This window comes from Pseudomonas sp. S30_BP2TU TE3576 (genome assembly GCF_050436025.1).
Classification (GTDB): Bacteria; Pseudomonadota; Gammaproteobacteria; order Pseudomonadales; family Pseudomonadaceae; genus Aquipseudomonas.
On record NZ_JBNDLK010000001.1, the window covers coordinates 1 to 57,671 of the forward strand.

General features: G+C 60.8%; 48 protein-coding genes (1 of these 48 running past the window's edge). 20 read left to right on the plus strand and 28 right to left on the minus strand.

Translation table 11 applies throughout. From position 1 onward, the window contains the following. Positions 1-858 (plus strand): AraC family transcriptional regulator ligand-binding domain-containing protein (locus ABIA48_RS00005; RefSeq protein WP_429486289.1); only part of this gene is annotated, 858 nt, incomplete at its 5' end. A 2-nt stretch (positions 859-860) separates the two neighbouring features. Here ABIA48_RS00005 and ABIA48_RS00010 read toward each other — a convergent pair. The 14 genes from ABIA48_RS00010 to arnB form a co-directional block, all read right to left on the minus strand. Continuing rightward, the gene (locus tag ABIA48_RS00010; protein WP_429486291.1) at positions 861-1,406 is read right to left on the minus strand and encodes a GNAT family N-acetyltransferase; all 546 of its coding nucleotides are present in this window, start codon (positions 1,404-1,406) and stop codon (positions 861-863) included. Between the two features lie 27 nt (positions 1,407-1,433). Next, positions 1,434-1,904: an LEA type 2 family protein gene (locus ABIA48_RS00015; RefSeq protein WP_429486293.1), complete on the minus strand. Its 471-nt coding sequence runs from the start codon at positions 1,902-1,904 to the stop codon at positions 1,434-1,436. A 58-nt stretch (positions 1,905-1,962) separates the two neighbouring features. Then, positions 1,963-3,435 carry a nucleobase:cation symporter-2 family protein gene (locus tag ABIA48_RS00020; protein ID WP_429486295.1) on the minus strand — a complete coding sequence of 491 codons (1,473 nt, stop codon included), beginning with the start codon at positions 3,433-3,435 and terminating at the stop codon, positions 1,963-1,965. Positions 3,436-3,532: 97 nt separating this feature from the next. After that, positions 3,533-4,240: an HPP family protein gene (locus ABIA48_RS00025; protein WP_429486297.1), complete on the minus strand. Its 708-nt coding sequence runs from the start codon at positions 4,238-4,240 to the stop codon at positions 3,533-3,535. Between the two features lie 161 nt (positions 4,241-4,401). Beyond that, positions 4,402-5,580, minus strand: coding sequence for an MFS transporter (locus ABIA48_RS00030; protein WP_429486299.1), 1,179 nt, complete (start codon positions 5,578-5,580; stop codon positions 4,402-4,404). Between the two features lie 89 nt (positions 5,581-5,669). Further along, positions 5,670-7,253 (minus strand): ArnT family glycosyltransferase, encoded by a 1,584-nt coding sequence (locus tag ABIA48_RS00035; protein ID WP_429486301.1) that lies wholly within the window; start codon positions 7,251-7,253, stop codon positions 5,670-5,672. Positions 7,254-7,258: 5 nt separating this feature from the next. After that, on the minus strand, positions 7,259-8,638 hold the full coding sequence (locus ABIA48_RS00040) for a UDP-glucose dehydrogenase family protein (RefSeq protein ID WP_429486303.1): 1,380 nt from the start codon (positions 8,636-8,638) through the stop codon (positions 7,259-7,261). Beyond that, the gene (gene arnF, locus ABIA48_RS00045) at positions 8,635-9,036 is read right to left on the minus strand and encodes a 4-amino-4-deoxy-L-arabinose-phosphoundecaprenol flippase subunit ArnF (RefSeq protein ID WP_429486305.1); all 402 of its coding nucleotides are present in this window, start codon (positions 9,034-9,036) and stop codon (positions 8,635-8,637) included. Before arnF ends, ABIA48_RS00040 begins: the two co-directional genes overlap by 4 nt. Further along, positions 9,033-9,377 carry a 4-amino-4-deoxy-L-arabinose-phosphoundecaprenol flippase subunit ArnE gene (arnE, locus tag ABIA48_RS00050; protein ID WP_429486306.1) on the minus strand — a complete coding sequence of 115 codons (345 nt, stop codon included), beginning with the start codon at positions 9,375-9,377 and terminating at the stop codon, positions 9,033-9,035. The genes arnF and arnE overlap by 4 nt, the downstream gene beginning before the upstream one ends. Next, entirely contained in the window at positions 9,374-11,023 is a 1,650-nt protein-coding gene (gene arnT, locus ABIA48_RS00055; RefSeq protein WP_429486308.1) for a lipid IV(A) 4-amino-4-deoxy-L-arabinosyltransferase, read from the minus strand. Before arnT (ABIA48_RS00055) ends, arnE begins: the two co-directional genes overlap by 4 nt. After that, the gene (gene arnD, locus ABIA48_RS00060; protein WP_429486310.1) at positions 11,020-11,904 is read right to left on the minus strand and encodes a 4-deoxy-4-formamido-L-arabinose-phosphoundecaprenol deformylase; all 885 of its coding nucleotides are present in this window, start codon (positions 11,902-11,904) and stop codon (positions 11,020-11,022) included. The genes arnT (ABIA48_RS00055) and arnD overlap by 4 nt, the downstream gene beginning before the upstream one ends. Beyond that, positions 11,904-13,895, minus strand: a complete 1,992-nt coding sequence (arnA, locus tag ABIA48_RS00065; protein WP_429486312.1) for a bifunctional UDP-4-amino-4-deoxy-L-arabinose formyltransferase/UDP-glucuronic acid oxidase ArnA — start codon at positions 13,893-13,895, stop codon at positions 11,904-11,906. Before arnA ends, arnD begins: the two co-directional genes overlap by 1 nt. Next, positions 13,892-14,911, minus strand: coding sequence for an undecaprenyl-phosphate 4-deoxy-4-formamido-L-arabinose transferase (gene arnC / locus ABIA48_RS00070; protein ID WP_007983911.1), 1,020 nt, complete (start codon positions 14,909-14,911; stop codon positions 13,892-13,894). Before arnC ends, arnA begins: the two co-directional genes overlap by 4 nt. Next, positions 14,908-16,056: a UDP-4-amino-4-deoxy-L-arabinose aminotransferase gene (arnB, locus tag ABIA48_RS00075; protein ID WP_429486314.1), complete on the minus strand. Its 1,149-nt coding sequence runs from the start codon at positions 16,054-16,056 to the stop codon at positions 14,908-14,910. Before arnB ends, arnC begins: the two co-directional genes overlap by 4 nt. Positions 16,057-16,445: 389 nt before the next feature. Here arnB and ABIA48_RS00080 point away from each other — a divergent pair, with 389 nt between their 5' ends. Continuing rightward, a complete protein-coding gene (locus ABIA48_RS00080; protein WP_429486316.1) occupies positions 16,446-17,384 on the plus strand; it encodes a site-specific integrase in 939 nt (312 codons plus the stop codon). A gap of 4 nt (positions 17,385-17,388) precedes the next feature. Here the strand turns inward: ABIA48_RS00080 and ABIA48_RS00085 are convergent, their stop codons facing one another. From ABIA48_RS00085 to ABIA48_RS00140, 12 genes are all read right to left on the minus strand, one after another. Further along, entirely contained in the window at positions 17,389-18,459 is a 1,071-nt protein-coding gene (locus ABIA48_RS00085; RefSeq protein ID WP_429486318.1) for an ABC transporter ATP-binding protein, read from the minus strand. After that, on the minus strand, positions 18,456-20,054 hold the full coding sequence (locus ABIA48_RS00090; protein WP_429492747.1) for an ABC transporter permease: 1,599 nt from the start codon (positions 20,052-20,054) through the stop codon (positions 18,456-18,458). Before ABIA48_RS00090 ends, ABIA48_RS00085 begins: the two co-directional genes overlap by 4 nt. Positions 20,055-20,057: 3 nt before the next feature. Continuing rightward, positions 20,058-21,071 carry an iron ABC transporter substrate-binding protein gene (locus ABIA48_RS00095; protein WP_429486320.1) on the minus strand — a complete coding sequence of 338 codons (1,014 nt, stop codon included), beginning with the start codon at positions 21,069-21,071 and terminating at the stop codon, positions 20,058-20,060. Between the two features lie 247 nt (positions 21,072-21,318). Beyond that, positions 21,319-23,040 (minus strand): lipid IV(A) 4-amino-4-deoxy-L-arabinosyltransferase, encoded by a 1,722-nt coding sequence (gene arnT, locus ABIA48_RS00100; RefSeq protein ID WP_429486322.1) that lies wholly within the window; start codon positions 23,038-23,040, stop codon positions 21,319-21,321. A gap of 176 nt (positions 23,041-23,216) precedes the next feature. Continuing rightward, positions 23,217-23,873 carry a histidine phosphatase family protein gene (locus tag ABIA48_RS00105; RefSeq protein WP_429486323.1) on the minus strand — a complete coding sequence of 219 codons (657 nt, stop codon included), beginning with the start codon at positions 23,871-23,873 and terminating at the stop codon, positions 23,217-23,219. 510 nt (positions 23,874-24,383) lie between these two features. After that, positions 24,384-24,938, minus strand: a complete 555-nt coding sequence (locus ABIA48_RS00110; RefSeq protein ID WP_429486325.1) for a PqiC family protein — start codon at positions 24,936-24,938, stop codon at positions 24,384-24,386. A gap of 17 nt (positions 24,939-24,955) precedes the next feature. Beyond that, the gene (locus ABIA48_RS00115; RefSeq protein WP_429486326.1) at positions 24,956-26,632 is read right to left on the minus strand and encodes an intermembrane transport protein PqiB; all 1,677 of its coding nucleotides are present in this window, start codon (positions 26,630-26,632) and stop codon (positions 24,956-24,958) included. Further along, positions 26,613-27,269 carry a paraquat-inducible protein A gene (locus ABIA48_RS00120; protein ID WP_429486328.1) on the minus strand — a complete coding sequence of 219 codons (657 nt, stop codon included), beginning with the start codon at positions 27,267-27,269 and terminating at the stop codon, positions 26,613-26,615. The genes ABIA48_RS00115 and ABIA48_RS00120 overlap by 20 nt, the downstream gene beginning before the upstream one ends. Further along, positions 27,266-27,862 carry a paraquat-inducible protein A gene (locus ABIA48_RS00125; RefSeq protein WP_429486329.1) on the minus strand — a complete coding sequence of 199 codons (597 nt, stop codon included), beginning with the start codon at positions 27,860-27,862 and terminating at the stop codon, positions 27,266-27,268. Before ABIA48_RS00125 ends, ABIA48_RS00120 begins: the two co-directional genes overlap by 4 nt. 302 nt (positions 27,863-28,164) lie before the next feature. After that, complete coding sequence (locus ABIA48_RS00130) at positions 28,165-29,466, minus strand: NAD(P)/FAD-dependent oxidoreductase (RefSeq protein ID WP_429486330.1); 1,302 nt, start codon at positions 29,464-29,466, stop codon at positions 28,165-28,167. Further along, positions 29,463-30,551 (minus strand): polyamine ABC transporter substrate-binding protein, encoded by a 1,089-nt coding sequence (locus ABIA48_RS00135; protein ID WP_429486332.1) that lies wholly within the window; start codon positions 30,549-30,551, stop codon positions 29,463-29,465. Before ABIA48_RS00135 ends, ABIA48_RS00130 begins: the two co-directional genes overlap by 4 nt. A 151-nt stretch (positions 30,552-30,702) precedes the next feature. After that, on the minus strand, positions 30,703-32,061 hold the full coding sequence (locus ABIA48_RS00140) for a glutamine synthetase family protein (protein WP_429486333.1): 1,359 nt from the start codon (positions 32,059-32,061) through the stop codon (positions 30,703-30,705). A 162-nt stretch (positions 32,062-32,223) separates the two neighbouring features. Between ABIA48_RS00140 and ABIA48_RS00145 the strand changes: the two genes are divergently transcribed. Next, positions 32,224-33,156, plus strand: coding sequence for a helix-turn-helix domain-containing protein (locus tag ABIA48_RS00145; RefSeq protein WP_429486335.1), 933 nt, complete (start codon positions 32,224-32,226; stop codon positions 33,154-33,156). On the opposite strand, the gene ABIA48_RS00150 is transcribed toward ABIA48_RS00145, so the two are convergent. After that, entirely contained in the window at positions 33,153-33,749 is a 597-nt protein-coding gene (locus ABIA48_RS00150) for a cupin domain-containing protein (protein WP_429486336.1), read from the minus strand. The two genes, ABIA48_RS00145 and ABIA48_RS00150, sit on opposite strands and share 4 nt — an antisense overlap. A gap of 201 nt (positions 33,750-33,950) precedes the next feature. Beyond that, positions 33,951-35,906: an FAD-dependent oxidoreductase gene (locus ABIA48_RS00155; protein WP_429486338.1), complete on the minus strand. Its 1,956-nt coding sequence runs from the start codon at positions 35,904-35,906 to the stop codon at positions 33,951-33,953. A 315-nt stretch (positions 35,907-36,221) separates the two neighbouring features. Here ABIA48_RS00155 and ABIA48_RS00160 point away from each other — a divergent pair, with 315 nt between their 5' ends. The 17 genes from ABIA48_RS00160 to ABIA48_RS00240 form a co-directional block, all read left to right on the plus strand. Further along, positions 36,222-37,271, plus strand: coding sequence for an ABC transporter substrate-binding protein (locus ABIA48_RS00160; RefSeq protein WP_429486340.1), 1,050 nt, complete (start codon positions 36,222-36,224; stop codon positions 37,269-37,271). 75 nt (positions 37,272-37,346) lie between these two features. Continuing rightward, positions 37,347-38,135, plus strand: a complete 789-nt coding sequence (locus ABIA48_RS00165; protein ID WP_429486341.1) for a class II aldolase/adducin family protein — start codon at positions 37,347-37,349, stop codon at positions 38,133-38,135. 219 nt (positions 38,136-38,354) lie between these two features. Continuing rightward, positions 38,355-39,002: a TetR family transcriptional regulator C-terminal domain-containing protein gene (locus ABIA48_RS00170; RefSeq protein WP_007981565.1), complete on the plus strand. Its 648-nt coding sequence runs from the start codon at positions 38,355-38,357 to the stop codon at positions 39,000-39,002. 92 nt (positions 39,003-39,094) lie between these two features. After that, complete coding sequence (locus ABIA48_RS00175) at positions 39,095-39,811, plus strand: response regulator (protein ID WP_429486344.1); 717 nt, start codon at positions 39,095-39,097, stop codon at positions 39,809-39,811. 5 nt (positions 39,812-39,816) lie between these two features. After that, positions 39,817-40,590 carry a substrate-binding periplasmic protein gene (locus tag ABIA48_RS00180; protein ID WP_429486345.1) on the plus strand — a complete coding sequence of 258 codons (774 nt, stop codon included), beginning with the start codon at positions 39,817-39,819 and terminating at the stop codon, positions 40,588-40,590. After that, complete coding sequence (locus ABIA48_RS00185; RefSeq protein WP_429486347.1) at positions 40,587-42,842, plus strand: ATP-binding protein; 2,256 nt, start codon at positions 40,587-40,589, stop codon at positions 42,840-42,842. Before ABIA48_RS00180 ends, ABIA48_RS00185 begins: the two co-directional genes overlap by 4 nt. A 208-nt stretch (positions 42,843-43,050) precedes the next feature. Next, entirely contained in the window at positions 43,051-44,475 is a 1,425-nt protein-coding gene (locus ABIA48_RS00190) for an amino acid permease (RefSeq protein ID WP_429486349.1), read from the plus strand. A 334-nt stretch (positions 44,476-44,809) separates the two neighbouring features. After that, positions 44,810-45,601: an enoyl-CoA hydratase/isomerase family protein gene (locus tag ABIA48_RS00195; protein ID WP_429486350.1), complete on the plus strand. Its 792-nt coding sequence runs from the start codon at positions 44,810-44,812 to the stop codon at positions 45,599-45,601. A 40-nt stretch (positions 45,602-45,641) separates the two neighbouring features. Beyond that, the gene (locus tag ABIA48_RS00200; protein WP_429486351.1) at positions 45,642-46,802 is read left to right on the plus strand and encodes an acyl-CoA dehydrogenase family protein; all 1,161 of its coding nucleotides are present in this window, start codon (positions 45,642-45,644) and stop codon (positions 46,800-46,802) included. Positions 46,803-46,820: 18 nt separating this feature from the next. Then, a complete protein-coding gene (locus tag ABIA48_RS00205) occupies positions 46,821-48,920 on the plus strand; it encodes an acetate--CoA ligase family protein (RefSeq protein WP_429486353.1) in 2,100 nt (699 codons plus the stop codon). A 10-nt stretch (positions 48,921-48,930) separates the two neighbouring features. After that, positions 48,931-50,538, plus strand: a complete 1,608-nt coding sequence (locus tag ABIA48_RS00210) for a 5-guanidino-2-oxopentanoate decarboxylase (protein WP_429486354.1) — start codon at positions 48,931-48,933, stop codon at positions 50,536-50,538. A gap of 24 nt (positions 50,539-50,562) precedes the next feature. Beyond that, positions 50,563-51,753 (plus strand): pyridoxal phosphate-dependent aminotransferase, encoded by a 1,191-nt coding sequence (locus ABIA48_RS00215; RefSeq protein ID WP_429486355.1) that lies wholly within the window; start codon positions 50,563-50,565, stop codon positions 51,751-51,753. After that, positions 51,746-53,161: an aldehyde dehydrogenase family protein gene (locus ABIA48_RS00220; RefSeq protein ID WP_429486356.1), complete on the plus strand. Its 1,416-nt coding sequence runs from the start codon at positions 51,746-51,748 to the stop codon at positions 53,159-53,161. The genes ABIA48_RS00215 and ABIA48_RS00220 overlap by 8 nt, the downstream gene beginning before the upstream one ends. An 87-nt stretch (positions 53,162-53,248) precedes the next feature. Then, complete coding sequence (locus ABIA48_RS00225; protein ID WP_429486358.1) at positions 53,249-53,959, plus strand: NAD(P)H-dependent oxidoreductase; 711 nt, start codon at positions 53,249-53,251, stop codon at positions 53,957-53,959. A 346-nt stretch (positions 53,960-54,305) separates the two neighbouring features. Beyond that, positions 54,306-55,652, plus strand: coding sequence for an outer membrane beta-barrel protein (locus tag ABIA48_RS00230; RefSeq protein WP_429486359.1), 1,347 nt, complete (start codon positions 54,306-54,308; stop codon positions 55,650-55,652). 86 nt (positions 55,653-55,738) lie between these two features. Further along, positions 55,739-57,049, plus strand: coding sequence for an ABC transporter substrate-binding protein (locus ABIA48_RS00235; protein WP_429486361.1), 1,311 nt, complete (start codon positions 55,739-55,741; stop codon positions 57,047-57,049). A 25-nt stretch (positions 57,050-57,074) separates the two neighbouring features. Beyond that, positions 57,075-57,671 carry the 5' portion of an ABC transporter ATP-binding protein gene (locus ABIA48_RS00240; RefSeq protein ID WP_007981528.1) on the plus strand. 129 nt of this gene lie beyond the right edge of the window, so 597 of the gene's 726 nt are visible here — the first part of the coding sequence; the start codon lies at positions 57,075-57,077; its stop codon lies off the right edge, out of view.

Genomic DNA, 57,671 nt, shown 5'->3' on the forward strand with positions numbered 1-57,671 from the left:
CGTCTGTGGCGCTTGCTGGCATGGCGCGGGGATGATGAGTTTTTTGGCATGGACCCACGCAAGCTCAAATCCGGCAGCTTTGCGTTCCTGTGCCGCAGCGCCATGCTCCAGCCCAACGTGGCGGCGGGACTGACCAGTGGCCTGGCGTTTCTGTCGTTGATCCTCGAACACTTGCCGGCGCAGTTGGTGCGCCAGCAAAGCCTGGCGGAAATTGTCCTGCTGGAAGACGACAAAGACCCGCGCCGGGCCTTCACCTATTTCACCTACTGGATGATCGTCCACGGCGTTGCCTGCTGGCTGGCAGGGCGACGGATTCCGATCCTGGCCATCGAACTGCGCTGTTCGAAACCGGATTTCTGCGATGACTATCAGGTGATGTTTTCCGAGAACCTGCGCTTTGACCGCCCGCGCACACGGATGATTTTCTCCGCCGATTGCCTGGACCTGCCCATCAAGCGCAGCCCTGAAGAACTCAAGCGATTCCTGGCCCATGCGCCGGCGAACATCCTGGTCAAATACCGCGATCCGCAGAGCCTGGCCAGTCGGATCAAATATGATCTACGTCACCTGCCGGCAGAACACTGGCCGGAAACCGAAGCCCTGGCGCAACGCCTGTGCATGTCGGCTTCCACCTTGCGCCGCCGTCTGGCCGAAGAAGGGCAAACCTATCAAGGTCTCAAGGACAGCGTGCGCAAGGAACTGGCGATTGTCTGGCTGGCCGAGCCGGCGATCGGCTTCAGCGAAATCGCCACGCGGCTTGGGTTCGCGGACGTCAGTTCGTTCTACAAGGCATTTCGCAAGTGGTCCGGTTCCAATCCGGGGCACTACCGCAGCCTGATTCTCAATGACACCGAGTAGGTTCAGCGACGCAATGACCATTCTTCGCGAGTGATTTCCCAGACTTCCAACGGGAAGTTTCCACTGACAAAGCTGCCTTCGTCCGTGCGAATCAAGCGCATTCCCGTGCGTTCGGAGAGTCTGCGTGAGCCGATGTTAGGTACCGCTTTTGGCACCCGCAGCACGATGCGCCCCAGCGTGTTGAACCAGTACTCGGTGACTGCAGCGCTGGCTTCTGTCATCAATCCCTGACCCTGCCACTTCGGGCCGAGCCAGAAACCGCGATTGTTGTCCTGTTCGCTCATCAGGCTGATGTTACCGATCAACTGTTCCGGGGCCGATTTCAGGCGGATCGACCAGTGCCATTCCTCGCCACGGGCGATGGCTGGCAGGGCGTTGTCGCGCAGGTACGTCAACGCACCGTCGGCCGGATAAGGCCAAGGCACCAAGGCGTTGAGGTAGCGCACCACTTCCCAGTGCGGGAAATGTTGCTGGATCGCATCGGCGTCCGACAGTTCCAGCGGGCGCAGGATCAGGCGCTCGGTGTAGAGCGTGGGGGTGTCGTCCATGGGGGTGTAGCTCCTTGAGTCAGGCGGTTAACGTTTGCCAGTGGTCGATCCAGGCAAGTTGAGCGTGCCACTGTCCACGAAGCGCATCGTGTTGAACACGCCACCCGAGAGTTTGCCGTGCAGGATATAAGGCATGTTGTTGAGCCTTTTCATTTGGCTGATGCCATAGGTCTGGCGGACCACTGAAAACGCCGAAACGCTGACCGGCACGCTCACGACGGTGTCGGAAAAACGCCCGATCGAGCCACCCTCATCGCTGACGCCGGAAGCGAATGGCTGGCCGTTGATGTCCAGGTCCAGCGCGATGCCGTTGTAGGTGATGGTGGTGTCATTGGGGTTCTGCACGCGGATTTTCACAGCAAAACGCACTTCCATACCCTCGCCTTGAAGGGGCTCGATACCCACGACGTTGATTTTCACCGGGTCCATGTAGGGCAGCGAGGAACAGGCGCCCAGGCAGAGCAGGAGGGAAATCAGGACCGCGTGGACGCTGCGCATGGACGTGCTCTCATCTGGAAAAAGGCTGAACCGCCAGCGGCTCAGCCCTGGAGCCCGTCTAGCGGTTTGATTGTGCGACCACCGCAGCCTTTGCGGGTTCATCCCTGGCGGTCACATCGGGGTTCTGCATGACCTGAAGCACGGAGGCCTCGGGATCGAATTCATCCTCTTCCAGTTCGATGAATTCCTCGGGCAGGAAGATATTAAGAACGATAGCGCACAGCGCGCCGACGGTGATGGGCGATTCGAAAATGTTGTGCAGTGCCTTGGGCAGTTCACGCAAGACTTCCGGCACGGCGGCCACACCCAGGCCCATGCCGACGGAAATCGCCACGATCAGCATGTTGCGCCGATGCAGGCCGGCCTCGGCAAGAATCTTGATCCCGGCCACGGCGACGGTGCCGAACATCACCAGTTCCGCGCCGCCCAGTACCGGTTTAGGCATCAGTTGCAGTACCGCGCCGATCATCGGGAACAGGCCCAGCACCACCAGCAATCCTGCAATGAAAAACGCCACGTAGCGACTGGCCACGCCAGTGAGCTGGATGACCCCGTTGTTCTGGGCGAAGGTCACCATCGGCATGCTGTTGAACACCGCCGCCATGGCCGAGTTGAGGCCATCGGCGAGCAGGCCGGACTTGATCCGGCGAATGTACACCGGGCCTTTGACCGGTTGCCGGGAGATCATTGAGTTGGCCGTAAGGTCACCGGCGGCTTCCAGTGGCGACACCAGGAAAATCACCGCCACCGGAATGAACGCCACCCAATCGAAAGAGAACCCGTACTTGAACGGTACCGGTACGCTCATCAGCGGGACTTCGGGCAGGCTGTTGAAGTCGACCTGGCCCATGAGCCATGCCACCACGTAACCCAGGGTCAGGCCGATGACAATCGCCCCCAGACGCAGAAACGGCACATCCACCCGGTTCAACACCACGATGGTTCCCAACACCAGCGCAGCGAGGGCCAGGTGACTGGCGGCACCCAGGTCCGGGGCGCCGAAGCCTCCGGCGATGTCGGTCATGGCGACCTTGATCAGCGACAAACCCATCAGCGTGATGATCGTACCGGTCACCACCGGGGTGATCAGCATGCGCAGTTTGCCAATGAACTGGCTCAACACCACTTCAATGAACGCGGCAAAAAAGCACACACCGAAGATGGTCGAGAGAATCTCATCGGTGCCGCCGCCCCGGGCCTTGACCATGAAGCCGGCACTGAGAATCACACTGATGAACGAGAAACTGGTGCCTTGCAGGCACAGCAGGCCGGAGCCTACCGGGCCAAAGCGCCGTGCCTGCACGAAGGTGCCCAGGCCGGAGACGAACAGCGCCATGCTGATCAGATAAGGAATTTCGCTTTGCAGGCCCAGGGCGCTGCCCATGATCAGCGTCGGGGTGATGATGCCGACGAAACTCGCCAACACGTGTTGCAGGGCGGCGAAGACGGTGGCGGTCAGGTGCGGCCGGTCATCGAGGCCGTAAATCAGGTCGCTGTGGCGTGGAGCGGGGGCTTTTTCGGAGGCGGTCATGGTGGTTTGCGTGCCAGAAGGCGGGCCGGGTCAGAAAATGGAGGCGCAGGATGCCAGAACCGCCCGGCCACGGCAAAAGAACCTCCAAAACAGCGACTTACAGTCGTGGGGCGAACACTTCGCCCACGCTGCGGCGTTTGGCGTGCAGTTGGCTGGCCTGGATCAATTGTTCCAGGTCTTCCGGCGTGACGTCATAGAACGCTTCCATCTCGGCCAACGCCAGTTTCAGGTCTTCGGCGGTGATGGCCTGGCGGTCGACCGGCGGGTGATCGGCAGGAATCCTCGCCGCCGGTTCGCTGGCACGCTTGGGGTAGCGAACGCGGGTCAGGTTGTTATAGGCCAGGGCACAGAGCAGCATCGTTGCAGCGCTGAGCATCACCGGCCCAATGGCTTTCCAGTCCATGGCAATGGTCGCCGGATCGGCTAATACCAGGGTCAGGGCCAATGCACCGGCCGGCGGATGCAGGCACCGCAGCCAGCACATCAGGATCAACGTCATGCCGGCGGCCAGGCAAGCGCTACCGAGGGTTCGGCCCAGCACATGGGCCACCAGCAACGCAATCACCCCGGCACTCAAGTAACCGCCCAGAATCGACCAGGGTTGGGCGAGTGCGCCCGAAGACACGGCAAACAACAGCACCGCCGACGCCCCCAGCGGGCCGATCAGGTGCTGCGCCACCTCGCTGCCGAACACCTGGCTACAGAGCCACACGCTCATCAGTGTCCCCAAGGCCATGCCGATGGCGGCGCGACTCCATTCGGTGGGGCGGGTATTGATGGCGGCAGGCAACCAGCGAGCAAGCATTCTGAGAAAAACTCCGGCAGGAAAAAAACCAGGCAAAAAAAGGGCTTAGCTGGGAAACCCAGAAAGCCCTTGAAGGTGTTCCAACTGTTGGGGGAGGAACAGGCACAGTGTGCCGTTCATTCAAGGCACTGACAAATTCATATTAATGCGCTTTCAGTGCATTAATTTTGCTTTAAATGACCTCGTCGGCCGCTTATGTAGCAGAGCAAACCGCCCAGCGCAGCCAGTGCACTCAAGGCATAAAACATCGTCGGTGCCGGGGTGTGCATCAACATGAAGCCGCAAATCACCGGGCTCAATGCGCCGCCCAGCGCCGCAAGGTTTTGCGCGCCGTAGTAGCTGCCGCGCAGTTCTTCCGGAGCCAGGGTGTCGACGAAGAGAAACTCGGCCGGGTAAATAATGATTTCACCGAGGGTGAAGATAAACATCGCCACGCACCAGCTCACCAGGCTGTCCGCCAGGCTGAAGCCGATCAGCCCGAGGATGAACAGGCCGGTGCCGGCAACAATCCATTGGCGCAGTTGCTCGCGTTTGAGAAAACGCCCGATCTGGTACTGCAACACGATCACACTGATGGCGTTGCACGCGAGCAGGGCGGCCATGATTTCCATGGTGTGCCGGGGATTGCTGATCACCAACAGGTATTGCGACAGATAAAACGTAAATCGCCCATGCACCACCGTGCTGAGCAGGCAGCCAGCGGTGAACAGGATCAGGGTGCGGTCGTTTTTCAGGGTGATCAGGGTTTTGAGAAAGCTCTGCGCCTGACCGGCGGGCGGAGCATTGGCCGGGTCCCTGGGAATGCCGGTCATCAAGAAAATACTGAAAAAGGCGATGGCCGCCGCAATCAGGAACGGCGCGCTGGCAAAGGCACCGGCAATCAGCACACCGAGCATCGGCCCTACGGCGTAGCCAATGTTGGTCAGCGTATAGCTCAGGGAAAACGCCTTGGCGCGCTGGCCCACCGGAAGGTTGTCGCTGAGTATCGCTTTCGAACCGATCAGGAACAGCGATGAGGCGGTTTCGGTGACGATCAGGGTGATCGTGGTCAGGTAGAGGTTTTCAGCAAAGGTCAGCAACACCAGGCCGACCGCGCTGGACGCCATCGAGAGAACAAGCAATCGGCGTTTTTCGAAGCGATCGATGATGTAGCCGCCATACAGGGAGAGCAGGGTGGCGACGAACACGGCGATGCCGAGCAGCAGACCAACGTCCTGTTGGTTGAGGCCAAGCTTGTCGCTGACGAACAGCGTAAGCAACGGGCTGGTGATGGCGCGGCTGACGACGATGGTCAGCGAACAGATCAGCAGGCGGCGGATGAGGGGGGAGTAAGCGGCCACTGCGCGAATATCCTTATTCGATTCGACCGGTATCAGCCCAATCGTGAGCGCTACTCTAGCAGTCGGGCATTCGGTCGTTGCTATTGGATTTACTGGAGGTGCAGCAACACGAAATCATTCTTGTCGAACCGTCCGCTCAAGACGGGCGGCAATGCACCGATAGCCGTGCCTTGCAGTGTCTTGTAAACGTTCAGGTCCATCATCAGCCACACCGGGCCTTTGAGGTTTTCCAGTTCCTGGGGCGAATCGGTGAACACCGGGTGCAGGTCCTGTTTGATGTTGACCATGAACTTGATGGCCTTGGCGTCTTTGCCCATTGCGTGCATCACCAGCGGCGCAGGGGCTTTTTGCATGAGATCGACAGTGGCGCGGCTAAAGGTCCGGGTGTCGTAGATCTGGTGCTGAATGGGTTCGAATTGCAGGATGTAGAACGACCAAAGTGCCAGGACCGCGCACATTGCCAATGCTTGCGCTCGCCAGCGGGGATGCTTGAGCGCTGCCAGGGCGAGCACTTGCAGCAAGCCGAGAATGATGAATAACGAAGTGAGGTGAGCCACTTCCTCGGGAAATTTTCGCCGGACTACCAGCAATGCCACGATCAGCAGGCCCGGGATCAATAGCCACAGCCCCTGCATCAACCCGCGCAGCCAACCAAACAATCGACCCTGTGTGGTGTAGAACGGATACGCCGCCACAATGGCCGCCATGGGCAGCATCGGCAGCAGGTAGCGGGCCTTTTTGGCCTGGGGGACGGAAAGGCCGATCATCACAATCAACCCGGCCGCTACGCAGTACTGCAACAGGCGCAATGCCGGCCCGGCTTCCCGCGGACCCGATAACGCAACGGCCCCAAGCGCCAGCACTGCCAAGGGCCACGCCAGCGCGTAATTACCCAGCGAACTGGTGAAGTAATACAGCAAGTCGTTGGAACCCTCGGTGCCGTCCATGCGCCCCATGAACTGCATGCGAATCACGTCCTGCAAGAAGGCCGGGCCGCCACTGATGTCCGCCAGCCACAGCAACAGCCCGATGCACACCGCCAGCAACAACGCCGCCAGTAATCCGAAGATGATCAGCCGTCGCCATTGGTGACCGACCAGAAAATAGCTGCAGAGCATTCCCGCAGGAATGACCAGGCCGATGGGCCCACGAATCCAGAAGCCCAGCATCAGCAAGGCAAAAACCAGGGCCCAGCGGCGCGGCGCCGCGAAGTGATCGGTGGCATAGCCCAGGTAGAACACGCTGAACGCGACGGCCGCGAGCATCAGGTCGAGGGAAACGGCGCGGGTTTCAGTGATGAAGGTGTTGGTCAACAGCATCAAGGCGATGCTCAGCAGCGCCCAACGCGTGGAATAGGGCGCCAGCAGGCGGTACATCAACGTGACGATGACCGCTGCGGCGATGGCGCTGGGCAGCCATGCGGTCAGGCTGGTGACCTGGCCGAACGGCAGCGAAAGCAGCCAGATGAATAGCGTTGAAAGTCCCGAATAGTCTGCGTAAGGCTGGTCATAGGTCGTCGGAAAAAACGACGGCCCATTGCGCAGCATCTCCTGGGCGAACAGCACGAAGCGCGAATCGAAACCGATGGCCGCCTGCTGGTACATCCCGGCGCAGAACAACAACAGCGCCAACAGACCCAGCGCGAGGGACTGTTGGCGGATGTGAGGGATCATGATCTTTAAGCGACCACAGATTCGGTTGACCATTGCTGGTAAGGAATCGGCAATTTGCGCGATTCGCCACGGCCGATCGGGAAGTAGGTGAAACCGATGCGTGCCAGACGGTCTGCGTCGTACAGGTTGCGGCCGTCGAAGATTACCGGTGCGTTGAGCCGCTGCTGGATCAGCTCGAAGTCCGGAGCCTTGAACTGTTGCCATTCGGTGCAGATGATCAGCGCGTCGGCACCGGACAAGACCGACTCGGGCGTACCCATGAGCATCAGTTTCGATTCATCGGGATACAGCTTCTGGGTTTCCTGCATGGCTTCCGGATCGAACGCGCGGACATTCGCCCCGGCGGCCCACAACGATTCCAGCAACACCCGGCTCGGTGCATCACGCATGTCGTCGGTGTTTGGCTTGAACGCCAGGCCCCACACGGCAAAGGTCATGCCACGCAAGTCGCCCTTGTAGAACGCATTGATGCGCTCGAACAGCTTGTGTTTCTGCCGCTCGTTGATGGCTTCCACCGCCTGCAGCAGGTCGCTGGAGCAATGGGCCTCTTCGGCACTGTGGATCAGGGCGCGCATGTCCTTGGGGAAGCAAGAGCCGCCGTAGCCACAGCCGGGGTAGATGAAGTGGTAGCCGATACGCGAGTCGGCCCCGATGCCCAGGCGCACCGATTCGATGTCGGCTCCCAGGTGTTCGGCCAGTTCGGCGATCTGGTTGATGAAGCTGATCTTGGTCGCCAGCATGCAGTTGGCGGCGTACTTGGTCAGCTCGGCGCTGCGCAGGTCCATGAACATGATGCGCTCATGGTTGCGGTTGAAGGGCGAGTACAGGTCACGCATCACCTCACGCACTTCATCGCGTTCACAGCCGACGACGATACGGTCCGGGCGTCGGCAGTCGGCCACGGCCGAACCTTCTTTCAAAAACTCCGGGTTGGAGACGATATCGAACTGCAATACGCGGCCGGCGTTGAGCAGGCATGTGTCGATGTGTGCACGCAAGGCGTCGCCGGTGCCGACCGGGACGGTGGATTTCTCCACCAGGATCGCCGGCTGTTCGCGATGCCGTGCCACTGCTTCGCCCACCGACATCACGTAGCGCAAGTCTGCCGAGCCGTCGTCTCGCGACGGAGTACCGACTGCGATGAACAGCACCTCTCCGTGCTGGACCGCGAACTTTTCGTCGCTGGTGAACTGCAACCGCTTGGCGTCAAGACCTTCGCGTACGAGGCTGGCCAGCCCCGGTTCGAAAATACTCACGTGGCCCTGTTTGAGCAGTTCGACTTTTTTCTCGTCAACGTCCATGCAGACCACGTCGTGGCCGACCTCCGCCAACACCGCTGCCTGCACCAGGCCAACATAACCGCTACCAAATACACTGATTTTCATGGAGCACTCCTTAATTCGGGCGCACGAGCAGGTCGAGAATTGATGGTAATGACGCCGAGGATGACCAATGCCACGCCAAGGCTTTTTGTAAGGCTGAACGCTTCGTTGAACAGCGGCAGGCTGGCGGCCAGCAGGTACACCAGCGCGTAGCTGATGCTCAGCAACGAGTAGGCTCGGCCAAGGGGCAGGTCCCGCAGGGCGGCAAGCCAGCAGAGCATCGACAACGCGTAGGCGAAGATGGCGATGAGCACCACGGCAATGGCTGTCAGGTCGACAGGAGCGGTGAGCCATTGTTCGGGGCGTGGCAGGTGACTCATGCTCCAGCGCATGCCCAATTGGGCGGCGCTGACCAGCAGCACACTGCCCAGTGCGAAGGTGATACCGCGACTCGGGTTCATGTGTGCTGCCCCAGCAGAGCCACACCGCCGATCACCAGCGCCACACCCAGCCAGTGACGGCGGTCGATGGTTTCGTGGAACACGAAACGCGCAACCAGGGTGATCAGCACGAAGTTCAGGCTCAGCATCGGATAGGCAATCCCGACTTCCAGGCGTTGCAGCACCAGCAACCACACCAGCAGGCCCAGCGCCAAAGAGGCCAGGGCCAGCCAAAGCCAGGGCGAACGCAGTTTGTCCGCCCACCCGGAAGGATTGCCACGCCAGCTTTCTACTGCATATTTCTGGGCGATCTGGCCGAGGCAGGTCAGCAGGCAGGCGACCAGTAGCAATAGCAGGCTCATAGTGTCGCCCGAGGGATAATCAAAATCACCAGATTGCCTTGTTCGTACCGCTTGCCCTCTTTGGGCAACTGTTCAAGTTCGCGCAGCTCTTCTTCGCCCTTGACCCGCATGACCACGCCGACCGAGCCTTGCTGGCGAGCGTCGTGCATCCACTGTTGCACCTGATCGGGGTCGACGCGCTGCTTAAGCGAATCAGGATAGGCAAGGCCGTATTTCAATTCGCCTATCGTGTTGAAAAAAGCCACTTCGGGACGTTTCAACCGCCAGGACAATGCCGACGCGGCACCCAGATCGTTGCTCAACAGCTTGGCACTCTGGCCGAGCTCCTGGGCGTGATCGAGGATGAACTGGTCGGGCGTTTTGTTGGCGACCACCGAGTTGGGCAGCCCTGCTGGCAGTACGCCGATGAACAGCAGACTGCCGAAAGCCGGGGCAGCCCAGCATTGCAGCGGGCGGAAGGCTTGCAGCAGGTTGGCCATGATCCAGCCGATCAAACCGATGAACACCAACACCAGGTTGTGCAGTTCATGATCATAAATCGGCTTTTTCAATTGCAGATAAACCAAGGCCAGCAGGGTAACGACACCCAGGACCAGGTTCAGCAGGCCATTGATGCCCAGGACGCGGCCTTGTTCCAGTTTCAAGCGGTCAGCCAGTGCATGGCCGAGCAACAGGGCCAGTGGCAGCAGGCACGGCAGAATGTAGGACGGCAGTTTGCCTTTGCTCAGGCTGAAGAAGATCAGCGGCATCCACAGCCACAGCATCAGGAACGCGATATTGGCCTGGCCTCGGGTTTGCCATGCCTGTTTCAGCGCTGGCGGCAGCAACGCCACCCACGGCAGGCTGAACGCTACCAGCAGCGGCAAGTAGTACCACCACGGCGCGTTATGCTGCGCGTCCTCGCCAGCGAAGCGACGGATGTGCTCGTGCCAGAAGAAGAACCGCCAGTAATCGGGCTCCTGGGCATGCACCGCGAGGACCCATGGCAGGCTGACGGCAATGGCCACGACCACCGCCACCGGGCCGTAGGCCAACAGTTGGCCCAAGCGCTTTTGCCAGATCATCCAGGGCAGGGCGATCAGCACCGGCAACAGCCAGGCCAGAAAGCCCTTGGTCATGAAACCCATGCCGCAGGCCAGGCCCAGCACTACCCACGCCACCAGGCGTTGGCCACGACCGGCGCTGTCCAGCGCAAACCACAAGGCCACCAGGCTCAGGTTGACCCAGAACGTAAATTGCGGATCGAGGTTGGCGTAACCCGCTTGACCGGCGATGACCGTGAAGCTCATGTACAGGATGGCGCAGGCAAAACTCTTGCGCGTATCGTTCCACATCCGGCGGGCGATCAGGTAGCACAGCAGCACGCTCAAGCCGGTGCTCAGTGCCGAGGCGAAGCGCACCCCGAAGAGGTTCTGGCCGAACAGCGCCTGACCGATGGCAATCATCCAGTAGCCGGCCGCCGGTTTTTCGAAATAGCGTACGTCCATGAAATGTGGCGACACCCAGTTACCGCTCAGAAGCATGCTCTGGCCGATCTGGGCGTAGCGGGTTTCGTCAGGAATCCATAAGCCATGACTGCCTAGCGGCAGCAGGTACGCCAGCGCCACCATGGCCAGCAATAACGGCACAGCCCAGCGTTTGCTCATGCGCCTTGCACTCCCAGCCAGCCTTCGCGACCTTCGAGCGCACCGCGTACCACACGGCCGATCGGCAAACTGTCAGGGGGCTCGGGCAGCAAGTCGCCCAAGGGTTGAAAACGGATGTCACGCTGATGCGCATCGCTCAGCAGTTGACGGAAATCATTGGCCATCAGAATCCCTTCTACCTCGGCATGAATCGTATAGACGTTGAGCTTTTGCGGAGTGAACCGGTCCAGGATGAACGTGTTGAAGTCTTTGGCGGCAACGGTCGGGCCGACCACTTCGTCGAACGTCGGCAGGTCCACCGGTATTTGCGGTGCGCCCAGGCGACCACCGGCCAATAGCGGCTGGAACAGGCCCTGGCCGCGACAATCGCTGTTATAGCGAAAGCCGAAACCCTGCTTGGCTTCAATCACACGCTCGTCGGCACGCCAGCCGGCGGACGCCGAGCAGGTGATCTTGTCCCCGAGAATGTCGCTGAGCGTGTCCACGCCACGGCGTATCTGTTCGACCAGTTGTGCGTCACTCCAGCGCCCGGCATTGGCTTGCCAGCCGTGGTGATCCCAGGCGTGCAGGCCGACTTCATGCCCGGCATCCCGGGCCTGACGCATCAAGTGCCCGAGGTCGCGGCCGATCGGTTTTCCGGGCCATGCAGTGCCGGCCAGCAGAATGTCCCAGCCATACAGGCCGGCTGCGTTGGAACGGAGCATTTTCCAGAGAAACTGTGGACGGATGAGGCGCCACAAGTGGCGCCCCATGTTGTCCGGCCCGACACTGAAGAAGAACGTCGCCTTGACCTGAGCTTCATCAAGGATTTCCAGTAGCCGTGGCACCCCCTCACGGGTGCCCCGGTAGGTGTCGACATCGATCCGCAGTCCCGCCTGCATTAGCGCTTGTCCGCGATTTCGAGCATGGCCTCACGCAGGAAGAAGTCCAGCGTGTTGCCGATGGTTTCGCTCATCTCCACGGTCGGCGTCCAGTCCAGCAGGCGCTTGGCGTTGGCGATGCTTGGCTTGCGATGGGACACGTCCTGGTAACCGGTGCCGTAGAACGCCTTGCTCTCGATATCGCGGAAGCCGGCGAACGGAGGGAAGTTGGCGCGCAGCGGGTGAGCTTCGAACTGGCGCAGCAGCTCTTCGCCCAGTTGACGGATGCTGGCTTCGTTCTCCGGGTTGCCGATGTTGATGATCTGGCCGTTGCAGACATCGTTGTCGTTGTCGATGATCCGTGCCAGAGCTTCCACACCGTCGGCGATGTCGGTGAAGCAGCGTTTTTGCTCGCCACCGTCGAACAGGCGAATCGGCGTACCTTCCACCAGGTTCAGGATCAGCTGGGTAATGGCGCGGGAGCTGCCGATACGGGCCGAATCCAGGCGGTCCAGACGTGGGCCCATCCAGTTGAACGGACGGAACAGGGTGAAGTTCAGGCCCTTCTGGCCGTAAGCCCAGATGACGCGGTCGAGCAATTGCTTGGAGACCGAGTAGATCCAGCGCTGCTTGTTGATCGGGCCGACCACCAGGTTGGAGCTGTCTTCGTCGAAGTTCGGGTCCTGGCACATGCCATAGACTTCCGAGGTCGACGGGAAGATCACGCGCTTGTTGTACTTGACGCAGTAGCGAACCAGTTTCAGGTTCTCTTCGAAGTCCAGTTCGAATACGCGCAGCGGGTTACGGGTGTATTCGATTGGCGTCGCGATGGCCACCAGCGGCAGCACCACGTCGCACTTCTTGATGTGGTACTCGATCCACTCGGAGTGAATGCTGATGTCGCCTTCGACGAAGTGGAAATTGGGGTGGCTGCGCAGGCGTTCGATGGCATCCGAACCGATGTCCAGGCCGTAGACTTCGTAGCGGTCGTCACGCAACAGGCGCTCGGACAAGTGGTTACCGATGAAACCGTTGACGCCGAGGATCAGCACGCGGGTACGACGCGGGGCACGACCGGATTCGGCACCGCGCAGCACGGAACCGTCCACCAGGCCCAGTTCGTTGGCCAGTTGCGGACCACTCAGGTACAGACCGTTGTCGTTGCGCTGGCCGGCGTTGATGATCAGCGAGTCTTCACCGCAGGCGATGCGCAGCGGGTCGACGCTGATGACGCGGCCCGGAGCCTGGCCTTCGTTGCCCTTGGCGACTTCGGCGCTCCAGACAATCAGCTTGTGCTCGCCCACCGCGCAGAAGGCGCCCGGGTACGGTTGGGTCACGGCGCGGACCAGGTTGAACAGTTCTTCAGCCGGTTTGGCCCAGACCAGTTTGCCGTCGGCCGGGGTACGACGGCCGAACACGGTGGCTTTGGATTCGTCTTGCAGTGTTTCGCTGACTTTGCCTTGCAGCAGCGCCGGCAGGGTGTCGCGCAACAGGTCAAAGGCTGCCGCACGCAGCTTGCCGTGCAGGCTCAGCGCCGTGTCGCTGCGCTCGATCGCGACCTTTTGCTGGGCAACGATAGCGCCGGCATCGGCACGCTTGACCATGCGGTGCAGGGTCACGCCGGTTTCCGTTTCGCCGTTGACCAGCACCCAATTGGCCGGTGCGCGACCACGGTAGCGTGGCAGCAGGGAACCGTGCAGGTTGAACGCTCCTTTGCGCGCCGTGGCCAGCAGCGGTTCGCTCAGCAGGTTGCGGTAGTAGAAGGAGAAAATGTAGTCGGGATCGAGCTTGGCGATACGTTCGATCCACAACGGATGGTTGGCATCTTCCGGTGCGTGCACGGCAATGCCGTGGCGGGCGCACAGCTGTGCTACGGAACCGTAGAACGCGTTCTCCTTCGGATCGTCGGCGTGAGTGAACACCGCAGCGATCTCAAAACCGGAGGAGAGCAGGGATTCGATGCCGGCACAGCCAATATCGTGATAGGCGAAGACAACAGCTTTTGCACTCATGAAGGAACCTGATCTGAAGAAGTGGAAGTAAGGCCGTCGACGGTGACAACGGAAGCAGGGGAGGCTGGCTGGCTACGCAGCACCTTTTCAATGAAAAAGCGCGGACGTGCGCGCACGTCGCTGTACATGCGGCCCAGGTATTCACCCAACAGGCCCATGCCGATGAATTGACCGCCGGTGAAGACGAACAGCACGGCGAACAGTACGAAGGTACCGCCGCCGGCCCAGCCGGCGCCGAACACCAGGCGCAACAGAACCAGCGCGATGGCGAACAGCATGCCCAGGGCCGCCATGCCGACACCGACGATGCTCAGCAGTCGCAGAGGCGTGGTGGTCATACAGGTGACCAGGTCGAACATCAGGTTGATCAGGCGCATCGGGCTGTACTTGGAGTCGCCGTGTTCACGCTCGGCGTGGGTCACGAGGATTTCCGTGGTATGGCGGGCAAAGCTGTTGGCCAGGATCGGAATGAAGGTGCTGCGTTCACGGCAGGCGAGCATGGCGTCGACGATGGTGCGTCGGTAGGCGCGCAGCATGCAGCCGTAGTCGCTCATGGCCACGCCGGTGGAGCGTTGCACGGCGAGGTTGATCAGCTTCGATGGCCAGCGGCGCAAGGCCGAGTCCTGGCGGTTGTTGCGTACCGTCGCGACGACGTCATAGCCGAGCTCGGCCTGTGCCACCAGCCGCGGGATTTCTTCGGGCGGGTTTTGCAGATCGGCATCGAGGGTGATGACGACATCGCCCTTGCACTGTTCGAAACCGGCCATGATCGCCGCATGCTGGCCGTAGTTGCGGTTGAGGATGACCGCCACCACCGGGCTGCCTTCGCGGGAGGCGGCGTCTTCGAGGATCTGCGCGGAGTCATCGCGACTGCCGTCGTCGACCAGCACGATTTCGTAGGCTTGGTGCAACTGTTGGCAGGCGGCTTCGGTGCGACGAAGCAATTCCGGCAGGCTGTCCTGTTCGTTGTAGACCGGAATGACGATCGACACGAAGTTGATTGGGTAAGGTCTCAAAGGCTTCTGTCCATGCAGTTTTCAATGGCACCGACGACGCGCTCGACATCGTCTGTGGTCATGTCGGGGAACAACGGGATCGAACACAGCCGCGCCGAATTCCATTCGGTGTTGGGCAGGTACAGGTTGGGGTAACGCTGGCGGTAGTAAGTGTGCAGGTGCGTTGCAATGAAGTGAATGCCGGTGCCGACATTCTGCTCCTGGAGGGCTTTCATGAACGCTTCGCGATCCAGCCCGCAACGTTCGGCGTCGATGCGCAGGATGAACAGGTGCCAGGCGTGCTTTTGCGAATAGATTGGAACGGCCAGCGGTTGCACCGGCAAACCTTCCAGGCGCTGCAAGTAGGTCTGGGCCAGTTGAGTGCGCCTGGCGTTGATTTCGTCCAGGCGTTCCAGTTGCACCAGCGCGATGGCCGCGTTGATGTCGGCCAGGTTGTACTTGAAGCCAGGCTCGACCACTTGGGCCTGGGGCTTGCGGCCGTGGGTCAGGCGGTCGTAGGCATCAACCCCCAGCCCGTGAAACTTGAGCATGCGCACCCGGGATGCCAGGGCTTCATCGTCGCTGACGAACATGGCGCCCTCGGCGCAGGTCATGTTCTTGATCGCGTGGAACGAAAAGATTGCTGTGCCCGTGGAGCCGACGTGACGACCTTTGTAGAAAGTGCCTGCCGCGTGGGCGGCGTCTTCGATCACGGCAATACCGTGTTTGTCGGCCAGCGCATAGAGCGGATCGAGATCGAATGCCGCACCGGCGTAATGCACCGGGATGATGGCTTTGGTGCGCGGCGTGATCGCGGCTTCGATAGCGGCCACATCGGTCATCAGCGTGTCGCGGTCGACGTCGACGAACACCGGCGTGGCACCCAGCAGGGTGATCATGTTGGCGGTGGAAACCCAGGTCTGCGATGGTGTAATGACTTCATCGCCGGGACCGACGCCCAACGCCAGCAGGGTGATATGCATTCCGCCGGTGGCCGAGGACAGTGCCACGGCATGCCGGCACCCGACGTAGTTGGCGAAGTGTTCTTCCAGTGCCTGGTTCTTCGGCCCGGTAGTGATCCACCCGGAGCGCAATACTTGCTCTACGGCAGCGATTTCTTCGTCGCCGATACTGGGGCGGGAAAAAGGGAGAAACGCCTGACTCATGGGCACCTCAGGGGCTGAAAACGTAAATAGCCTTTGAGGCTAAAAGGGATCCAAAAATCAGCGTAGACGCTAAATCAGAATTTGCATCAAATCAACTAGTTACTGGATGGAAGTGAAAACTGCATTGGTTGACTTTTTGCGCCATGGCCGGCAGCTTGGGCTCCCATCCGGGCTGCGTCGACCTTATGGAAGGTTATGCCCGATTTTGTGAAAGGAACATGAAAAAACGGTTGGGGAATCGTTTATCTGATAGCTATTAAGCCGCTGTTCAGACTTCCAGCGTTTATGGCGTTTTTTAGGAAAGTCCTACAGCGGTAATGTCTTTTACATGATCGTTATTTCACTTCTTAGTTGTTTCATTGAACTGTTTTCATTCAAGGCCGTTTCGTTTGATTGACTTACCTGTAACTGATTCACGCACACCCCGCACCAATCCGCTGACCCTGTATCTGGCGCGACTGGCGCCGTCCAGCCAACTGACCATGCGTTATGTGCTGCAGGATGCCGCCGATCGCCTGGGCTTCGAAGACCACGACATCGAGGAAATACCCTGGCACAACCTGCAGCCCGAGGACGTGATCGCGCTGGTGGCGACTTTGCGTTCGGACGGCTATGCGCCCAATACGTCTTCGCTCTATGTCAACGCGGTACGCGGGGTGATGAACGAAGCGTGGCGCATGAGCCTGATCTCTCAGGAACATCTGCTGAAGATGCGTTCGGTGAAGGGCATTGCCGGTACGCGGCTGTCCCAGGGGCGCAATCTCAGGCGGACGCTGATCCAGGAACTGATGGCGGTCTGCGCGGCTGATCCGAGGCCGCAAGGCCTGCGGGATGCAGCGATCATCGGGATTCTGTATGGCTCGGGGATGCGAAAGTCCGAATCGGTGAACCTGGAGCTGAGCCAGGTCGATTTCACCGAGCGCAGTCTTCGGGTGACCGCCAAGGGCAACAAACAATTGATCAAGTACGCCCCGGCCTGGGCGTTCGCCAAACTTGAGGCATGGCTTGAACTGCGCCGTTCGTTGCTCAAGGAAGGAGAGTCGGACGACCCGTTTCTGTTCAACCGCATCCGCCGTGGCAGCCACATCACCCGTGAGCGCATCACCAAGCACGCGATCTACTACATCGCCCGGCAGCGGGGCGCGCAGGTCGGGGTGAAAATCATGCCCCACGACTTCCGGCGTTCATTCATTACCCGGGTAATCGAGGAGCATGACTTGTCGATTGCGCAGAAGCTGGCGCACCACAGCAATATCCAGACCACGGCCAACTACGATGTGCGCGATGACAACGAGCGGCGTCGGGCGGTGGATCGGTTCGATCTGTGAACGACTAGATCTCGCTCAGTACATGGGCATGGCCGATGGTCGAGACATGAACCGAGCTGCCGGCGGGTGGCGCATACATGCCTGAACTGCGCACCAGCAGGGATCGGCCCGGTTGCTCGCTGCGGGTCAGTGACTGGAGTTCCACCGTCAGCGTGCAGGTGTTGCCGCTGAAATCCCGGTCGGTGACCACGGCCCGGCACCCGCTGGCTTCCAGATCAGTGGGGAGGATGCTGGCCAGTTGCAGCTGTTCGGGGCGCAGCATGATCTGCGCCGACTTGTTGTTGCGGTGGTTGTTGACCGGGATACGCCCCAGGTCGCAATGGGCCCAGCCGGCCTCGATGCGTGCGGGCATGACCACGGCATCTCCCAGAAACAGGGCGGTCTGTTCGTCTTCAGGATAGCGGTAAAGGTCCAGCGGATGCCCTGACTGGACCAGCCGGCCATGGCGCATCACCGCCAACTGGTCGGCGAACGACAAGGCTTCACTCTGGTCATGGGTGACCAGAATGGTGGTGACGCCCGCGTCCTCCAGCAGCCGCGCAACCATCTTGCGCATCGCGGCGCGCAGTCCGGTGTCGAGCGCCGAGAAGGGCTCGTCCAGCAGCATCAGCCGTGGCTGTTGCGCCAGGGCGCGGGCCAGGGCCACACGCTGTTGCTGGCCACCGGACAATTCATGAGGCCAGCGCTCGGCCATCTTCGCGTCCAGCGCCACGCTGTCCATCAGTTCGGCGACTCGCTGTTGTTTTTCATTGCCCTTGGTGGACAAACCGAAGCCGATGTTCGCCGCCACGGTCATGTGCGGGAACAGCGCACCGTCCTGTGGCACGTAGCCGATCAGGCGTTGATGGGCCGGCACTTCGTGGGTGCCGTCGACCAGGGTCTGGCCATTGAGCGAAAGACGCCCGGAATCGGGGAATTCGAACCCGGCAATCATTCGCAGCAAGGTGGTTTTACCCGAGCCGGAAGGGCCGACAATGACCGTACGACTGCCGCTGGGAACCGACAGGCTGACGTTGTCCAGCGCACAATGGGCGCCATAGGACTTGTAGAGGGCATTCAATTCAAGAGTGTTCATCGGCCAGCCGTTTTTTTCGATTGGTGATAAAGAAGTCCGGTCAACGGAAGCGACAGCACAACCATCAATAAGGCGTAGGGCGCAGCAGCGGCATAATCGATTTCGCTGGTCATGGCCCAGAATCCGGTCGCCAGCGTGCGCGTGCCGTTCGGGGCCAGCAGCAGGGTAGCGGTCAGTTCGTTGGTGATTGCCAGGAACACCAGCGCCGCACCGGCGGCTGCCCCCGGCGCGGCCAGGCGCAGGGTGATCAGCCACAGTGCCCGCGCTGGCGAGCGGCCAAGGCTGCGGGCGATGTTTTCCAGTTCCACCGGGGCCTGGGCGATACCTGCGCGCAGGCTCACCAGGGCACGGGGCAAGAACATCAACAGGTATGCCAGCAGCACGGTGAAGGTGGTCTGGTAAATCGGCCGGGCAAAATGGATCGTGATGGTCACCAGCGCCAGCGCAACGATAATTCCGGGCAAGGAACTGGTGATGTAGTTGCAGCTTTCCAGTACCCGTTGCAGCCGGCCAGGGTAGCGGATCGACAGCCAGGCAATCGGGATCGCCGCGCAGGTGGTCAGCGCTGCGCCTGCGATACCGAGTAACAGGGTTTGCTCCAGCGCGGGCAACAATTCAGCCATATCCCAGACTTCCACACCGCCGGCGATGAGCCATTTACCCAAGGTGATCAAGGGCACGCCCAGGGCCAGGGCGCAGGTGACGATTTGCAGCGTCAGCGACAGCAGCGTTGAAGTCGTCTTCAGGGTAACGACCCGCTGCTCCCGGGCGCTTCCCGAACCGACGCGAGCGTAGCGCGCGGAACCGCGGGCGGCGGACTCGGCGGTCAACATCGCCAGGCAACACAGCGCCAGCACACTGGCCAGCATGTGCGCGGCTGCGCCGTTGAAGGTTGATTTGAACTGATCGAAGATCGCGGTGGTAAAGGTGTCGAAGCGGATCATGGCGTACAGGCCATATTCGGCCAGCAGGTGCAGGCCGACCAGCAAGGCGCCACCGCAGATCGCCAGGCGCAATTGCGGCAACACCACGCGGAAAAACACTTTCCAGGGTTTGAGCCCCATGGATTCGGCGACGTCTTCAATGGCCGGGTCGAGCCGGCGCAAGGTGGCCGCTACCGGCAAATACAGGAACGGGAAGTAGGCGATGACCGAGACCAGGACACCGGCAAACAAGCCGTGAATCGGCGGTACCAGGCTGACCCAGGCGTAGCTGTGAACGAACGCAGGCACCGCCAGCGGTGCGGTTGCCAGCAACGACCACCAGCGTCGTCCGGGCAAATTCGTGCGCTCGGTCAGCCAGGCCAGCGTCACACCCAGGGCCACGCACAACGGAATCGTCAGCAACACCAGCAACACGGTGTTGACCATCAGTTCCCCGACACGGGGCCGGAACACCAGGGCCACAACGGTTGACCAGCCGGTCTGTAGGGAAACACCAATAACGTAAACAATCGGAAGCAGTGCCAGTAACGAAACCAGCACCGACAATCCGATTACCCACGCACCACCACGCCCCGCAAAGATCCCACGGGAACGTCGACGCAAATTTGCGGGTGTCGCCTCGGCGACATCCGCAGGCAGGGTTTCAGGTATCACTTAGAGCAGTCCGGCCTGTGTCATCAGCTCCACGGCTTTTTTACTGTCGAGTTTCGAAGCATCGACAGTTGGCGCATCGAGTTGATTCAGAGGCACCAGTTTAGGGTTGGATTCAGCGCCTTTGCCCACGGCGTACTCAAACGACTTGCCGTTTTTCAGGACGGCCTGGCCTTCCTTGCCGGTAATGTATTTGAGAAACGTCTGAGCTTGTTCTTTGTGTTTGCTGGAGGCGAGGACGCCGCCGCCGGAGATGCTAACAAAAGCGCCCGGGTCTTTGTGCTTGAAGTAGTGCAGGGCGGTGTTCTTGCTGTTTTCGCCCGTCTTGGACTGATCGACCAGGCTGTAATAGTGGTAGATCACGCCGCTGTCGATCTGCCCGGCATTCACCGCTTTGAGTACCGAGCTGTTGCCACGGTAGTTGGCGTAGTTGGTTTTCATCGCTTTCAGCCATTCCAGCGTGGCCGCTTCACCTTTTTGCTCCAGGATGGCCGCGACGATGGCCTGGAAGTCAGCCCCACCTGGCGACGCAGCCCAGCGTCCTTTCCAGGAAGGATCGGCCAGGTCCATGATCGATTTCGGCAGATTGGCTTCCGAAAGCTTGCTCGGGTTGTACACAAACACCGTGGAGCGAGCGGCAATCCCGACCCATTTGCCGTGGGCCGGGCGATAGGCGGAGTCAACCTGTTCCAGCGTGGTTTTGTCGACAGGTGCAAACAGCCCGGCGTTGTCGACCAGGACCATGGCCGGGGAGTTTTCGGTCAAGAATACGTCCGCCGGAGAAGCCGCGCCTTCCTGCACGATCTGGTTGCCCATCTCGGTGTCATCGCCGTTGCGCAAGGTGACCGGAATACCCGTCTCCTGGGTAAAGCCCTCGACCCAGGCCTTGGTCAGGCCTTCGTGTTGCGCGTTGTACACCACGATGCCGACGGAGTCGGCTGCATAAACCTGGCCAGCGCTCAGCAAAGCGGTGGCCAGCAGGGCTTTTTTCAACAACGAAGGGATTTTTGGAATCATTCTGCGGGCTGCTCCAGGTGCATTTTTATGAAAATCATACGCATTTAAACGTCTGCATACCAATGCGAATGATTTGCATGTTTTGAATGGCACGGAATGTAGAGATCCAAATGAGAAAATAACGTCAAAAAAACCGTTAATACATGTAATTTTCATTCAGATTAGCAGCACTGCGTCCACTGTGGTTCGACAAACGAAAAAACCCGAGAGGCCGGTTCGACCTCTCGGGTTTTTTACGTCCTGGCTATCAGGGCTGGATTTGCGGGAAGATCAGGATCTGCAGGTTGCCGCGCTGATAGCGTTTTCCGTCGATGGGCAGCGCCTCGACTTCCTGAATTTCATCGACACTGTTGACCCGCATCACCACCCCGACCGAGCCCTTTTTCCGCGCCTCGGTCATCCATCGCCCGACCTCTTGCAGGGTCACTTTGCGCGAGGCCGCGGCGGGATCCGAGAGGCCGTACTTCATTTCACCGACAACATTGTAGAGCGCTACTTCCGGTCGCTTGGTCAGCCAGGACAAGGCCGAGGCAGCACCCAGGTCGTTGCTCAGCAGCGAGGTGCTCTGGTTCAGACTGTCCAGGTGTTCGGCGATAAACCGGTCGGGCATCTTGCTGTCGACAATCTGGCTCGGCATGGCGGCGGGTAGCAGCGCCACCAGCAGCCAGATGCCGAGGGCCGGCATCGCCCATAACGTCAATGGCCGCAGGATTTGCAGGGCGTTGGCGATGATCCAGCCCAACAGCACGATGAACGCCAGGGACAGGCTGAACATCTCGGTGTTCTCAAAAATCTCTTTGCGCCATTGCAGGTACAGCAAGGCAATCAGGGCCGCCGTGGCAATGACGACGTTGAGCCATCCGTTGAAGCGAATCGTCCGTCCCCGTGCCTGTTGCAACAGGCGGGTCAGTGCATCGCCCATCAGCAGTGCCAGCGGCAACAGGCACGGCATGATGTAGGTCGGCAGCTTGCCGCTGCTCATGCTGAAAATCGCCAATGGCAACAGCAGCCAGAGCAGGAGAAAACCGTTGACGGGCTGACGCTTGTTGTTCCAGGCCTGGATGAATGTGGTTGGCAACAGCGCGGCCCAGGGCAGGACAGAAACCACCAGCATCGGCAGGTAGAACCACCACGGGCGCGCGTGTTGCGCATTGTCGGCGGCGAAGCGGCGCACGTGCTCGTTCCAGAAAAAGAAATTCCAGAAATCCGGTTCTTGATGATGAATGGCCAGCGCCCAAGGCAAGCAGACGGCCGCGGCGACCACAACAGCCAGTGGCCCGTAACGCAACAGCTCGTCAAAGCGACGCTGCCAGGCGAGGTAGGGCAGGGCGATCACCGCCGGCAGCAGCCAGGCCAGGAAGCCTTTGGTCATGAAGCCCATGCCGCAGGCGATGCCCAGGACCACCCAGGCACCCAGACGGGCACGCGTGGTGCGGTTGTCGATGGCAAACCACAGGGAAACCAGGCTCAGGTTGACCCAGAGGGTGAATTGCGGGTCGAGGTTGGCGTATCCGGCCTGGCCGGCAATCAGCCCGAAGCTCATGTAAAGCAGCGCGCAAGCAAAACTTTTGCGCGGATCGCCCCAGAACCGGCGGGCAATCAGCCAGGTCAGCCACACGCTCAGTCCGGTACTCAGTGCCGACGCGATGCGCACCCCGAACAGGTTATCGCCAAACACCGCCTGGCCGATCGCAATCATCCAGTACCCGGCAATCGGCTTCTCGAAGTAACGAAGGCCCATGAAGTGCGGCGAGATCCAGTTCCCGCTATGCAGCATTTCCTGGCTGATCTGGGCATAACGGGTTTCATCGGGAATCCACAGACCGTGGCTCATCAGCGGTAGCAAGTAGAACGCGAAGAACGCCAATACCAGGGCTAATAGCATCCATTGCTCGTTGGCAGGCGCTGTTGGGGCGTGCAGGCGGGAAGAAAGGCCAGCAAAATCTGGCAATGGCTGATTTGACGTCATGTCTCGACCTTGGCGCTGAGGTGGCTGGTTGAAGAGCGATGTGCAACTTGTAAGAGTGAAAGTCGGAATGATATTGAACGGCGAGAAGTTCAATCATACTTCTCGCTGTTTTGTTCAGGTTTCATTCAGTCCGGCTTGAAATAACTTAGTAGCAAAGTTTTCGAGCTGTAACGATTTCAGTTTTTATCTTGTAACAGGGTGTTCCAGTCGTCGGCATTCACAATGCCGAGCACTTGCAGTTGCCCATTGCCATCGATGTGGACAAACAACGCGCTACCGTACTCGACGTCCTTCGCTGCATGCTTCAAGCCGCTCTGCTGTTCAAAGTCCGCGATGCAACCGCTGTGGGTCACCAGCACCAGGTTGCGATGGGCAACCTTGTGCGCCACGACATCGTTACGCAAGGTCGTGCCGCAGGTAGCCAGCCACTCCTGGGTTCGTGGGTCACTGTTGAACATGTAATGCGCGGTCTGCACGGTGCGCGTCACCGGGCTGGTGAGGATATCGGTTTGCGTCAGGCCCAGGCGTGCCAGGCCTTGCCCAACGCCGGCCGCCGCTTCACTGCCGACACGGGTGATGCCGTCGGCCGGGCCCAGGCAAGGATTGCTCGATTGGTCGCAACGCTCGGTATGACGAACCAGCACTGCGATTTCGCCGGCACTCCATTGTTGCAGCAGTTGTGCCCGGGCTTGCGCCCCTTCATGGGCCAGGTTGGCCGGGGATCTCGGCCACAGGAAAAAACCGGCGACCACTGCGGCGACGGTCAGGGTGCCCACCGCCACTACCGATTTGAAGAGGCGCGAAGACGGTTTACGCGAGACGGAGTTGACCAAGTTTTTCCACCATTTGGAGCACCAGGGAAAGTGCTGTTAAAAAAGTCTGAAACAGCACAAAAAATTTCCGCCGAGACTAAGTTCAGCGAATTAACTGCTGCACAAAGTAAATCTGCGCAGGTGTCGGAGCAGTGAAAGGAATGTGAAAAATTTGCAGGGAGGGGGCGGGCTACTGGGAATTGTTATCTTTCGCCCCTGCGCGGGATGACAGCGGCAAACTAACGCGGTCGACGAGATTGAACTCAACGGCGAACTTGTCGCCGTTGATTCAAGGGGAGAAACCGAGGTCAGGAGGACGGGCAACCAACCTAATGCCAGTCAGTTAAGTGCTAATGCGATCTGTAGCAGCTGCCGAGCCTGCGAGGCTGCGTTCGGCGGCATAGCCGTCGTGAGTCCAGCTGACGCGGCCTGCCTGACGTAGCGCAATGACTGATCTTACGACTGCTTCGCAGCCGAACGCAGCCTCGCAGGCTCGGCAGCTGCTACAAAGGGTGTCGCGGCTGAAATTGCTTAATTGGGGCAACCAGCCTGTTTTCTCGCGGCAGCCTGGCTGATCAGCGCGGCCAGGCGCTTGATGTTGTTTTGCTGGGCAAGCACCAGTTCATCGATGCTCGCGCCTGAGGGGGTTTGCAAGGTACTGCGGCAAATGACCCGTGCAGGTTCGCTTTCGCCGGCATTGCGCAGGCGCCATTTCACGTCCATCAATGCGTATTGACCGGGGACCGAGTCAAAACGCTGCACATCAACCCGCACCGAATACCCGCTTTGTGCAGGATAGTTGCTCAGTTGATCGGCCAGCGCACTGTTCAATTCATCCACGAGGGTCGCGCCCCACCATTCGGTTTCCAGGATCGCCAGGCCACTGTTGCCCTGGCGAATGACGATCTGCGCGCGATCGACCTGCGGCGGCACGCTGATGCTCTCGATCTGAATCACCCCGACGGTGGTCCTTGAGTGATCGCCCACCTGGGCCGGGGTCAGGGTGTGGAATTGAATCGGGTCACTGCGGCAAGCGGCGAGCAGCAACAGCGCGGTGACCAGGGTGAACTTCAGCGGAAAAGCCATGGGTGTTGCTCCTGTGTTCAGTTGCGCGGTGGCCCTTGCAGATCCATGGGCGCGGCATTGTCCGGACGGCCGCGAAGCAGCGATTCCGGATGCCGCCCCAGGTAATCCGAAAGATCACGCAAGGATCTCGACGTGCGTCCCAGTTCATCCAGGGTCTGCCCCAGTTTTTCCCGTTGCGGCGAGTCCTCGGCCAAGGTCGAACTGGCGGATTGCAAGGTCGAATTGGCCGTTTGCAGGGTCTTGCTGACTTCCGACAAGGTGGTTTGCACACCCGGCAAAATCTTGCCGTTGAATTGCATCATGCCTTTGCGCAGTTCGACGAGATTGCCATCGAGATTGCCGGCAATACGCTCGATGGGCAGTTTGTTGATCTTGTCGACCATGGATTCGAGTTTTTCCTGCAATTGCTCCAGGCTGCCCGGTATGGTCGGGATGATGACCGGGCGTGCGTTGGCATCGAATGCAACTTTTTCTGCCTTGGGGTAGAAGTCCAGGGAGATGTACAACTGGCCGGTCAGGAAGTTGCCAGTGCGGGCCTGGGCACGCAGGCCGTTATCGATAAAGGTGCCGATCAGGCGTACACCGGCGGCTTCGTCATTGGGGTCATGCTTGAGCGCCTTGAGCATCTTGTCGTGGGCCTTGCCCAGGCGTTGCGGGTAAATCACGATGCCGACGTTGACCGGAAAGGAACGGCTCTTCTCGTCGTAATCCAGATTGACCGCCACCACCTTGCCGATTTCCACACCGAGGAATTCCACCGGCGCATCAACCTTGAGCCCGCGCAGTGCCTGGTCGAATCGCATGGCCAGGTATTGCGGTTTACCGTTTGGCGGGGCGAGGGCAGTTTGTTGGTCCTCGAACAGTTCGTAGGCATATTCTGCAGCAGCAGGTTTATCGCCAGGGCTGTAGTCGGGCGCGCGGAAGGCAATGCCGCCCACCAGCAAGGACGACAACGATTCGGTCTTGACCGCAAAACCGTTGGCGCCGACGTTCACGTCAATGCCGCTGGCGTTCCAGAAACGGGTGTTTTCGGTGACGTACTTGTCATTGGGGGCATGGATGAACAGCTCTATGTTCACGCCTTTGCCATCCGGGTCCAACGCGTAGGCCACCACTTGGCCCACCGGGATCTTGCGGAAGTAAACCGGAGAGCCGATATCCAGCGACCCCAGATCCTGCGTGAACAAGGTGAAACGCTTGCCCGGTTCGCCGTAGGTGATGGGTGGCGGGTTCTCCAGCCCCGTGAAGTGTTTTGCCCGGCCGTTGGCCTGGCCGATATCGGCACCGATGTAATCGCCCGACAGCAGCGTATCGATACCGGACACACCCCCCGCTCCAATGCGCGGCCGCACTACCCAGAATTGCGAGTCCTCGCGGGTAAAGCTTTCGGCCTGCTTGGCCAGCTTGATGGTGGCGTTCACACTCTTCTGGTCATTGCTCAGCTCCACATCCGAGACTTGGCCAATCACCACATTACGGTACTTGACCTCGGTTTTATTCGCGGTCAGGCCGCTCCCGGTCTTGAACGTGACAACAATGGTCGGGCCTTCCTGCAAGATGCTGTGAACCACCAGCGAAATGCCCACCAGCACCGCGACGATCGGTACGATCCAGACCAGCGAAACGCTGAAGCGGCGGGTCTTGATCGGCGCCGGCCCGGGGGCTTGCGGCCCGTCAGTGGCTTGTGACTTCATCCGTGACCTCCTCATTGTTTGGGTGTTCCCGTTCTTTATCCCAGATCATGCGCGGATCGAAACTCATTGCCGAAAGCATGGTGAACACCACCACCAGGCCAAAGAACAGAATGCCCGGGCGCGGCTCGATGTCGGCCAGGGCCTGGAATTTCACCAGCGAGGCGACCAGTGCGACCACGATCACATCGAGCATCGACCAGTAGCCGATGACCTCGACGAAGCGGAACAGCGTCGACCGCTCTTTACGTGCCCACTCACTGTCGCGTTGCACGGTGACCAGCAGCAGCGTGATGGCGACGAACTTGATGCCAGGCACCGCGATACTGGCAATGAAAATGATCAGGGCGATGTCCCAGGCCCCGGCCTGCCAGAACTCCAGTACGCCGCTCATGATCGTACTGTCGGCGCCATGACCGACCATTTTGGTGTTCATCACCGGCAGCAAATTGGCGGGGATGTAAAACACCAGGGCCGCAATCATGTAAGCCCAGGTGCGGGTCAACGAGTTGGTTTTGCGTCGATGCAAAGGCGCGCCGCAGCGCACGCATTCGTGAGGCTCGCCAGTCATGTCGCAGGCCAGCCCGCAACTGTGGCACAGGCACAGGTTGAGTTCGTCAGCGTACGGAGGCGAGCTCATAAGATGTCCCATAAATCGCGGATATCGCGTCCGGCGATGCGGATCATCATCAGGCTCAGCACAGCCAGGGCAAACAGTCCTATCCCGGGCAGCACATCAAGCAGCCCGGCGAGCTTGATGACAGCGACCATGGCACCCAGCAGGCAGACTTCGAGCATGCTCCAGGGCCTCAGGGTTTCCAGCCAGCGCATGCAGAATTTGAACCCGGGCGCACGTTGCCGGGCGAGGGCGAAGCCCAGTACCCAGACCAGAAGCAACAGCTGGAAAATCGGCGCGATGATCATGGCGATCGCCGCCACCATGGCGATGAACGTGATAGGTCCCAGGCTCAGGGCCAGCACCGAGTCCCAGAGGGTTGCGCTGTTCTTCGAGCCTTTGAGGCTGATGCTCATCACCGGATAGAAATTGGCGAATATCCAGAGCATCAGCGCGGTGAAGGTCAACGCAAGACGCTGTTCCACTGTCAGGCCGTTATAGCGCTGAAGCACACCGCCGCAGCGCGTACACAGGGTTTTCTGATGTTTGGCGAGCGTCACTTTTTGGTACACGCTGTCGCAGTGCTCGCAGATGATCAGTTGATCAGTAGTTGCCATGGGCAAGGCTCAACAGAAGGCAGGAAGTTCAGAGCACCCCCTCAATATAGAAGTGCCTTGCAATTGAGCAAATCGAAAGTCGAAACAAGGGGATGGGTAGAAGAGCGAATACGCAGAACCATGTGGGAGCGAGCTCTCCAATGACTTGGGTAGTTCGCAGGTTTTGCGCTCAACCGCTGAACCTGTGGGAGCGGGCTTGCTCGCGAAAGCGGTGGGGCAGTCGACATCAATGTTGAATGTTCGACCGCTTTCGCGAGCAAGCCCGCTCCCACAGTAGGTAGGGGGCGCCCGGCAGGATTGTGTCAGCCGAGCATTTCCCGCATCCGATACCAGAACATGCCAAGTGCCAGCAGTGGCGAGCGCAAGGCACGGCCGCCGGGGAAGGTCATGTGGGGCACGGCGCTGAACACGTCGAAACCTTTGCTGTGTCCGGCATGGATCGCTTCGCCCAACAGTTTGGCGCACCAGTGAGTCACGTTCAGGCCATGACCGGAGTAGCCCTGGGCGTAGAACACGTTCGGGTGCTGGCTCAAGCGCCCGACCTGCGGGAAGCGGTTGGCCGAGATGCCAATCATGCCGCCCCACTGAAAATCAATGCGTGCTTTGGCCAGTTGCGGGAACACCTTGAGCATCTGCGGGCGCATGTAGGCAGCAATGTCCGCCGGGTCGCGCCCGGAGTAATGGCAGGCGCCGCCGAACAACAAACGCCGATCAGCCGAGAGCCGGTAGTAATCCAGTCCGACCTTCTGGTCGCACAGCGCGACGTTGTGCGGGATCAGTTGCCTGGCGGCGTCTTCCGACAACGGCTCGGTGGCGATGATGTAGCTGCCTGCCGGGAGCACTTTGCCGCTGAGCTTCGGTTCGAGCTCTTCCAGATGGGCATTGCAAGCCAGCACCAACGTGCCCGCACGCACCGTGCCACCGGCACAGCGCACTTGCACGGTGCTGCCGTGGATCAGCTCCAGCACCGGGCTCTGCTCAAAGATCTGCACGCCAAGGGACTCGGCGGCTTTCGCTTCACCGAGCGCCAGGTTCAGCGGGTGCAGGTGGCCAGAGCCCATGTCGACCAGGCCGCCCGCGTAAACACCGGAATTCACCACGTGTTCACGGACCTGGCCAGGTTCGATCAAGCGGGTTTCATGGGCGTAACCGGACTCTAGCAATTCGGCGTGCTCGGCCTTCAGCCCGGCGAAGTGCGCCGGGGTGTTGGCCAGTTCGCAAAAGCCCCAGCGCAGATCGCAATCGATGCCGAACTCACGGATACGATTGCCGACCAGTTGCACCGATTCCGTCCCGGCATGCTCCAGATACCGCACCCCTTCGGCCCCGACATGCCTGGCAAAACCGCTGACGTCATGGCCGATGCCGCGAATCAACTGGCCGCCATTGCGCCCGCTGGCACCCCAGCCAATCCGCCGGGCCTCCAGCAGGATCACCGAGAGCCCGCGCCGGGCCAGCTCGATGGCGGTGTTGATGCCGGTGAAACCCGCGCCGACCACGCAGACGTCGGCCACCAGATCCGAGGCCAGCGCGGGACGCTGCTTCATGCCCTTGGCGGACGCCGCGTAATAGGAGAGGGTGTGTTCCTTGGTGTACTGATTCATTTGTTGGACTTCACTTTGCTCCACGAACGGGTCATCAAACGCATGATCGACTGCGGTGGAGTGGTGGAAATATAGAGCTTGTCGAGGACTGCCTGGGACGGATAAACCTCGGGATTGCTGACCAGCTCAGGGTCCATGTACTGCTTGGCGGCCGGGTTCGGGTTGGCGTAACCGACCGACGCGCTGACCTTGGCAATCACTTGCGGGTCCAGCAGGTAGTTGATGAAGGTGTGGGCCTGTTGCGGATTGCCGGCATCAGCGGGGACGGCCAGCAGGTCGAACCACAAATTCGCGCCTTCCTTGGGAATGGCGTAGGCGATGTTCACGCCGTTCCTGGCTTCCTTGGCGCGGTTGGCGGCCTGGAACACGTCACCCGAGTAGCCGAAGGCTACGCAGATATCGCCGTTGGCCAGGTCCGACACGTATTTGGAGGAATGGAAGTAGGTGATGTAAGGGCGGATGGCCAACAACTTGGCTTCGGCCTTTTTGAAGTCCTCAGGGTTTTCGCTGCGCGGGTCCATGCCCATGTAGTTGAGGATCGCCGGGAACACTTCATCGGCCGAGTCCATCATCGATACGCCGCACGCGCTGAGCTTCTTGATGTTTTCCGGTTCGAACAGCACGGCCCAGGAATCGATGTGGTCAATGCCCAGCACCTGCTTGACCTTGTCGACGTTGTAACCGATGCCGTTGGTGCCCCACAGGTAGGGTACGGAGTGGGCGTTGCCCGGATCGTTTTTCTCCAGCAGCGCCAGCAGTTTCGGGTCAAGGTTCTTGAAGTTCGGCAACTGCTCGCGATCGAGCTTGAGAAACGCACCGGCCTTTACCTGGCGGGCGAGGAAGTGGTTCGACGGCACCACCACGTCATACCCGGTGCGACCGGCGAGCAGTTTGCCCTCCAGGGTTTCGTTGGAGTCGAAGACGTCGTAGATCACCTTGATCGCGGTTTTGGCCTGGAAGTCGGCGAGGGTGGTTTCGCCGATGTAGTCGGTCCAGTTGTAGACGCTGACCTGTGGCTGAGCCTGGGCGCCGGCACTGAACATCGCTGCCAGCGCGACCGGAACCATGGATTTCAATAGACGCATATCGACACCTCTTGGAGTTATTGGATTTTTCAGGTGATTTTTTAGTGGTCTGTCGGCCCTCATCACGAGCAAGCTCGCTCCCACAGGGGAACGCATTTCAAATGTGGGAGCGAGCTTGCTCGCGATAGGGCCATTACGGACGGTGAAGATCTCAGACGCTGAGCATCAGGAACTCACGCTCCCACGAACTGATCACCCGTTTGAAGTTCTCGTGCTCGGCGCGTTTGACCGCGACATAGCCCCGTACGAACTTGCTGCCCAGGTAGCGGCTGACGGTGTCGCATTCTTCCATCTGGGTCAGGGCGTCCTCGATGGTGATCGGCAGGCGCAGGTTGCGACGTTCATAGGCACGGCCCTGTACCGCGGCACTCGGTTCGATGTGCTCGACCATGCCGAGGTAACCGCACAGCAGACTTGCAGCGATCGCCAGGTACGGGTTGGCATCGGCGCCCGGCAAACGGTTCTCGACGCGCATGGCGTCCGGGCTGGAGGTCGGTACGCGCAGGCCGACGGTGCGGTTTTCTTCGCCCCACTCGACGTTCACGGGTGCCGAGGTGTCCGGCAGGAAGCGGCGGAACGAGTTGACGTTCGGCGCGAACATCGGCAGCACTTTCGGGATGTACTTCTGCAAACCACCGATGTGATGCAGGAACAGTTCGCTCATGTTGCCGTCGGCATCGGCGAAGATCGGCTGGCCGGTGGCAATGTCCACCACGCTCTGGTGAAGGTGCATGGCGCTGCCCGGCTCGTCGCCGACCGGCTTGGCCATGAAGGTTGCCGCCACGTTGTGCTTGAGCGCCGCTTCACGCATGGTGCGCTTGAACACGGTGATCTGGTCGGCCAGGTCCAGTGCGTTGCCGTGACGGAAGTTGATTTCCATCTGTGCCGGGCCGTCTTCGTGGATCAGCGTGTCAAGGTCCAGGCCTTGCAGTTCGCACCAGTCATAGACGTCTTCGAACAGCGGATCGAATTCGTTGGCGGCATCGATGGAGAACGATTGGCGACCGCTTTCGGCACGGCCCGAACGGCCCATCGGCGCCTTGAGCGGCAAGTCCGGGTCTTCGCAGCGCTGGGTCAGGTAGAACTCCATTTCCGGCGCGACAATCGGCCGCCAGCCTTTGTCGGTGTATAGCTGCAGGACTTTTTTCAGTACGTTGCGCGGCGACAGTTCGATCGGGTTGCCGAACTTGTCGAAGGTGTCGTGGATCACGATGGCGGTCGGCTCGATGGCCCATGGCACCACGTAGACGGCGTCGGCGTCCGGCTTGCAGACCATGTCGATATCGGCCGGGTCGAGCAGGTCGTAGTAGATGTCGTCGTCGACAAAGTCCCCGGTTACCGTTTGCAGAAGGACACTTTCCGGCAGGCGCATGCCTCGCTCATGCAGGAACTTGTTGGTCGGTGCAATTTTGCCGCGTGCAATGCCGGTCAGGTCGCTGACGACGCACTCGACTTCGGTAATCTTGTGATCTTTCAGCCAAGTGAGCAGCTGATCGAAAGGGACATTCATAAAGACCTCGTTATTGGTTTTATTAACGCCAGGAGAGGCCGGTTTCATCCGCCGGACACTTCCCCTGTAGCGCGTTGAGGTCTATCTTGGGCGACCCTTGCGGTTCCATCTATCCACTTTAAGCAGCACAAAACGCACCAAAAGAGTGCGTAAGGTCGCCCCATGACAGGTTTCAACGCCCTCCAGGTCCAAGCCTTCAACACCGCCGATGTCGCCGAGCAAATCCGCGCCACACCGGGTTGGGTCCAGCATTACCAACAGATGTCGCCTGGGCATTTTGCGGGTCTGGTGCGCTATCTGGATCTGCAGGGCGTGGAGATTTACGAAGAGTCGATGAACACCCGGGTCGAGCAGAATTTCAGTGCGCCCCAGGGCTCGCTGTCGTTCTGTTTCGATCGTGGCGACAACGCGCTGTACGTGTTGAATGGCGAAAGTCGCAACATCTGGATCACTCCGGAGAACTACCAGGAAATCGCCGTGGTGTTCGGGCCGGAGTTTGTAAAACGCCACAGCCTCGACATCGCCCGGCTCGAAGGGCTGTTCATGGCGCCGCTCAACTCGCAGCAGAACGCGCTGTTCTGCCGCTGGCTCAGCGGGACCCTGACGCGGCTGTCGCAGACCTTCGATCCACCGAGCCGCGAAGCGCTGACCCAGCAATTGCTGGAAGACTGTCTATTCATTCTCGACAACGCCTGTGTCGGTCTCGACCAGGGCGCCTTGCAGCGTCGGGCCGGGGAGCGGGCGATCATGAAGCGGGTCGGGGAATGGGCGGCGGACACCCCGGAAGAACACCTCAACTTGCTGGAACTGTCCCAGGTTGCCGGGGTTTCACTGCGCCAGTTGCAGCATGCATTCAAGACCTACACCGGCATGGCGCCGGCCCAATGGCTGCGCCTGCGCCGACTCAACAGCGCCCGCCGCGAATTGCTCAGCCGCACGCCGACGCAAACCACCGTGGCTGAAGTGGCCATGCACTGGTCGTTCTGGCATCTGGGACGGTTTTCCAGCAGCTACCGCGCGCTGTTCAAGGAACTGCCGAGCGACACCCTCAAGCGTGCAAGTGTCGCGCAGCCCATCGGGCGCGGCCGGCGTTAAAACGTCGGCGGTGTAATCACCCAGATCACCACCGCATCGACATCGCCGGGGTTGCCGTAGCGGTGCGGTTCCTGGCTGGAAAAGCTGAAGCTGTCGCCTTCATTGAGCTGGAAATGACGCTCGCCAACCCATAGCTCAAAACTGCCGGACAGCAGGTAGCCGGCTTCTTCGCCTTCGTGGCTGTAGCTTTGCTGGCTGTAGGTGCCGGGGGGGAAACGCGAGTGCAGCATTTCCAGTTGGCGGTTGGCTTGCGGCGTCAACAACTGGTCGACAATGCCGTCTTCGTAATGCACGTTCAGGCGACTGTTCTTGCGCACGACAATGCCGTCATCTTCCGGGTCGGTAACCGCTTCGCTGGCGAAGAACCACTGGATGGTGACGCCGAGACTGCGGGCAATGTTGAACAGCGCCGGAATCGACGGGTAGGCGAGGTTGCGTTCCAGCTGACTGATGTAGCCGGCAGTGAGCTCGCTCTGTTGCGCCAGTTCCGCCAGGGTCATGCCCCGGCGTTTGCGCAGGCCGCGAATGCGTGTGCCGAGAAAATGCGGTTCGGCGTTGCCTGGGGCGGACGGGGTCTTGCTGTTGTTGCTCATGGAAAGTTCCGAACCGGGAAGGGGCTTGAGCGAATGTCTATCCGTTGAGCACAGACTCTGTGGGAGCGGGCTTGCTCGCGAAAGCGGTGTGTCAGTCACCACCCATGTTTGCTGACACGACGCCTTCGCGAGCAAGCCCGCTCCCACAATGGATTGCACTAGACTCACGGTCTTGCATAAAGTCCCGGAGTATAAACAGCCTTAAAGCTCCCACGCGACTTTCAGGCCTTCATAAATCGCTTCTTCGGCAGTGCGCGGCGCGAGGCAGTCGCCGATGCGGCGAAACTCCACCAGTCCTTGCAGTTCGGCGCCCAGGGTATCCACCGGTTGATGGCCCTGGCACAACACCAGCGTATCGATGTTTTCCATCAGCATCGGTTCGCCACTGGCGGTGTGTTGCAGGTAGACGGTGTTGTCATCGCAGCCGTACAAGCGCGCATACGGTGTGATCGGCACGCCCAGTTTATGCAGTTCGCCGGCCAGTTGATCGCGCACGTACAGCGGCAGGTTTTCCCCGCAATGGGTGCCGTTGACCGCCAGTTGCACCTGATGCCCGGCGCGCACCAGGCGTTCGGCGATGCCGGGGCCGATCCAGTCGCAACGCCAGTCGACCACCACCACCGAGCGGCCGATCTGTACTTCATCGCGCAGCACTTGCCAGGCGTCCACCACCTGCAATTCACCGCCACGCTCGAACGGTGGCCAATAAGGTTCGGCACCGGTAGCGACGATCACCATGTCCGGTTTTTCCTGCTCCACCAGCGCCCGGTCGACCCGTGTGTTGCGCACCACGCGCACACCCGCCAATTCCATTTCTCTTTGTAGATTGGTACTGGCACCACCAAACTCACTGCGCCGTGGCAGCAACTGCGCGAGCAACACCTGGCCGCCCAGTTGTGAACCGGCTTCGTACAGGGTCACGTCATGTCCGCGCTGGGCCGCGACGGCAGCGGCCTTCATGCCGGCCGGGCCGCCGCCGGCGATCATGATGCGTTTGCGATTTATCGCTTGTCGGCGTTCAGCAAAAATCAGCTCGCGACCGGTTTCCGGGTGCTGGATGCAGGAAATCGGCAAGCCCTTGTGAAAGTGCCCGATGCACGCCTGATTGCAGGCGATGCAGGCGCGCACATCTTCAACGCGGCCGGTATCGGTCTTGTTGGGCATTTGCGGATCGCAGATCAGCGCCCGGGTCATGCCGCAGACATCGGCCTGTCCCCGGGCCAGAATCAGTTCCGCTTCCTGGGGCTGGTTGATACGCCCGGTGACGAACAACGGAATGTTCAAACTGGCCTTGAACGTCCCGGCTTCCCTGGCCAGGTACGCCGCTTCGATCGCCATCGGCGGCACGATATGCACCGCGCCACCCAGCGACGCCGAAGTACCGGCGACGATGTGCACGTAATCGAGCTGCGTTTGCAACGACTGCACGGCGGCCAGGGACTCGTCTTCGGTCAGGCCTTCGGGGTCGCGTTCGTCGGCGCAAATGCGCAGGCCAATGATGAACTGCTCATCGGTCGCCGCACGCACGGCTTTGATGACTTCACGCAGGAAACGCAAACGCTGTTCCAGCTCACCGTTGTAGCCATCGGTACGCCGGTTGACCCGCGGATTGATGAATTGCGCCGGCAGGTAACCGTGGCTGGCCACGACCTCGACGCCATCGATTCCAGCCTGATGCAGACGCCGGGCCGCAGCGGCATAACCGGCGACGATTTCGTCGATCATTGCCTGATCGAGTGCGCGGGGCATCACGCGGAAGCGTTCGTTGGGCACCGACGATGCGGAGTAGGCCACCGCGAGCAGGCCATCGCTGGATTCCATGATCTCCCGCCCCGGATGGAACACCTGGGACAACACCACGGTGCCGTGGGCATGGCAGGTTTGCGCCAGTTTGCGGTAGCCCTCGATGCACGCATCGTCGGTGGCCATCAGCACGTGGGAGGTGTAGCGCGCACTGTCATGCACGCCGGCCACTTGCAGCACGATCAGCCCGGCACCGCCTTCGGCACGCGCCCGGTGATAGGCGATCAGTTGTTCATTGACCAGGTTGTCGGTGGGCATCGACGTATCGTGCCCGCTGGACATGATGCGGTTTTTCAGGCGCTTGCCACGGATCTCCAGGGGTTCGAACAGGTGCGCGAAGGAAGGTGTCGGCATGGTGCGATTACTCCAGACAGGCTGACCTGTAGGAGCGAGCTCGCTCGCGATGGACTTGAGGGCGACGCGTTCATCCAGACAACACGCGTAATCGTTAACGTCCATCGCGAGCAAGCTCGCTCCTACAGAGGTAGCAGGTTTTGTGCGTTGTTATTATTGCGCTATAGAAATTTACCTTCAGTAAAAAATCAACTTGTTTTTTTACTGATGCGTGGAGTAATTTCATTTCGAGCCCGCTCCCGGGCCGTACCTCACAACAATAAAAAAGGGCTGCGCCGGCCTCTGTCCGGGCGGCACCTGCCAGAGGAACCACTGATGACATCGAAAACTCTCAAGCACGGTTTTTATCCCTTGGTGTTGACCTGCGCCTTAGGCCTGGGCAGCGCCCAGGCAGCATCGGACATGGTGGTGGTCGGTTATGGCGGAGCCGGACAAAAAGCCCAGGACGTGGCGTTCTTTCAACCGTTCGCCGCCGTGGATCAAAGCAAAGTGATCCAGAGCGAATACAACGGCGAGATGGCCAAAATCAAAGTGATGGTCGACACCGGCAACGTCGACTGGGACGTGGTGCAGATCGAAGGCCCGGACTTGATGCGCGGCTGCGAGGAAGGCATGTACGAGCGGCTGGACTGGACCCGTCTGGGCCACGCCGACCAGTTGATCCCCGAAGCGGCACAGGAATGCGGGTCTGCGGCGCTGGTGTGGAGCGTGGCGATTGCCTACGACACCGACAAACTGGCCCAGGCCCCGACTTCGTGGGCAGACTTCTGGGACGTGAAGAAAACCCCCGGCAAGCGTGGATTGCGTAAACGCGCGGTGTACAACCTGGAGTTCGCCTTGCTGGCGGACGGGGTCAAAACCGAAGACGTCTACAAAGTACTCGGCACCCCGCAAGGCGTGGACCGGGCATTTGCCAAGCTCACTGAACTCAAGCCGTACATCCAGTGGTGGGAAGCGGGCGCGCAACCGCCGCAATGGCTGACCGCCGGCGATGTGGTGATGACCTCGACCTACAGCGGGCGCATCGCCGACGCCGCGCAGAAAGGCAGCCACCTCGGTCTGGTCTGGCCCGGCAGCCTGTATGGCATGGACTACTGGGCGATCATCAAGGGCTCCAGGCATGTGGATCAGGCCAAGCGTTTCATTGCGTTCGCCAACCAGCCGGACGCCCAGGTCAACTACGTGCAGCAGATCCCTTACGGCCCGACCAACATCCAGGCCGCCGCACGGCTCGACGACAAGCTGGCGCAATGGGTGCCTACCGCACCGCAGAACCTCAAGGGCGCGTTGTCGATGAACGTCGGCTTTTGGGTCGATCATGGCGAAGAGTTGGAAGAGCGCTTCAACGCCTGGGCCAGCAAGTAAACGCGGATGGCTGGACGTGCCCAAGCGTCCAGCCTTACTGTCTGCCTCTGCCGATCAGCCTGGAGAACCACAACAATGAACAAAATCGCCAGCCATCTGGCCCCTGGGCGCAGCGCCACCGAGCAGCGCCTGCGTGAGGAACTGGCGGCCTGCTACCGCCTGATTGCGCACTTTCGCATGACCGACCTGATCTTCACTCACATCTCGGTGCGCATTCCGGGGCCGGAGCATCACTTTCTGATCAACCCGTACGGGCTGATGTTCGATGAGATCAGCGCGTCCAATCTGGTGAAAATCGACCTCGATGGCCACGCGGTGGAACCGTCGCCGTACCCGGTCAATCCGGCCGGTTTTGTGATTCACAGTGCCATCCACGGTGCCCGTGAAGATGCGCAATGTGTGCTGCACACCCACACCAAATCCGGGTGCGCGGTGGCGGCGCTGAAGTGCGGGTTGTTGCCGGTGAACCAGATTTCCATGGAGTTCTATGGCCGCGTTGCCTACCACGACTATGAAGGCGTGGCGCTGGACCTGAGTGAGCAGCAACGGCTGGTGGCGGATTTGGGCGACAAATCGGTACTGATGCTGCGCAACCATGGTTTGCTGACGGTGGGCGAGACGGTGAGCCAGGCGTTCCTGCGCATGTATTACCTGGAAAAGGCCTGTGAGATTCAATTGGCGGCGCAAGCTGCCGGTGAAGTTGTTCTGCCGTCGCATGAGGTCTGCGCGCACACCGAGCGGCAGTTCAATGATCCGGGGCGGCCGTTGGAGGATGGGGAGTTGAGTGATCCGGATGCCATGCAATTGGCGTGGGCGGCGTTGTTGCGAATGCTGGATCGAGTGGCGCCGGGGTATCGCGACTGATCCAGATCCTGTGTTGTTTGAGCTGGCCTCTTCGCGAGCAAGCCCGCTCCCACAGGGGAATGCATTCCAAATGTGGGAGCGGGCTTGCTCGCGAAGCAGGCGCCGCGGTCCATCTGGCTTACGCTTGACTGGAGACATTACCGGCTCTTGCTGTACAGTCGTTCAGCCCGCCGCTAACCCGCGCAGGCCCCAACGATTGAACCAAGGAGCGTGTCGCCCATGAACCAGGAAGCCCGTTTTTCCCGCATGGAACCGGAGTTGCGCAAAGCCAACCTGATCGAGGCGACGCTGGTGTGCCTCAAGCGTCACGGCTTCCAGGGCGCGTCGATCCGCAAGATTTCCGCCGAGGCCGGGGTCTCGGTGGGGCTGATCAGCCATCACTATTCCGGCAAGGATGAACTGGTGGCCGAAGCCTACATGGCGATCACCGGGCGGGTCATGACCCTGCTGCGCGATGCCATGGAGCAAGCCGCACCGAATGCCCGGGAGCGTTTGTCGGCGTTTTTCCGCGGTTCGTTTTCCGCCGAATTGCTCGACCCACAACTGATCGATGCCTGGCTGGCGTTCTGGGGCGCAGTGAAAACCGCCGAGGCCATCAATCAGGCCCACGATCATTCCTATGGCGAGTATCGCGGCATCTTGCGCAAGGTGCTGGCGGAACTGGCGCAGGAGGAGGGCTGGGAAAACTTCGACGCCGACCTCGCCGCCATCAGTCTCAGCGCCTTGCTCGATGGCTTGTGGCTGGAGTCCGGGCTCAACCCCGGCACCTTCACCCCGGAGCAGGGCATCCAGATTTGCGAGGCCTGGGTCGACGGTTTGCAGGCCGGCGGACGTCAGCGCTTTTGCGTACAGACGAGCGACTGTTGATCAGTCGTTCAGCACTGGATACTCTCTGGCGCCAATGCAGGAAAACACTCTAATAAGAAACTGGCCTTCGGGCCTGAGCCGGACACCAAGCGATGACTCCTCGGGTACTGATCGTCGATGACGATCCGCTGATTCGCGATCTGCTGCACGCCTACCTGTCCCAGGAAGGCTACGACGTCCATTGCGCCGCCACCGCGGAACTGGCGGAAACCTTTCTGGCCAGCCAGACCGTGGACCTGGTGATGCTCGACATCCGCCTGCCGGGCAAGGACGGCCTGACCCTGACCCGCGAGCTGCGGGTGCGTTCGGAGGTCGGGATCATCCTGATCACCGGGCGCAACGATGAAATCGACCGCATCGTCGGCCTCGAATGCGGCGCCGATGACTACGTGATCAAACCCCTCAATCCAAGGGAACTGGTGTCCCGGGCGAAAAACCTGATTCGCCGGGTACGTCATGCGCAAATACCACAGCCGGCCGTTGCGGCGGCCAAACCGGTCAAGCAGTTCGCCGACTGGTCACTGGACACCGACCGCCGTCGCCTGATCGATCCGTCCGGCAATGAAACCCTGCTGACCCATGGCGAGTACCAGTTGCTCAGCGTGTTCCTGCGCAACAGCGGCCACACCCTCAGCCGCGACCAGTTGATGGACCAGATCCGCAACCGCGAGTGGGTGCCCAACGACCGCTCCATCGACGTTTTGGTCGGACGCCTGCGTCGCAAGTTGCACGACGATCCGGCCGAACCGCAGTTGATCATCACCATTCACGGTGCCGGCTACCTGTTCACTGCCTGCGTGGCGGCCTGAACCTGATGGCGCGATGGCTTTGTTGCCTGCTGGCGGTGCTGGCCGGCCATGCCGTCGCGGCGGACAAGGTTCGCTATTGCGATTACCCGGTGTACCCGCCAGTGTCCTGGAGCGATGGCAAACAGGTGCGCGGCCTGGCGCCGAACGTGGTGAAAAACCTGTTCGGCCAGTTGGGGTACGAGGTCGAGATGGTCGTGCTGGGCAACTGGAAACGCTGCCTGCTGGACGCCGCCGAAGGCCGGGTCGATGTGGTGCTGGCCTACAGCACCGCGCAACGGGAGCAGAGCATGCTGTTCTCGACGGTGCCGGTACTGCGTGAAGAAGTGGCGTTGTTCATCAACCGTCAACACCCGGTGAAATTCGAACAACTGGACGACCTGGCCCATTACCGCGGCGGCCTGTTGTTCGGCGAGAGCTACGGCGTGGAGTTCGATCGCATGGTCGCGCGCAACAACAATATCGAATGGGTTTCCGACAGCCACCAGAACTTCGGCAAGCTGATTCGCGGGCGCATCGACTTCATCACCCAGGAGCGCCGCACCGGCCAGTTGTACGTGGAAAACCTGCCCGGCGGCCAGGACATCGTCGCCTTGCCCAAAGCCTTGAGCGTGGACTATCTGCGGGTTGCCGTGTCGCGGCGCTCGCCCTTGGCCAAGCGCATGCCCGAGATCGATGCACAATTGCAGCGCATGGTCGATGCCGGCGACATCGAGCGCTGGCTCAATGAAAGCGAAGTGACCTACCGCGACATGATCCACCTGCCGGCGGATGCGCAATGATTCGTGCCCGGCCCGGTGGACTGTTGCGGCGCCTGTTGCTGTTCATTCTGCTGTTCAGCCTGTGCTTCACCGTGCTGGCCAGCAGCGTGCAACTGTACATCGAGTATCGACGGGAAATGCGCGACATCGATTCGCGCATGGAACTGATCCGCGCCGGTTATCTGGCCAGCCTGGAGCGCAGCCTCTGGGACTTGAACCAGGAACAGTTGAGCGTGCAGTTGCGCGGACTGGTGGACTTCTCCGACGTCGCGCGGGTGCATTTGACCAGCGCCGATTTCGATCTGGTACAAGGCAATCCAGATCCCACGGGACCACTGCGTATCGAGCGTTTTGCCCTGGACTATCAGCCGCCATCCGGCCCTTTGCGCAACCTTGGCGAGCTGGAGGTCAGCACGGATCTGGGGGCGGTGTACCAGCGTCTCTACGCTACCGGTTTGACCAGCCTGTTGTGGATGGCGGTGTTTCTATGCGGTCTGGCCGTTGCCTTGTCGGGCTTGTTTTATCGACTGGTGACCCGGCACCTGAAAGTCATGGCCGAGTTTGCCCGGCGCATCGCCGCCGGTGAATGGCAGGAACCCTTGCACCTGGACAAGCGCCGCGGCAGTGACGAAATCGACACGGTGGCCCACGCCCTGGACGACATGCGCCGGGCGATCCTGCACGACATCGAGCGCCGGGAAACCGATCGCCTGGCCTTGCAGGACAACCGTGATGAATTGCTGAAAATGGTCGGGCGCCGCACCGCCAGCCTGATGCGCGCCAAGGATGAGGCGGAGGCGGCCAACCTCGCCAAGTCGAGGTTTCTGGCGACCATGAGCCATGAACTGCGCACGCCCCTCAATGGCATCCTCGGCATGGCCGAATTGCTGCGCGGTGCGGGCCTGGATGCGCAGGACGGCAAGCGCCTGGATGCTTTGTACAAGGCTGGCGAAGGCTTGCTGACGATCCTCAATGAAGTGCTGTACTTCGCCAAACTGGAGGAGGGCGTCAGCCACCCTGAACCGGTGGATTTCTCGCTGCGCCAATTACTTGATGAAGTCCTGACACTGTTGGAACCGCGAGCGCTGAGTAACGACACGATCCTGAGTTGCCGGGTCGATCAGCGGGTTGCCGAGCATCACCACGGCGCCGAACAGTTCCTTCGTCAAGTGCTGAGCAACCTGTTGGCCAACGCAATCAAGTTCACCGAAGGCGGTGAGGTGAGCGTCGAGGTGGCACTTCTCAGCGAAACGGGCGAACAGCCGGGGCAGCGCCTGCGGGTCAGTGTCACTGACGACGGCATCGGTATTGCCCCCGCAATGCAGGCGAAGATTTTCGAGCGTTTCACCCAGGCCAGCGAAGAAGTGGCGCAGCGTTTTGGCGGTACGGGGTTGGGGTTGGCGATCTGCAAACACCTGGTGGAGCAGATGGGCGGCTGCATCGGCGTGGACAGTGAAGTGGGGCGCGGCAGTTGCTTCTGGTTCGAGCTGTCCTTGCAGCCGGCCAGCGGCGTGGCTGAAGTTGAGCCGGTTCGGGCGGTGGGGCCGGCACTGAACATCCTGGTGGTCGAAGACGTGGCGCTCAACCGCGAAGTGGCCAAGGGTTTGCTGCAACGGGACGGTCACCGGGTATGGCTGGCCGAAGACGCGGAGCAGGCGCTGGAACTTTGCGCGGCGAAGGCTTTCGATCTGCTGTTGCTGGACGTGCATCTGCCGGGCATCAGCGGCGTCGAGTTGTGCCGACAGATCCGCAACATCGACGGGCCGAATCGCCACACCCGTATCTTCGCCCTGACCGCCAGCGTGCAGCCGGCGCTGGTGCGCGGTTATCTGGAGGCCGGCATGGACGGTGTCCTGGCCAAGCCCTTGAAGCTGGAAAACCTGCGCCAGGTGCTGGAAGGGCATGCGTCCGTCGCCGAGTCGCTTCTGAGCGATGAGACAATGGATTGGCCGTTGTTGCAGACGCATCGCAACCTGCTCGGCGAGCAAAAGGTCCAGAGTCTGCTGGCAGTGCTGCGCGACTCGATCCTGCAGCACCGCGATGCGTTGAATGAAGCCATTGCCGCCGACGACTGCACCGAGGTCGCACAACTGGCGCACCGTTTGGCCGGTAGCTGCGATTCGCTGGGTTTTCGCTCACTGGCCACGACGCTCAGGGCTCTGGAGACGTTGGCCATGGGCAGCGATGAATCGGCGATCCGCCACATGAACCCCGCGCTGGATGAGCAATTGCAACACGCGCTGCAGACCCTCAAAGGCCTGTTGCAGAGCTGACGTACAAGTTTGTTACGACTTTTTACAACTTCGATCCTTACGGTCAACGCGAACTTACATGGCTTTCCAATAATCGACGCAACCGCCGCAGCGCGGTCTTCGAAGCTTATTGGAGATAATAATAATGAATTGCCGCAAAGCTGATCCCTCCCTGCGCCGTGACGTCCTGTCGCGCGCTGTTCACCTCATCGACTGCTGAGGTGCCGACATGAACGAAAACACTGATCGCAGCACTGATCATAAAGGCATCCAGCTGACCCGTGCCCTCAAGAGCCGGCACATTTTCATGTTGTCCCTGGGCGGCGTCATTGGCACCGGGTTGTTCATGGGCTCCGGCGTGACCATCAACCAGGGCGGGCCGGTCGGGGCGATTCTGGCTTACCTGGTCGCGGGTTTCCTGATGTACCTGGTGATGGTCTGCCTGGGTGAACTGTCGGTGCAGATGCCGGTGTCCGGTTCGTTCCAGACCCACGCCACCAAATACATCGGCCCGGCCACCGGGTTCATGATCGGCTGGGTGTACTGGATGAGCTGGGCCACCACTGTCGGTTTGGAATTCACTGCGGCCGGCATACTGATGACCCGTTGGTTCCCGACGGTGCCGATCTGGTACTGGTCGGCACTGTTCGTGGTGGTGCTGTTCGGTATCAATGCCCTGGCGACCCGCGCTTTCGGTGAAGCGGAATACTGGTTCTCGGGGATCAAGGTCGCGGCGATTCTCGGTTTCATCGTGGTTGGCGTGCTGGTGATTTTCGGCGTAATGCCCCTGAGCAGTGGTGCACCCGCGCCGATGATGACCAACCTGATCGGTGATTCGCTGTTCCCCAACGGCCTGTCGGCGGTGTTCGCGGTGATGATGACCGTGGTCTACGCGTTCCAGGGTTGCGAGATCATGGGCGTGGCCGCCGGTGAAACCGATCAACCGGAAAAAAGCATTCCCCGCGCCGTACGCAACGTGGTGTTCCGCGTGCTGATTTTCTACGTACTGGCGATTGTCGTGCTGTCGGCCATCGTGCCATGGCAGCAGGCGGGTTTGATGGAAAGCCCGTTCGTGCAGGTGTTCGACATGGTTGGCATTCCCTACGCTGCCGACCTGATGAACTTCGTGATCCTCACCGCGATCCTGTCGGTGGGCAACTCCGGCCTGTATGCCTCGACACGCATTCTGTGGGCGATGTCAAAAACCGGTATGGCGCCGAAAAGTCTTTCGCCATTGAGCAAGCGTGGCGTGCCATTGCGCGCCTTGAGCATCACCTTGTGCTTCGCGCTGGTGTCGCTGTTGACCAGTTTCATCGCCGCCGACACCTTGTTCATGGTGCTGATGGCGGTGAGCGGCATGTCCGGCACCGTGACCTGGATTGTCATCGCACTGGCGCAATACAAGTTCCGCAAGGCCTATGTGCGTGACGGCGGCAAACTCAGCGACCTGAAATACCGTGCGCCGTGGTTCCCGGTATTGCCGCTGATGTGCATCACGCTGTGCTGCTCGTTGTTCGTGTTCCTGGCCCTGGATGAAACCCAGCGTCCGTCGCTGTATTGGGGCTTTGGATTCGTTGCACTGTGCTATGGCGCGTACTTCCTGATTCATCGCAAGCGTCAGGGCGTGTTGGCACCGAGCTTGCCGACTGCCTGATCCCTTGAACTAAACACGTCCCCCCTGTGGGAGCGGGCTTGCTCGCGAAAGCGGAGTGTCAGTCACCATCAATGTTGACTGACAGGGCCTCTTCGCGAGCAAGCCCGCTCCCACAGTTGTTTTGTGGTGGGCGTAGGCAGTTGTTCGAAGTTGTAACAGCGACAGAGTCCAATGTCCGCCAATCAAAAATAAACTCAATAAAACCAATGTGTTATCGATTTTTTCAGGCTGTTACAGCCCATCTTGTCTGCCGATTGCCGTCTTACTGAACACTCGTTTAGTATGGCCTCAAGTCGCATCACCTCAGACCCATCACAATAATTCGAGGATACCCATGACCACTCAATCGTCGCTGCTTAGCCAGGTCGAAGCAGGCGTTGCCTGGATCACCCTCAATCGCACTGCCCAGCGCAATGCGCTGGACGTTCCGACGCTGAAAAACCTGCACGCCTTGCTCGACGGTTTCAATGCCGATCCAGCGGTGCGTGTGGTGGTATTGACGGGCAGTGGCCGCAGCTTCTGCGCTGGCGCCGACCTCGACGAATGGGCCGATGCCGAAGCCCGGGGCGCGCTGGAAACCTACGGCTGGACCGAAACCGCCCACGCCCTGATGACCCGCCTGCACAGTCTGGAAAAACCGACCATCGCCGCCATCAATGGCACCGCCGTCGGCGCCGGGATGGACCTGACCCTGTGCTGCGACCTGCGTATCGCCGGGCAATCGGCGCGTTTCAAGGCCGGCTACACCAGCATGGCGTACTCGCCGGATGCCGGCGCCAGTTGGCACCTGCCACGCCTGATCGGCAGCGAACAGGCCAAGCGCCTGCTGTTCCTCGATGAACTGTGGAGTGCTGACCGTGCCCTCGACGCCGGCCTGGTCGGCGATGTCTGTGCCGACGATCAGTTGCTGACGGTCACCAGCGAACTGGCTGCACGCCTGGCCGCCGGGCCGACCTTCGCCTTCGCCCAGACCAAAAAACTCATGCGCGAAGGTGCCGAACGCAGCCTGCCCGAACAACTGCAGGCCGAGCTCGCCGCCGGCCTGTTGTGCGGTCGCAGCGAAGACGGCAACGAAGCCCTGCGCGCCGCCATGGAAAAACGTCCGGCGCGTTTCGTCGGCCGTTGATTCCCACACTTCTTTCAGTACACGAACAACAGGTAGCAGCATGAATTTCCAACTGACCCAAGAACAAGAAATGTTGGTGGACTCGGTACGCAGCTTCGTCGAGAAGGAACTGCTGCCCTATGAAGAGCAAGTCGACCGCGCCGACGAGGTCTCCCCGGAACTGGCGGCGCAGATTCGCGGCAAGGCGATTGCCGCCGGCTTCTACGCCTTCAACATGCCCGAAGAAGTGGGCGGCGGTGGCCTGGATTACCTGTCCCAGGCGCTGATCGAACGTGAGCTGTCGAAGGTGTCCTGGGCGCTGCACGTGTTTGTCGCGCGGCCGTCGAAAATCCTCATGGCCTGCACTGGCGACCAGATCAACGACTACCTGTTGCCGTGCATCCAGGGCGAGAAAATCGACTGCTTCGCCCTGACCGAACCGGGTGCCGGTTCCGATGCCAATGCGATCAAGACCCGCGCTGTGCGTGAAGGCGACGACTTCATTCTCAACGGCAGCAAGCATTTCATCAGTCACGCCGGGCATGCCGATTTCGCCATCGTCTTCGCCGTGACTGACACCTACGAACACAACGGCAAAAAGCGTAACGCCGTGACCTCGTTCCTGGTCGACCGTAACACCCCGGGCATGACCATTCGCCGTGGGCCCAAGTGCGTGAGCAACCGTGGTTACCACACCTTCGAGATGTTCTTCGACGACTGCCGAGTGCCGGCCAGCAAAGTGCTGGGCGAAGTCGGCAAAGGCTGGGATGTGGCCAACGCCTGGCTGACTGCCGGGCGGGTGATGGTCGCGGCCAACTGCGTCGGTCAGGCCCAGCGCGCACTGGACGTGTCGTTGCAATGGGCGGCGGACCGCAAGCAATTCGGCCAGCCCATCGGCACCTACCAGGGCGTGTCGTTCAAATTGGCCGACATGGCCACGCAAATCCGCGCCGCCGAACTGCTGACCCTGCACACCGCCTGGAAAATGGACCAGGGCAGCATGACCGATGGCGAGGCCGGCATGGCCAAGCTGTTCGCCAGTGAAGTGCTCGGCCGTACCGCCGATGAAGCGGTACAGATTTTCGGCGGCATGGGCCTGATGGACGAAGGTCCGGTGGAGCGCATCTGGCGTAACGCACGGATCGAACGGATCTGGGAAGGCACTTCGGAAATCCAGCGCCACATCATTTCCCGCGAACTGCTGCGGCCGCTGCTGCGCTGATCGTACCGGAGAACAAGCATGTCCCAGAAAATTCGTGACAACCTCAAACGTATGCTTGCGCCGCAGCACGTCGCGTTTGTCGGTGGCCGCAGCATGGCGCGCGCCCTCAAGCGTTGTGCCGAAGGTGGCTACCAAGGGCAAATGTGGCTGGTCAATCCACAGCACGACAGCCTCGAAGGTGTACCGTGCGTGCGCAGCGTTGCCGAGCTGCCTTGCGGCCCGGACGCCGTGTTCATCGCCACCAACCGCGAACTGACGCTGACCTGCGTGGCCGAACTGGCCGCCATCGGCGCCGGCGGGGCGATCTGCTACGCCTCGGGTTTCGCCGAAACCGGTGCCGAAGGCCAGGCCCTGCAACAGCAATTGCTCAAGGCCGCTGGCGACATGGCCTTGCTCGGCCCCAACTGCTACGGCCTGCTCGACTACCTGCACAGCTCCGCGCTGTGGCCGGTGGCCCACGGCGGCAAAGCGGTGGAGAAGGGCGTGGCGGTGCTGACCCAGAGCGGTAACTTCGCCTACAACCTGTCCATGAGCGACCGTTCGCTGCCAGTGGCCTACATGGCTTCGGTCGGCAATCAGGCGCAACTGGGCGTGGCTGAATTGATGGACGTGCTGCTCGACGAGCCGCGGGTCACCGCCATCGGCCTGCACCTTGAAGGTCTGAAAAACGTCCCGGGTTTCGCCCGCGCCGCACATAAGGCACTGGAGAAGGGCATCCCGATCATTGCCCTGAAAACCGGCGTGTCGCAGATCGGCGCCGAACTGGCCTTGAGTCACACCAGTTCGCTGTCCGGCTCCGATGCGCTGTACGACGCGCTGTTCGACCGTCTCGGCGTGATCCGCGTCAGCGGCCCGGTGAGTTTTGTCGAAACCCTCAAGGCCGCAGCCTGCGGCAACCTGCCAGCGGGTAACAGCCTGATCGCGCTGGCCTGTTCCGGCGGCGACGCAGGGTTGATTGCCGACTACGCCGAACGCAACGACCTGGGCCTGCCGAAACTCGATCAAGGACAGGTCGGCGAACTAGCGCAAGTGCTGCCGAGCTACGCCAACCTGGTCAACCCACTGGATTTCACCACGGCCATCTGGGGCGACGGCGAAGCCTTGAACCGCATGCTCGACAGCTCCCTGCGCACCGAAGCCGACGCGGCGATGCTGGTGCTCGACTACCCGTCGGAGTTCACCGGCGAGCGCAAGGAATGTGACCTGCTGCTCGAGCTGTACTGCGCGGCACTGCAACGTCACGGCAAGACCGGTTTTGTCACTTCGGCGTTCCCCGAGTTGCTGCCGGCCCATGCCCGTGAGCGTCTGCACGCGCAAGGCGTCGCGGCCTTGCAGGGCGTTGAAGACGGGTTGGCCGCGTGGGGCCGCATCGCCGGTTATCAACGCAATCGCCAGGCCTTGCTGGCTTTGGGCGAATCGGCACTGGTGCCGCTGTGCCCGCACGCGCTGGAAGGTGAGGGGCGCTTGCTCAACGAATGGGATTCCAAACAGGCGTTGAAAGCCTTTGGCCTGCCGACGCCAAACGGCGTATTGAGCACCCCGGAACAAGCCCTGAAGGATGCCGAGTCACTGGGCTATCCGCTGGTCTTGAAAGCCGTCAGCGCACAGCTGCCGCACAAGACCGAGGCCGGTGCCGTGGCGCTGAACCTCAAGGATGGCGCGGCGTTGAGCGCTGCACTGGAGAAGATGCGCGCCAGCATTGCCGCTTACGCTCCGGGCGTAGCCTTCGATCAACTGTTGCTGGAGCCAATGGCCAAACCGCCACTGGCCGAACTGATTGTCGGCATCAAGCGCGAAAACGATTTCGGCCTCGCGCTGGTGATCGGTGCCGGCGGCATTCTGGTGGAATTGCTCAAGGACAGTCGCAGCCTGTTGCTGCCAACCACCGACGGCGCCATCCGCAATGCCTTGCTCAGCCTGCGCAGCGCGCCGTTGCTGCAAGGTTTCCGTGGTCGCGAGTCTGCAGACCTCGACGCCTTGGTGACGGCGATCCGCGCTGTGGCCGACTACGCCTGCGAAAACGCCGGGCAATTGCTGGAACTCGATGTGAACCCATTGTTGGTCGGTGCCCAAGGCACGACTGCGGTCGATGCGTTGATTCGCCTCGGCCACGAGTGAGGACATGAACATGCAAAGCAAAACCTTGACCGGCGGCCAGGCCCTGGTGCGTCTGTTGGCCAATTACGGCGTCGATACCGTGTTCGGCATCCCCGGCGTGCACACCCTGGAGCTGTATCGCGGCTTGCCCGGCAGTGGCATCCGCCACGTCTTGACCCGCCATGAGCAGGGCGCCAGTTTCATGGCCGACGGCTATGCCCGGGTCAGCGGCAAACCCGGCGTGTGCTTCGTCATCACCGGCCCCGGCGTGACCAACGCCGCCACTGGTATCGGCCAGGCTTATGCCGATTCGATTCCGATGCTGGTGATTTCCAGCGTCAACCACAGCGCCAGCCTCGGCAAGGGCTGGGGCAGTCTGCACGAGTGTCAGGATCAGCGTGCGATGACGGCGCCGATCACCGCGTTCTCCGCCGTGGCGCTGACCGCTGAAGATCTGCCGGAACTGGTCGCCCGTGCCTACGCGGTGTTCGACAGCGAGCGCCCGCGTCCGGTGCACATCTCGGTGCCGCTGGATGTGTTGGCGGCGCCGATTGCCCGTGACTGGAGCAACGACGTGGTGCGTCGTCCGGGTCGTGGTCCGGCATCTGCCAATGTGCTGGATCAAGCCGTGGCCAAGCTCAACGGTGCGAAACGACCGATGATCATCGCCGGTGGTGGTGCGTTGAATGCCACTTCAGAACTGCAAGCCATCAGCACCCGGCTCGCTGCGCCACTGTTCACCAGCGTCGCCGGCAAGGGTCTGCTGCCACCGGATGCGCCGCTCAATGCCGGTTCCTCCCTGTGTGTGGAACCGGGCTGGAACCTGATCGCCGAGGCCGACGTGGTGCTGGCGGTCGGCACCGAAATGGCCGACACCGACTTCTGGCGCGAACGCCTGCCACTCACCGCAGAACTGCTGCGGGTGGATATCGACCCACGCAAATTCAACGACTTCTACCCCTGCGCGGTGGCGTTGCATGGCGATGCACAACAAACCCTCAGTGGTTTGCTTGAGCGCTTGCCGTCCGACGTGCGCGACGCCAGCGCTGCGGTTGCCTCGGTCGCCGCACTGCGTGAAGCGATCAAGGCCAGCCACGGCCCGTTGCAGTCCATCCATCAATCGATTCTCGAGCGTATTGCTGCGGAGCTGCCGGAAAACGCCTTCATCAGCACCGACATGACCCAACTGGCCTACACCGGCAACTACGCCTTTGACAGCCTGGCCATCCGTAGCTGGCTGCACCCGACCGGCTACGGCACCTTGGGTTACGGCCTGCCGGCCGGGATCGGCGCCAAGTTCGGCGCGCCGCAGCGGCCCGGCCTGGTGCTGGTGGGCGACGGTGGTTTCCTCTACACCGCCCAGGAACTGGCGACCGCCGTCGAAGAGCTGGACAGCCCGCTGGTGGTGCTCTTGTGGAACAACGATGCGCTGGGGCAAATCCGCGACGACATGCTCGGCCTGGACATCGAGCCCATCGGTGTATTGCCGCGCAACCCGGACTTCGCCGCCCTCGGTCGTGCGTTCGGCTGCACCGTGACGCAGCCGCAAAACCTGACGGAGTTGCAGGCTGACTTGCGCCACGGCTTCAAGCGCAACGGCGTGACCCTGATCGAACTCAAGCACGCCTGTGCGCACTGATCTGTATTTTAAGGGGATAGGCCCATGCGCTTTTCCGATCTGACTCAACGAATCGCCGGTGATGGCGCTGCCGCCTGGGATATTCATTACCGTGCGCTAGCCTTGCGCGAGCAAGGCGCAGACATTCTGCTGTTGTCCGTGGGCGACCCGGATTTCGACACGCCACAGCCTATCGTGCAGGGCGCCATCGACAGCCTGCTGAACGGCAACACTCACTATGCCGAGGTGCGCGGCAAGCGTGCCCTGCGTGAAGCCATCGCCAAGCGTCATCAACAACGCAGTGGCCAAAGCGTTTCGGCCGATCAGGTCACCGTGCTGGCCGGGGCGCAATGTGCGCTGTTCAGCGTCGCCCAATGCGTGCTGAACCCGGGTGACGAAGTGATCGTCGCCGAACCGATGTACGTCACCTACGAAGCGGTATTCGGTGCCTGCGGCGCCGTGGTGGTGCCAGTGCCGGTGCGCTCGGAGAACGGCTTCCGCGTACTGCCTGAAGACGTCGCCGCGCGTATCACCCCACGTACCCGTGCCTTGGCGCTGAACAGCCCGCACAACCCGTCAGGCGCGAGTCTGCCGCGCAGCACGTGGGCCGCTTTGGCCGAGTTGTGCATCGCCCACGACCTGTGGCTGATTTCCGACGAGGTCTACAGCGAGTTGCTGTTCGAAGGTGAACACGTCAGCCCGGCGAGTCTGCCGGGCATGGCCGAACGCACGGCGACCCTCAACAGCCTGTCGAAATCCCACGCCATGACCGGATGGCGCGTGGGCTGGGTGGTGGCGCCGCCATCGCTGGCCGCGCACCTGGAAAACCTCGCGCTGTGCATGCTCTACGGCTCGCCGGATTTCATTCAGGACGCTGCGGTCATCGCGCTGGAAAGCAACCTGCCGGAACTGGAAGCCATGCGTGAAGCCTATCGCCAGCGTCGCGATCTGGTGTGCGACAGCCTGGCCGATTGCCCCGGCGTGCGGGCGTTGAAACCCGATGGCGGCATGTTCGTGATGCTCGATATCCGCCAGACCGGGCTCAGCGCCCAGGCCTTTGCCGACCGTTTGCTGGATCGCCACGGCGTGTCGGTACTGGCCGGCGAGGCCTTTGGTCCGAGTGCGGCGGGGCATATTCGACTCGGTCTGGTGGTCGGTGCTGAACCGCTGCGCGATGCCTGCCAGCGGATTGCCCGCTGTGCCCGAGAACTGATGGAGGCTCAGGTTAATGCTTAATCACAACGCACTGTTTATTGATGGGCGCTGGCAAAAGCCGTCGGGACAAGGGATCGCCGAGGTGATCAACCCGGCCACCGAGCAAGTGTGCGGCAGCGTTCCGCTGGGTGATGAACTCGATGTCGAAAACGCCGTGGCGGCGGCTCGCCGGGCCTTCGCTTCATGGTCGCGCACGCCGTCCAGCGTACGTGCCGGTTATATCCGTGCACTGGCCGTTCAACTGCGCAATCGTGCCGATGAGATGGCCGCGGTCATCACCACTGAACTGGGCATGCCGGTGCAATGGTGCCGCTCGGTGCAGGTCGACGGGCCGATCACTGGCCTTGAGCAGTACGTCGAACTGGCCGGGCTGATGGACGAAGTGCGCGAAATCGGCAATTCGCTGGTGATTCGCGAGGCCGTGGGTGTTTGCGCATTCATCAATCCGTGGAATTACCCGCTGCACCAGTTGATCGGCAAACTCGCCCCGGCCCTGGCCACCGGTTGCACCGTGGTGGTCAAGCCGAGCCAGGAAACCCCGCTGCATGCCTTCCTGTTGGCGCAAATGATCGAGGACATCGGTTTGCCTGCCGGGGTGTTCAATCTGGTCAGCGGGCCGGGTTCGAAAGTCGGCGAAGCGCTGGCCAAGCATCCGGACGTGGACATGGTGTCGTTCACCGGCTCCACCGGCGCCGGAGTGCGGGTCGCACAAGCGGCGGCACCTTCAGTCAAGCGCGTATGCCTGGAACTGGGTGGCAAGTCGCCGCTGCTGATCGCCGAGGATGCGGATCTGGACGCGGCTGTGCGCTACGGCGTGCAGGACGTGATAATCAACTCCGGTCAGACCTGCACCGCGTTGACCCGCATGCTGCTGCCGGCCAGCCGTTATGCCGAAGCCGTGGAAATCGCCCTGCAAGAGACCCTGAGCCTGCGCATGGGCGATCCCCTGGACCCGCAAAGCTTTCTCGGCCCGATGTGTTCGGCTGGGCAAAAACGCACCGTGCTCGATTACATCAAGGTCGGCCAACAGGAAGGCGCACGGCTGCTGTGCGGCGGTGACACGCCGCCGGCATTCGAGCGCGGCTTCTATGTCAGCCCGACGCTGTTCGCCGATGTCGATAACCGCATGCGCATCGCCCAGGAAGAAATCTTCGGCCCGGTGTTGTGCCTGATTCCCTACACCGACGAGGCGCAAGCGGTGCAGATCGCCAATGACTCGCCGTTCGGCCTGTCCAGCGGCGTCTGGGCCGGTAGCGCCGAACGCGCCTTGCAGCTGGGGCGTCAGCTGCGTGCCGGTCAGTGCTTCCTCAATGGCGCGGCGTTCAATTATCAGGCGCCGTTCGGTGGCTACAAACAGTCGGGTAACGGTCGCGAATGGGGTGAGGAGGGGCTGAACGAGTTCGTCGAAGTGAAGGCGATCCAGGTGTGACGGTTGGCGACTCAAACTGTTCATCACCCACGATGTTGCTAGTCCACACCTTCAACCGATACGCTGGAAAAAGTCTAAGGAACCACCATGAAAGTACTGATCGTCCACGCTCACCCGGAGCCGCAATCCTTCACCGCCGCCCTGCGCGACCAGGCTGTCGCCACCCTTGAAGCCCAGGGCCACGAAGTGCAGGTCAGCGACCTGTACAAAATGAACTGGAACCCGGTGGCCAGCGACGCCGACTTCTCGAATCGGGAAAACCCCGAGTACCTGGTCTATGCCCTGGAACAACGCCTGGGCGTGAAGAGCCAATCGCTGGCGGCGGACATCCAGGCCGAACTGGACAAGCTGCTGTGGGCCGACCTGTTGATCCTCAACTTCCCGATCTTCTGGTTCTCCACCCCGGCCATGCTCAAGGGCTGGATTGATCGGGTGCTGGTCTCGGGCATCTGCTACGGCGGCAAACGCTTCTACGATCAGGGTGGATTGGCCGGCAAGAAAGCGCTGGTGACAGTGACCCTGGGCGGGCGTGAACACATGTTCGGTGAGGGCGCGATTCACGGCCCGCTGGAGGACATGCTGCGCCCGATCCTGCGCGGAACCCTGGCTTACGTCGGGTTTGATGTGCTGGAACCGTTTGTGGCCTGGCATGTGCCGTACATCAGCGAAGAGGCGCGCCAGCAATTTCTGGTTGATTACGGCCAGCGCCTGCAACACCTGAGTGATGACCAGCCTCTGGTGTTTCCGAAGTTGTCGCAGTTCGATGACAAGCTCTATCCCCTGACACCCAATGCCTGACTGAACACCACCCCCCCCTGTGGGAGCGGGCTTGCTCGCGAAGGCGGTGTGTCAGTCGCCAGTTGAGTCAACTGACAGACCCTCTTCGCGAGCAAGCCCGCTCCCACCGTTTGATCTTCAGTGCGTTCGAATCCCCGCGCCATTGTTCTGAATACGCAAACACTGATGTCGCCGAGAATGGAATTGTTGGTGCAGTGGTGGACTTGTAGCCTCCATTACGCCGAACACCACGATCTGCCTACGATCGAGTGGAGCCCGGGCCAGGGCTCATCAAGACGTCATACCTTGTTTTCGGCCTCATGCCCCTTCGGGGGATTGGCGCCTAATAAAAATAAGGAAGGCAGGTATGAGTATTCGTGCATGGGTTTGCGCAGCAACCCTGTTCGCGCCCGTTCTGGGTGCAGACGTCATGTTCCCCTCCATGGCTTGCGCCGCGGACGATCCGATGGGTTCGCTGGTGCGCAGTGTGTTCGGCGACAGTCTTGAGCGTGAACACGGCATCAAGATCTACGGCTGGGGCCAGGTGGGTGTGAGCTACAACAACAACGGCACGGATGACGTCAGCAAACAAAGCTTCTTCACTACCGATGAAGGCTTCAACCTCAACCAGTTCGCCCTGGCCGTGGAGAAAAAACCCAAGAGCAATGTGGTCGGTCGTGTCGGACCGTTTCCCGGGCCGATGCCGCAAGAAGCTGACTGGGGTTTCAACGTCACGGCGCTGTACGGCAAGGACGCGCGCTTCTTCAAGACCTACGGCTGGGATGAAGACCTGAGCGTCAACCGCAACAACAAGGCCGAAGATCCGGCGTTGACCATTGCCCAGGCGTACGCTGATTTTTACTTTCCGGTGCTCGGCGGTTCGGATCTGATGATCGGGATATTCCACACGCCGTTGGAAAACGAAATCGGCTTCGCCTTGCCATCCCCGGCACCCACTGATTTCTACTCGCACACCTATTCATTCATGCACGGCCCGGCCAAGCATGCCGGCGCACTGTACTCGTTCAAACTGCCTTCGAAACCGGGCGAAAGCATGCTCGGCTTCGAACTGGGCGTGGTCCAGGGCTGGAACAACCTGCAGGATCCCAATCACTCGCCGGACGCGATCGCCAACGTACGTTGGCGTTCGGCGGACTTCGGCACCTGGATCGACTGGGAAAACATCTACGGCAATGGCGCTGGCGACAGTTTCGCCGAATGCAGTTGTGGCTCGCCGCTGCCGGCGGGCACCAAGGATGACGACTTCAAGCGCCTGGCGTCTTTTCTGACCCTTTCGCAAGTCATCGATCCAAACAACCGCGTGGCGCTGGAGTTGAACTACGGCAAGCAGGAGCAGGGTGCGTTCGCCGGGTTTGCCAACAAAAAAGACGCCACCTGGTATGGCACGGACATCAACTGGTACCACAAGCTCAGCGAAAACCTGATGTGGAACAGTCGCGCCGAGTGGTTCTACACCGACGCCCCGGTCCACGTGATGATGGCCAACATCGACCCGCACACCGGCATTCCCGATCCAACCTGGGGCAGTTTCTACGGTGTCACCACTAACCTGGCCTGGACACCGACACCCAACGTGCGCCTGCGCCCGGAACTGCGCTACGACATCCATTCTGGCCCCGGCCGCGATGCCTATGCCGACGGCGAAAAGGATTCGCAAGTGGTTGCGTCATTCGACGTCAGTTTCTTCTTCTAAACGGATTCCCTGCTTTACCCCTGACCCTGCGTGATGGCCCGGCCACACGTGGCGACCCCGTTCGTCCAGGCTTTTGGAGTACTTACATGACAGATAACAACGATAAAAACCTGTTAGGCCGCAACTTCTCCCGCCGTGATTTCCTGCGCAGCACGGGCGTCGCTGCCGGTGGCGTGGCACTGGCCAGCCTGCCGTTCAACTTTGCCATCGGCGGTGAGCGGGTGATCAAGCTTGGCTATGTCAGCCCGCAGACCGGGCCGTTGGCGCCCTTTGCGGCAGCCGACAACTACATCATCGAGTCGCTCAAGCAAGTCTTGAAGAACTCGATCAATGTCGCAGGCAAGGCCTATCGCCTGGAGGTCATCGTCAAGGACAGCCAGTCCAACCCCAACCGCGCGGCGGAAGTGGCAAGCGAGCTGATTCTCTCGGACCAGGTCGATCTGATGCTGGTGTCGTCGACCCCGGAAACCACCAACCCGGTGTCCGACCAATGCGAAATCAACGAGATTCCGTGTATCTCCACTGTAGCGCCGTGGCAGCCGTGGTTCTTTACCCGTGGCGGCAAGCCGGAGCAGGGCTTTGAGTGGACTTACCACTTTTTCTGGGGCCTGGAAGATGTGATCGGTACTTACAGCGCCATGTGGGGGGCGATGCCATCCAACAAAATTGTCGGCGGTCTGTTCCCCAACGACGGCGACGGCAATGCGTGGGGCGACCAGAAGCTCGGTTTTCCGCCGGTACTGGCGCAAAAGGGCTTTCAACTGGTCGACCCTGGCCGCTTCCAGAGTCTGACCGACGATTTTTCCGCGCAGATTGCCGCGTTCAAAAAGGCCGACGTCGAGATCGTTACCGGCGTGGTCATCCCGCCGGACTTGAGCACGTTCTGGACCCAGGCCCGGCAGCAAGGCTTCAATCCGAAAGCCGTGTCGGTGGGCAAGGCATTGTTGTTCCCGACGGCAGTCGAGGCATTGGGCAAGGCCGGCAACAACCTGTCGACCGAAATCTGGTGGAGCCCGACGCACCCGTTCAGTTCGTCATTGACCGGCGCCAGTGCCGGCCAATTGGCTCAGGGTTTCACCCAGGCCACCGGCAAGCAGTGGACGCAACCGTTGGGGTTCGTGCATGCCCTGTTCGAACTGGCCGTGGACATCCTCAAGCGCACCGAAGAAATCGGCAACGCCCAAGCGGTCCGCGAGGCCTTGCTCAAGACCAACCTCAACACGGTGGTCGGCCCGATCAACTGGAATGGCGGACCGGTGAAGAACGTCGCCAAGACGCCTCTGGTCAGCGGCCAGTGGCGACTGGGCAAGGACAATAAATACGACCTGATCGTGACCAGCAATGCCACCGCGCCAGCGATTCCGTTGGGCGGCGAAATGCAGGCCATTACGTATTGATCGCGCAAAAGGACACCGGTGCACCATGCAACAGCCACTTCTACAAATGACCGATGTGCACAAAAGCTACGGCGAGGTGAAGGTCACGGATGCCATGAGCCTGAGCCTGCAACCGGGTGAAGCCCTGGGCATCATCGGCCCCAACGGCGCGGGTAAAAGCACGTTGTTCAACCTGATCGCCGGCGGCGTGGCGGCGGACAAAGGCACGATTCATTTCGAAGGCCGCAACGTCACTCGCGAACCCGTGTTCAAGCGCTGCCAGCAAGGTATCGGCCGCTCCCATCAGATTCCGCATCCGTTCGTGAAAATGACCGTGTTCGAGAACCTGCTGGTGGGCGCGACCTTCGGTGCGCGGCTGCGGGACAACGAAGCCAGCCAGTGGTGTGCGCAAACACTGGAGCTCACCGGCCTGATGCGCAAGGCCAACGTGCTGGCCGGCTCACTGACCTTGCTCGACCGCAAGCGTCTGGAAATGGCTCGCGCCTTGTCGACCCAACCGCGCCTGTTGTTGCTCGACGAAATTGCCGGAGGCCTGACCGAACCGGAATGCCTGGCACTGGTGGAAACCATTCAAGGCATCCACAAGTCCGGCGTTGCCATCATCTGGATCGAGCACATCGTG

Bases quoted from the DNA above. Each gene is read 5' to 3' on its own strand.
- ABIA48_RS00085 (WP_429486318.1), bottom strand. From the start codon at position 18,459: ATGAACACTCTTGAATTGAATGCCCTCTACAAGTCCTATGGCGCCCAT.
- ABIA48_RS00190 (WP_429486349.1), top strand. From the start codon at position 43,051: ATGAACGAAAACACTGATCGCAGCACTGATCATAAAGGCATCCAGCTG.
- ABIA48_RS00185 (WP_429486347.1), top strand. From the start codon at position 40,587: ATGATTCGTGCCCGGCCCGGTGGACTGTTGCGGCGCCTGTTGCTGTTC.
- ABIA48_RS00215 (WP_429486355.1), top strand. From the start codon at position 50,563: ATGCGCTTTTCCGATCTGACTCAACGAATCGCCGGTGATGGCGCTGCC.
- ABIA48_RS00230 (WP_429486359.1), top strand. From the start codon at position 54,306: ATGAGTATTCGTGCATGGGTTTGCGCAGCAACCCTGTTCGCGCCCGTT.
- ABIA48_RS00110 (WP_429486325.1), bottom strand. From the start codon at position 24,938: ATGGCTTTTCCGCTGAAGTTCACCCTGGTCACCGCGCTGTTGCTGCTC.
- arnE (WP_429486306.1), bottom strand. From the start codon at position 9,377: ATGAGCCTGCTATTGCTACTGGTCGCCTGCCTGCTGACCTGCCTCGGC.
- ABIA48_RS00020 (WP_429486295.1), bottom strand. From the start codon at position 3,435: ATGACCGCCTCCGAAAAAGCCCCCGCTCCACGCCACAGCGACCTGATT.
- ABIA48_RS00010 (WP_429486291.1), bottom strand. From the start codon at position 1,406: ATGGACGACACCCCCACGCTCTACACCGAGCGCCTGATCCTGCGCCCG.
- ABIA48_RS00180 (WP_429486345.1), top strand. From the start codon at position 39,817: ATGGCGCGATGGCTTTGTTGCCTGCTGGCGGTGCTGGCCGGCCATGCC.
- ABIA48_RS00160 (WP_429486340.1), top strand. From the start codon at position 36,222: ATGACATCGAAAACTCTCAAGCACGGTTTTTATCCCTTGGTGTTGACC.
- arnT (WP_429486322.1), bottom strand. From the start codon at position 23,040: ATGACGTCAAATCAGCCATTGCCAGATTTTGCTGGCCTTTCTTCCCGC.
- ABIA48_RS00120 (WP_429486328.1), bottom strand. From the start codon at position 27,269: ATGAGCTCGCCTCCGTACGCTGACGAACTCAACCTGTGCCTGTGCCAC.
- ABIA48_RS00015 (WP_429486293.1), bottom strand. From the start codon at position 1,904: ATGCGCAGCGTCCACGCGGTCCTGATTTCCCTCCTGCTCTGCCTGGGC.
- ABIA48_RS00135 (WP_429486332.1), bottom strand. From the start codon at position 30,551: ATGCGTCTATTGAAATCCATGGTTCCGGTCGCGCTGGCAGCGATGTTC.
- arnA (WP_429486312.1), bottom strand. From the start codon at position 13,895: ATGAGTGCAAAAGCTGTTGTCTTCGCCTATCACGATATTGGCTGTGCC.
- ABIA48_RS00025 (WP_429486297.1), bottom strand. From the start codon at position 4,240: ATGCTTGCTCGCTGGTTGCCTGCCGCCATCAATACCCGCCCCACCGAA.
- ABIA48_RS00205 (WP_429486353.1), top strand. From the start codon at position 46,821: ATGTCCCAGAAAATTCGTGACAACCTCAAACGTATGCTTGCGCCGCAG.
- arnD (WP_429486310.1), bottom strand. From the start codon at position 11,904: ATGCAGGCGGGACTGCGGATCGATGTCGACACCTACCGGGGCACCCGT.
- ABIA48_RS00195 (WP_429486350.1), top strand. From the start codon at position 44,810: ATGACCACTCAATCGTCGCTGCTTAGCCAGGTCGAAGCAGGCGTTGCC.
- ABIA48_RS00035 (WP_429486301.1), bottom strand. From the start codon at position 7,253: ATGATCCCTCACATCCGCCAACAGTCCCTCGCGCTGGGTCTGTTGGCG.
- arnF (WP_429486305.1), bottom strand. From the start codon at position 9,036: ATGAACCCGAGTCGCGGTATCACCTTCGCACTGGGCAGTGTGCTGCTG.
- ABIA48_RS00125 (WP_429486329.1), bottom strand. From the start codon at position 27,862: ATGGCAACTACTGATCAACTGATCATCTGCGAGCACTGCGACAGCGTG.
- ABIA48_RS00225 (WP_429486358.1), top strand. From the start codon at position 53,249: ATGAAAGTACTGATCGTCCACGCTCACCCGGAGCCGCAATCCTTCACC.
- ABIA48_RS00145 (WP_429486335.1), top strand. From the start codon at position 32,224: ATGACAGGTTTCAACGCCCTCCAGGTCCAAGCCTTCAACACCGCCGAT.
- ABIA48_RS00165 (WP_429486341.1), top strand. From the start codon at position 37,347: ATGAACAAAATCGCCAGCCATCTGGCCCCTGGGCGCAGCGCCACCGAG.
- ABIA48_RS00140 (WP_429486333.1), bottom strand. From the start codon at position 32,061: ATGAATGTCCCTTTCGATCAGCTGCTCACTTGGCTGAAAGATCACAAG.
- ABIA48_RS00115 (WP_429486326.1), bottom strand. From the start codon at position 26,632: ATGAAGTCACAAGCCACTGACGGGCCGCAAGCCCCCGGGCCGGCGCCG.
- ABIA48_RS00235 (WP_429486361.1), top strand. From the start codon at position 55,739: ATGACAGATAACAACGATAAAAACCTGTTAGGCCGCAACTTCTCCCGC.
- ABIA48_RS00220 (WP_429486356.1), top strand. From the start codon at position 51,746: ATGCTTAATCACAACGCACTGTTTATTGATGGGCGCTGGCAAAAGCCG.
- ABIA48_RS00210 (WP_429486354.1), top strand. From the start codon at position 48,931: ATGCAAAGCAAAACCTTGACCGGCGGCCAGGCCCTGGTGCGTCTGTTG.
- arnB (WP_429486314.1), bottom strand. From the start codon at position 16,056: ATGAGTCAGGCGTTTCTCCCTTTTTCCCGCCCCAGTATCGGCGACGAA.
- ABIA48_RS00155 (WP_429486338.1), bottom strand. From the start codon at position 35,906: ATGCCGACACCTTCCTTCGCGCACCTGTTCGAACCCCTGGAGATCCGT.
- ABIA48_RS00040 (WP_429486303.1), bottom strand. From the start codon at position 8,638: ATGAAAATCAGTGTATTTGGTAGCGGTTATGTTGGCCTGGTGCAGGCA.
- ABIA48_RS00200 (WP_429486351.1), top strand. From the start codon at position 45,642: ATGAATTTCCAACTGACCCAAGAACAAGAAATGTTGGTGGACTCGGTA.
- ABIA48_RS00130 (WP_429486330.1), bottom strand. From the start codon at position 29,466: ATGAATCAGTACACCAAGGAACACACCCTCTCCTATTACGCGGCGTCC.
- ABIA48_RS00095 (WP_429486320.1), bottom strand. From the start codon at position 21,071: ATGATTCCAAAAATCCCTTCGTTGTTGAAAAAAGCCCTGCTGGCCACC.
- ABIA48_RS00170 (WP_007981565.1), top strand. From the start codon at position 38,355: ATGAACCAGGAAGCCCGTTTTTCCCGCATGGAACCGGAGTTGCGCAAA.
- ABIA48_RS00175 (WP_429486344.1), top strand. From the start codon at position 39,095: ATGACTCCTCGGGTACTGATCGTCGATGACGATCCGCTGATTCGCGAT.
- ABIA48_RS00150 (WP_429486336.1), bottom strand. From the start codon at position 33,749: ATGAGCAACAACAGCAAGACCCCGTCCGCCCCAGGCAACGCCGAACCG.
- arnT (WP_429486308.1), bottom strand. From the start codon at position 11,023: ATGAGCAAACGCTGGGCTGTGCCGTTATTGCTGGCCATGGTGGCGCTG.